This is a genomic window from Halorubrum orientale, assembly GCF_059623105.1.
This window is the reverse complement of the sequence record NZ_JBSPSR010000003.1, coordinates 1-55815: the sequence shown is the minus strand read 5'-3', so window position 1 is coordinate 55815 and position 55815 is coordinate 1. Positions and strand designations below refer to the sequence as shown.

At 65.4% G+C, this 55815-nt stretch carries 54 protein-coding genes and 1 rRNA gene (1 of these 55 only partly in view); 25 read left to right on the top strand and 30 right to left on the bottom strand.

Features of this window, described 5'->3' with window-relative positions:
- Both ACWUI7_RS03105 and ACWUI7_RS03100 read right to left on the bottom strand, forming a co-directional pair.
- A protein-coding gene (locus ACWUI7_RS03105; RefSeq protein ID WP_496640728.1) for a DUF5787 family protein crosses the window boundary here: on the bottom strand, positions 1-227 show its 5' portion. It extends 802 nt beyond the left edge of the window; only the first 227 of its 1029 coding nucleotides appear in the window; the start codon lies at positions 225-227; its stop codon lies off the left edge, out of view.
- Between the two features lie 24 nt (positions 228-251).
- Positions 252-695: a bis(5'-nucleosyl)-tetraphosphatase gene (locus ACWUI7_RS03100; protein WP_496640727.1), complete on the bottom strand. Its 444-nt coding sequence runs from the start codon at positions 693-695 to the stop codon at positions 252-254.
- A gap of 248 nt (positions 696-943) precedes the next feature.
- Between ACWUI7_RS03100 and ACWUI7_RS03095 the strand changes: the two genes are divergently transcribed.
- From ACWUI7_RS03095 to ACWUI7_RS03085, 3 genes are all read left to right on the top strand, one after another.
- Positions 944-1990 carry a DUF7544 domain-containing protein gene (locus tag ACWUI7_RS03095; RefSeq protein ID WP_496640726.1) on the top strand — a complete coding sequence of 349 codons (1047 nt, stop codon included), beginning with the start codon at positions 944-946 and terminating at the stop codon, positions 1988-1990.
- A gap of 72 nt (positions 1991-2062) precedes the next feature.
- Positions 2063-2395 carry a 30S ribosomal protein S10 gene (locus ACWUI7_RS03090; protein WP_496640725.1) on the top strand — a complete coding sequence of 111 codons (333 nt, stop codon included), beginning with the start codon at positions 2063-2065 and terminating at the stop codon, positions 2393-2395.
- 74 nt (positions 2396-2469) lie between these two features.
- Positions 2470-3750: an amidohydrolase gene (locus tag ACWUI7_RS03085; protein ID WP_496640724.1), complete on the top strand. Its 1281-nt coding sequence runs from the start codon at positions 2470-2472 to the stop codon at positions 3748-3750.
- A 60-nt stretch (positions 3751-3810) separates the two neighbouring features.
- On the opposite strand, the gene ACWUI7_RS03080 is transcribed toward ACWUI7_RS03085, so the two are convergent.
- Entirely contained in the window at positions 3811-5181 is a 1371-nt protein-coding gene (locus tag ACWUI7_RS03080; RefSeq protein WP_496640723.1) for a geranylgeranyl reductase family protein, read from the bottom strand.
- Between the two features lie 183 nt (positions 5182-5364).
- Here ACWUI7_RS03080 and fer point away from each other — a divergent pair, with 183 nt between their 5' ends.
- On the top strand, positions 5365-6174 hold the full coding sequence (gene fer, locus ACWUI7_RS03075; protein ID WP_496640722.1) for a ferredoxin Fer: 810 nt from the start codon (positions 5365-5367) through the stop codon (positions 6172-6174).
- Positions 6175-6214: 40 nt separating this feature from the next.
- Here the strand turns inward: fer and ACWUI7_RS03070 are convergent, their stop codons facing one another.
- The 6 genes from ACWUI7_RS03070 to ACWUI7_RS03045 all read right to left on the bottom strand — a co-directional run bounded on the left by ACWUI7_RS03070 (position 6215) and on the right by ACWUI7_RS03045 (position 13193).
- Positions 6215-7261, bottom strand: a complete 1047-nt coding sequence (locus ACWUI7_RS03070; protein WP_496640721.1) for an ABC transporter permease — start codon at positions 7259-7261, stop codon at positions 6215-6217.
- Positions 7254-8582: an ABC transporter permease gene (locus ACWUI7_RS03065; protein WP_496640720.1), complete on the bottom strand. Its 1329-nt coding sequence runs from the start codon at positions 8580-8582 to the stop codon at positions 7254-7256. Before ACWUI7_RS03065 ends, ACWUI7_RS03070 begins: the two co-directional genes overlap by 8 nt.
- Positions 8579-10183: an ABC transporter ATP-binding protein gene (locus tag ACWUI7_RS03060; RefSeq protein ID WP_496640719.1), complete on the bottom strand. Its 1605-nt coding sequence runs from the start codon at positions 10181-10183 to the stop codon at positions 8579-8581. Before ACWUI7_RS03060 ends, ACWUI7_RS03065 begins: the two co-directional genes overlap by 4 nt.
- A 53-nt stretch (positions 10184-10236) precedes the next feature.
- A complete protein-coding gene (locus tag ACWUI7_RS03055) occupies positions 10237-11373 on the bottom strand; it encodes a BMP family lipoprotein (protein WP_496640718.1) in 1137 nt (378 codons plus the stop codon).
- Positions 11374-11479: 106 nt separating this feature from the next.
- Positions 11480-13021, bottom strand: coding sequence for a phosphohexomutase domain-containing protein (locus ACWUI7_RS03050; RefSeq protein ID WP_496640717.1), 1542 nt, complete (start codon positions 13019-13021; stop codon positions 11480-11482).
- A 46-nt stretch (positions 13022-13067) separates the two neighbouring features.
- Positions 13068-13193: a hypothetical protein gene (locus ACWUI7_RS03045; protein WP_496640716.1), complete on the bottom strand. Its 126-nt coding sequence runs from the start codon at positions 13191-13193 to the stop codon at positions 13068-13070.
- 407 nt (positions 13194-13600) lie between these two features.
- Between ACWUI7_RS03045 and ACWUI7_RS03040 the strand changes: the two genes are divergently transcribed.
- Complete coding sequence (locus tag ACWUI7_RS03040) at positions 13601-13879, top strand: acylphosphatase (protein ID WP_496640715.1); 279 nt, start codon at positions 13601-13603, stop codon at positions 13877-13879.
- Between the two features lie 12 nt (positions 13880-13891).
- On the opposite strand, the gene ACWUI7_RS03035 is transcribed toward ACWUI7_RS03040, so the two are convergent.
- Positions 13892-14365 carry a DUF7960 family protein gene (locus tag ACWUI7_RS03035; RefSeq protein ID WP_496640714.1) on the bottom strand — a complete coding sequence of 158 codons (474 nt, stop codon included), beginning with the start codon at positions 14363-14365 and terminating at the stop codon, positions 13892-13894.
- A 64-nt stretch (positions 14366-14429) separates the two neighbouring features.
- Positions 14430-14789, bottom strand: coding sequence for a winged helix-turn-helix transcriptional regulator (locus ACWUI7_RS03030; RefSeq protein ID WP_496641094.1), 360 nt, complete (start codon positions 14787-14789; stop codon positions 14430-14432).
- Positions 14790-14999: 210 nt separating this feature from the next.
- On the opposite strand from ACWUI7_RS03030, the gene ACWUI7_RS03025 reads away from it, so the two are divergent.
- Entirely contained in the window at positions 15000-15449 is a 450-nt protein-coding gene (locus ACWUI7_RS03025) for a DoxX family protein (RefSeq protein WP_496640713.1), read from the top strand.
- Between the two features lie 71 nt (positions 15450-15520).
- Here ACWUI7_RS03025 and ACWUI7_RS03020 read toward each other — a convergent pair whose 3' ends face one another.
- Positions 15521-16300 carry a DUF2797 domain-containing protein gene (locus ACWUI7_RS03020; RefSeq protein ID WP_496640712.1) on the bottom strand — a complete coding sequence of 260 codons (780 nt, stop codon included), beginning with the start codon at positions 16298-16300 and terminating at the stop codon, positions 15521-15523.
- 100 nt (positions 16301-16400) lie between these two features.
- Positions 16401-18299: a 2-succinyl-5-enolpyruvyl-6-hydroxy-3-cyclohexene-1-carboxylic-acid synthase gene (gene menD, locus ACWUI7_RS03015; protein ID WP_496640711.1), complete on the bottom strand. Its 1899-nt coding sequence runs from the start codon at positions 18297-18299 to the stop codon at positions 16401-16403.
- Positions 18300-18439: 140 nt separating this feature from the next.
- Here menD and ACWUI7_RS03010 point away from each other — a divergent pair, with 140 nt between their 5' ends.
- On the top strand, positions 18440-19072 hold the full coding sequence (locus ACWUI7_RS03010) for a nucleotide exchange factor GrpE (protein WP_496640710.1): 633 nt from the start codon (positions 18440-18442) through the stop codon (positions 19070-19072).
- A gap of 6 nt (positions 19073-19078) precedes the next feature.
- Here ACWUI7_RS03010 and surE read toward each other — a convergent pair whose 3' ends face one another.
- Positions 19079-19894, bottom strand: a complete 816-nt coding sequence (surE, locus tag ACWUI7_RS03005; protein WP_496640709.1) for a 5'/3'-nucleotidase SurE — start codon at positions 19892-19894, stop codon at positions 19079-19081.
- A gap of 110 nt (positions 19895-20004) precedes the next feature.
- Between surE and ACWUI7_RS03000 the strand changes: the two genes are divergently transcribed.
- A complete protein-coding gene (locus tag ACWUI7_RS03000; RefSeq protein WP_496640708.1) occupies positions 20005-20337 on the top strand; it encodes a DUF5798 family protein in 333 nt (110 codons plus the stop codon).
- A 5-nt stretch (positions 20338-20342) separates the two neighbouring features.
- Here the strand turns inward: ACWUI7_RS03000 and ACWUI7_RS02995 are convergent, their stop codons facing one another.
- Together ACWUI7_RS02995 and purD are read right to left on the bottom strand one after the other, a co-directional pair.
- A complete protein-coding gene (locus ACWUI7_RS02995) occupies positions 20343-20909 on the bottom strand; it encodes an acyltransferase (protein WP_496641093.1) in 567 nt (188 codons plus the stop codon).
- Between the two features lie 314 nt (positions 20910-21223).
- On the bottom strand, positions 21224-22507 hold the full coding sequence (purD, locus tag ACWUI7_RS02990) for a phosphoribosylamine--glycine ligase (RefSeq protein ID WP_496640707.1): 1284 nt from the start codon (positions 22505-22507) through the stop codon (positions 21224-21226).
- 166 nt (positions 22508-22673) lie between these two features.
- Here purD and ACWUI7_RS02985 point away from each other — a divergent pair, with 166 nt between their 5' ends.
- Positions 22674-24848 carry a thioredoxin domain-containing protein gene (locus ACWUI7_RS02985; protein ID WP_496640706.1) on the top strand — a complete coding sequence of 725 codons (2175 nt, stop codon included), beginning with the start codon at positions 22674-22676 and terminating at the stop codon, positions 24846-24848.
- A 264-nt stretch (positions 24849-25112) separates the two neighbouring features.
- Positions 25113-26192: a geranylgeranyl reductase family protein gene (locus tag ACWUI7_RS02980; protein WP_496640705.1), complete on the top strand. Its 1080-nt coding sequence runs from the start codon at positions 25113-25115 to the stop codon at positions 26190-26192.
- A 53-nt stretch (positions 26193-26245) separates the two neighbouring features.
- Here the strand turns inward: ACWUI7_RS02980 and ACWUI7_RS02975 are convergent, their stop codons facing one another.
- Positions 26246-26854 carry a TRAM domain-containing protein gene (locus tag ACWUI7_RS02975; RefSeq protein WP_496640704.1) on the bottom strand — a complete coding sequence of 203 codons (609 nt, stop codon included), beginning with the start codon at positions 26852-26854 and terminating at the stop codon, positions 26246-26248.
- Between the two features lie 109 nt (positions 26855-26963).
- Between ACWUI7_RS02975 and ACWUI7_RS02970 the strand changes: the two genes are divergently transcribed.
- Both ACWUI7_RS02970 and ACWUI7_RS02965 read left to right on the top strand, forming a co-directional pair.
- Positions 26964-28202: a mandelate racemase/muconate lactonizing enzyme family protein gene (locus tag ACWUI7_RS02970; RefSeq protein ID WP_496640703.1), complete on the top strand. Its 1239-nt coding sequence runs from the start codon at positions 26964-26966 to the stop codon at positions 28200-28202.
- Positions 28203-28329: 127 nt separating this feature from the next.
- Complete coding sequence (locus ACWUI7_RS02965; RefSeq protein ID WP_496640702.1) at positions 28330-29316, top strand: acetamidase/formamidase family protein; 987 nt, start codon at positions 28330-28332, stop codon at positions 29314-29316.
- A 31-nt stretch (positions 29317-29347) separates the two neighbouring features.
- Here ACWUI7_RS02965 and ACWUI7_RS02960 read toward each other — a convergent pair whose 3' ends face one another.
- The 4 genes from ACWUI7_RS02960 to ACWUI7_RS02945 all read right to left on the bottom strand — a co-directional run bounded on the left by ACWUI7_RS02960 (position 29348) and on the right by ACWUI7_RS02945 (position 32761).
- The gene (locus ACWUI7_RS02960) at positions 29348-30520 is read right to left on the bottom strand and encodes an MFS transporter (protein ID WP_496640701.1); all 1173 of its coding nucleotides are present in this window, start codon (positions 30518-30520) and stop codon (positions 29348-29350) included.
- Between the two features lie 164 nt (positions 30521-30684).
- The gene (locus ACWUI7_RS02955; protein WP_496640700.1) at positions 30685-31305 is read right to left on the bottom strand and encodes an MOSC domain-containing protein; all 621 of its coding nucleotides are present in this window, start codon (positions 31303-31305) and stop codon (positions 30685-30687) included.
- A 75-nt stretch (positions 31306-31380) separates the two neighbouring features.
- Positions 31381-31770, bottom strand: coding sequence for a hypothetical protein (locus ACWUI7_RS02950; protein WP_496641092.1), 390 nt, complete (start codon positions 31768-31770; stop codon positions 31381-31383).
- 73 nt (positions 31771-31843) lie between these two features.
- Entirely contained in the window at positions 31844-32761 is a 918-nt protein-coding gene (locus ACWUI7_RS02945) for a PLP-dependent cysteine synthase family protein (protein WP_496640699.1), read from the bottom strand.
- 88 nt (positions 32762-32849) lie between these two features.
- Here ACWUI7_RS02945 and ACWUI7_RS02940 point away from each other — a divergent pair, with 88 nt between their 5' ends.
- Entirely contained in the window at positions 32850-33233 is a 384-nt protein-coding gene (locus ACWUI7_RS02940) for a TlpA family protein disulfide reductase (protein WP_496640698.1), read from the top strand.
- 37 nt (positions 33234-33270) lie between these two features.
- Here ACWUI7_RS02940 and ACWUI7_RS02935 read toward each other — a convergent pair whose 3' ends face one another.
- Both ACWUI7_RS02935 and ACWUI7_RS02930 read right to left on the bottom strand, forming a co-directional pair.
- A complete protein-coding gene (locus tag ACWUI7_RS02935; RefSeq protein WP_496641091.1) occupies positions 33271-33804 on the bottom strand; it encodes a DUF7109 family protein in 534 nt (177 codons plus the stop codon).
- 16 nt (positions 33805-33820) lie between these two features.
- Complete coding sequence (locus ACWUI7_RS02930) at positions 33821-34996, bottom strand: glycosyltransferase family protein (RefSeq protein WP_496640697.1); 1176 nt, start codon at positions 34994-34996, stop codon at positions 33821-33823.
- A gap of 220 nt (positions 34997-35216) precedes the next feature.
- Here ACWUI7_RS02930 and ACWUI7_RS02925 point away from each other — a divergent pair, with 220 nt between their 5' ends.
- The 3 genes from ACWUI7_RS02925 to ACWUI7_RS02915 all read left to right on the top strand — a co-directional run bounded on the left by ACWUI7_RS02925 (position 35217) and on the right by ACWUI7_RS02915 (position 38141).
- The gene (locus ACWUI7_RS02925) at positions 35217-36662 is read left to right on the top strand and encodes an APC family permease (RefSeq protein WP_496640696.1); all 1446 of its coding nucleotides are present in this window, start codon (positions 35217-35219) and stop codon (positions 36660-36662) included.
- A 4-nt stretch (positions 36663-36666) separates the two neighbouring features.
- Positions 36667-37320: a potassium channel family protein gene (locus ACWUI7_RS02920; RefSeq protein WP_496640694.1), complete on the top strand. Its 654-nt coding sequence runs from the start codon at positions 36667-36669 to the stop codon at positions 37318-37320.
- Between the two features lie 80 nt (positions 37321-37400).
- The gene (locus ACWUI7_RS02915; RefSeq protein ID WP_496640693.1) at positions 37401-38141 is read left to right on the top strand and encodes a TVP38/TMEM64 family protein; all 741 of its coding nucleotides are present in this window, start codon (positions 37401-37403) and stop codon (positions 38139-38141) included.
- A gap of 222 nt (positions 38142-38363) precedes the next feature.
- Here ACWUI7_RS02915 and ACWUI7_RS02910 read toward each other — a convergent pair whose 3' ends face one another.
- Positions 38364-39536, bottom strand: coding sequence for an MFS transporter (locus tag ACWUI7_RS02910; protein ID WP_496640692.1), 1173 nt, complete (start codon positions 39534-39536; stop codon positions 38364-38366).
- Between the two features lie 136 nt (positions 39537-39672).
- Between ACWUI7_RS02910 and ACWUI7_RS02905 the strand changes: the two genes are divergently transcribed.
- Both ACWUI7_RS02905 and ACWUI7_RS02900 read left to right on the top strand, forming a co-directional pair.
- On the top strand, positions 39673-41481 hold the full coding sequence (locus ACWUI7_RS02905) for a P-loop NTPase family protein (RefSeq protein ID WP_496640691.1): 1809 nt from the start codon (positions 39673-39675) through the stop codon (positions 41479-41481).
- Positions 41474-41926 (top strand): DUF8009 family protein, encoded by a 453-nt coding sequence (locus tag ACWUI7_RS02900; protein ID WP_496641090.1) that lies wholly within the window; start codon positions 41474-41476, stop codon positions 41924-41926. The genes ACWUI7_RS02905 and ACWUI7_RS02900 overlap by 8 nt, the downstream gene beginning before the upstream one ends.
- 21 nt (positions 41927-41947) lie before the next feature.
- On the opposite strand, the gene ACWUI7_RS02895 is transcribed toward ACWUI7_RS02900, so the two are convergent.
- Positions 41948-46720 (bottom strand): DUF7997 domain-containing protein, encoded by a 4773-nt coding sequence (locus ACWUI7_RS02895; RefSeq protein ID WP_496640690.1) that lies wholly within the window; start codon positions 46718-46720, stop codon positions 41948-41950.
- 212 nt (positions 46721-46932) lie between these two features.
- Between ACWUI7_RS02895 and malQ the strand changes: the two genes are divergently transcribed.
- Positions 46933-48414, top strand: a complete 1482-nt coding sequence (gene malQ, locus ACWUI7_RS02890) for a 4-alpha-glucanotransferase (RefSeq protein WP_496640689.1) — start codon at positions 46933-46935, stop codon at positions 48412-48414.
- Between the two features lie 10 nt (positions 48415-48424).
- Here the strand turns inward: malQ and ACWUI7_RS02885 are convergent, their stop codons facing one another.
- Complete coding sequence (locus tag ACWUI7_RS02885) at positions 48425-48631, bottom strand: PLDc N-terminal domain-containing protein (protein ID WP_496640688.1); 207 nt, start codon at positions 48629-48631, stop codon at positions 48425-48427.
- A gap of 164 nt (positions 48632-48795) precedes the next feature.
- Here ACWUI7_RS02885 and ACWUI7_RS02880 point away from each other — a divergent pair, with 164 nt between their 5' ends.
- From ACWUI7_RS02880 to ACWUI7_RS02865, 4 genes are all read left to right on the top strand, one after another.
- A complete protein-coding gene (locus ACWUI7_RS02880; protein WP_496640687.1) occupies positions 48796-50070 on the top strand; it encodes a M20 family metallo-hydrolase in 1275 nt (424 codons plus the stop codon).
- Between the two features lie 286 nt (positions 50071-50356).
- Positions 50357-51385 carry a transcription initiation factor IIB gene (locus tag ACWUI7_RS02875; protein WP_496640686.1) on the top strand — a complete coding sequence of 343 codons (1029 nt, stop codon included), beginning with the start codon at positions 50357-50359 and terminating at the stop codon, positions 51383-51385.
- Between the two features lie 69 nt (positions 51386-51454).
- On the top strand, positions 51455-51634 hold the full coding sequence (locus ACWUI7_RS02870) for a DUF7836 family putative zinc-binding protein (RefSeq protein WP_496640685.1): 180 nt from the start codon (positions 51455-51457) through the stop codon (positions 51632-51634).
- Between the two features lie 120 nt (positions 51635-51754).
- Positions 51755-51988, top strand: a complete 234-nt coding sequence (locus ACWUI7_RS02865; protein WP_496640684.1) for a UPF0058 family protein — start codon at positions 51755-51757, stop codon at positions 51986-51988.
- A gap of 81 nt (positions 51989-52069) precedes the next feature.
- On the opposite strand, the gene ACWUI7_RS02860 is transcribed toward ACWUI7_RS02865, so the two are convergent.
- Both ACWUI7_RS02860 and ACWUI7_RS02855 read right to left on the bottom strand, forming a co-directional pair.
- The gene (locus tag ACWUI7_RS02860; protein WP_496640683.1) at positions 52070-52420 is read right to left on the bottom strand and encodes a DUF555 domain-containing protein; all 351 of its coding nucleotides are present in this window, start codon (positions 52418-52420) and stop codon (positions 52070-52072) included.
- An 82-nt stretch (positions 52421-52502) separates the two neighbouring features.
- Complete coding sequence (locus tag ACWUI7_RS02855) at positions 52503-53429, bottom strand: DNA-3-methyladenine glycosylase family protein (protein ID WP_496640682.1); 927 nt, start codon at positions 53427-53429, stop codon at positions 52503-52505.
- 174 nt (positions 53430-53603) lie between these two features.
- Here ACWUI7_RS02855 and ACWUI7_RS02850 point away from each other — a divergent pair, with 174 nt between their 5' ends.
- Positions 53604-54104, top strand: coding sequence for an SRPBCC family protein (locus ACWUI7_RS02850; RefSeq protein ID WP_496640681.1), 501 nt, complete (start codon positions 53604-53606; stop codon positions 54102-54104).
- Positions 54105-54110: 6 nt separating this feature from the next.
- Here ACWUI7_RS02850 and ACWUI7_RS02845 read toward each other — a convergent pair whose 3' ends face one another.
- Positions 54111-55004 carry a DMT family transporter gene (locus ACWUI7_RS02845; protein WP_496640680.1) on the bottom strand — a complete coding sequence of 298 codons (894 nt, stop codon included), beginning with the start codon at positions 55002-55004 and terminating at the stop codon, positions 54111-54113.
- 121 nt (positions 55005-55125) lie between these two features.
- Between ACWUI7_RS02845 and ACWUI7_RS02840 the strand changes: the two genes are divergently transcribed.
- Positions 55126-55413 carry a DUF8124 family protein gene (locus ACWUI7_RS02840; RefSeq protein ID WP_496640679.1) on the top strand — a complete coding sequence of 96 codons (288 nt, stop codon included), beginning with the start codon at positions 55126-55128 and terminating at the stop codon, positions 55411-55413.
- A 103-nt stretch (positions 55414-55516) separates the two neighbouring features.
- Here ACWUI7_RS02840 and rrf read toward each other — a convergent pair.
- Positions 55517-55638: ribosomal RNA gene (gene rrf / locus ACWUI7_RS02835) — 5S ribosomal RNA — on the bottom strand.
- Positions 55639-55815: the final 177 nt, after the last annotated feature.

The window sequence follows — 55815 nt, the reverse complement described above, 5'->3', positions numbered from 1 at the left end:
TGTCGAACGACGTGTAGTAGGTCGGCGTCAATTGCATTCTCGCCGAACGCTCGTCTGGCTGTGAATCCTTCGGGGTCGACCTCGAGTACAACCGTGTCCCATCGGCGACGCTTCGTACCGAGCTGTCTGGAGACGAGAACGGGAACCCGTTCATCATCAGGGCGCCAGGCCAGTTCGGCGTACCGACAGACGAGCAGCTCGTAGCCGAACTCGCTGTCTGGAATCACCGCGATATCACCGGTCGGTACCGATTAGACGTAGCTGCCGCGATCGTCGCGGAGCTCATCAAGATAGCCGTGTGCCTCCTCGAGGATGTCGCGAGGGCCGTCTTGGGTGATCGTGTTGATCGCCTGGCCGTAGTCGCGCCACTGAAGATCGCGGTGTTCTCTCGACAGCTCGGCGCTCGCCTCGAACGAGCGGGCGATGAACAGGTGAACTGTCTTGTGGATCGTGTTACCGCCCGCCTCGAACACGTAGTCGTACTCGCGCCGAAACCCGTCGATGAGTCTGAAATCGTCGATGCCGGCCTCCTCTGAGACCTCTCTGATCGCCGTCTGCTGAAGCTCCTCGTCCCCCTCGACCCCGCCTTTCGGGAACTCCCAGTCCCCGGGACGGCTCTTCAGGAGCAGGTACTCCCGTTCGCCGCGGGTATCGCGGAAGAGGATGGCTCCAGAGCTAACCGCTTCGACCGTCATTACCCTCGGGTAAGCGAGCACCCCTAATGAGGGTGTCGGACCTCCTGGTTGTCCGACGACTTATCTGACGACAGCCCGGCTCAAACCCGTCGAACGAGGCGACACCCGTTCTCCCCGCCCCGTTGGGAGGACCGAAGAGCATTTTTACCATCACGCGCTGCTCTGAATACGATGGACGACCGTGGTCCCCGCCCCTCCCCCTACCGATGGTATCGAGCGATGAACGTCCTCCCACGTCAGGTGCACAGATGACGCTATACGCTCTTGATGACCTCGACGACGCCCTTGAGACGACCCGGGCGTTCCTCCTCCCGTTCGACCGCGGACGGTGGGTGCGACTCCTGGTGATCGTCTTTTTTCTCGGCGGTGTCGGCGGCACCAACCCATTCCAGTTCTCCGGGTTCGGCGGCAGTGATAGCGGGGTGGAACCGAGACCGGATGTCGGGCCTGCGGACGGGGTCGGTCCCGGAAGTGGCGGGATCGAAGCAGATAGCGCACGTGAGGCGCTCACCACGCTCGGCGGACCGGAGGTTGCCGTCATCGTCGCAATCGCCGGTCTCATCCTCGCGGTGACACTCGGCTTTGCGCTCATCGGATCGGTGATGGAGTTCGTCTTCGTCGAGTCGCTTCGGCGTGACGCCGTCAGGATCCGACAATACTGGCGCGCCCGCTGGCGACAGGGGCTCCGGCTGTTCGGCTTCCGGCTGGTTCTCGGTGCGCTTACGCTTGGGATCGTCTTCAGCGGGCTGTTCGTCGTGCTCTCGCCACTCGTCTTCGGTTCCGGATCGTTCTCGGTCAGCCGTGTGGTTATCGTGATTTCCCTGATCGTCGTCGCCTCCCTTGTGAGCGGACTCGTCGGTGGGTTCACGACCGCGTTCGTCGTACCGGTGATGGTCGCCGAAGAACGGGGGGTGCTCGCCGGATGGCGGCGCTTCTGGCCGACCGTGACCGGCCAGTGGAAACAGTACCTCGCCTACGTAGTCGCCCGATTCGTCCTCGAGATTGCCGGCAGCATTCTCGTGGGCATCCTCGTCGTCGTTGGCCTGATCGTACTCGCGATTCCGACCGGCATCGTCGGCGTCATCGGCGTGGCGGCAGCCGATGCAGCCGGCCCGATCGGGTGGGTGGTCGTCGGGCTCGCCGTCGTCGTGTTCGTGATCGCCGCGATCCTCTTCGCGCTCGTTGTTTCTGTTCCCGTCCAGACGTACCTCCGATACTACGCGTTGTGTATTCTTGGTGACACCAACGAGGCGTTTGACCTGATCGCAGAGCGTCGCCGGGTGGCGGGCACGTGACTGGGTTCGCCCAGATCCGCCGGTAGATGCGTTTTTATCCGTTCGGCGGTCACCTATCGACGACCCCGAATCATGACTTTCGTAACCAAACTCGCGTTCGCCTCCGGCGACCGGCAGGTACTCGCCGAGACCGTCCAGACGTTGAAGACGACGCTTGAACGCAAGGGTGTCGAGTGTAAGGGCCCGCACGCCTCACCCGCAGAGACTGTCCGCGTGCCCCAGTACAAACGCCTCCGCAGCGGCGAGTCGTTCACCCCCTGGGAGTACTCGGTATACCGGCGCACGATGGAGATCCACGGCGCAGACGACGTCGCTCGTGAAGTGGTCAGTCGATCGTTCCCGGACTCGGTACACGTCGAAGTCGAGGTTGACCAAAAGAAGCCGCTCGGCCACCGCCGAGAGTGATCTCGTGGTCACAGAGAGGAGGCGACGCCGGCCGCCACTCGACACTTTAACATAGTCGACGACGATTCTCGCGTATGAGCCACGCCGTCCCAGACGAGTACCGCGAGTTCCGCAGAGACCTTCACCGCCATCCAGAGCCGGCATGGTGTGAGTTCTATACCACCGCCCGAATCGTCGAGGCACTCCGTGCGCGTCCACTCGATGCGATCCACGTCGGTCCAGACGCGCTCGCCGCCGAGGCGCGCCGGAACGTCCCAGATGAATCGACGCTGGAGACGTGGACCGACAGAGCCCGTGCGGCAGGCGCAGACCCCGACCTGCTCACAACGCTGGCGGGCGGCAACACGGGCTGTGTCGCGGTCGCAGAGCGCGGGCCAGGGCCAGTCGTTGCGCTGCGAGTTGATATCGACGGGTTGCCGATCACGGAGGCCGACGAAGACGACCACGTGCCGGCTGCCGAGGGCTTCCAGTCGGAATACGAGGGGTATATGCACGCCTGTGGACACGACTCGCATGCGACGATGGGGCTCGGCGTCCTCGACCGTGTCCTCGAGAGCGACTTTGACGGCACACTCAAGGTGTTCTTCCAGCCCGGCGAAGAGAAGATCGTCGGCGGGAAGCCGATGGCCGAGTCTGGGCACCTCGATGGCGTCGACTACCTCTATGCGGTCCACATCGGACTCGACCACCCATCCGGGGAGATCGTCTGTGGCATCGACGGCTTCCTGGCAGTGAACCACTTTCACGCGGCGTTCGACGGCGAGCCGGCACACGCGGGTGCGAGACCCGAGCAGGGACGAAACACGGTGCAGGCGATGGCCGCAGCGATCCAGAACCTCTACGCGATTCCGCGTCACGCGGACGGGGCAACGCGTGTTAACGCGGGTCTCGTTGGCGGCGGCACAGCAACAAACATCATTCCAGACGAATCCTACATCGAAGGCGAGGTGCGCGGCGAGACGACGGCACTCGCCGAGTACATGCTCGATCACGCGGACCGGATCCTCGACTCGGCTGCAACGATGCACGACTGTACCGTCGAGGTCACGACGACGGGCGCCGCGCCGAGCGCCGAGAGCGACGCGGCACTCGCAGACATCGTCGGGACGGTCGCATCGAACGTCGACGGCGTCGAAGGCATCGTCGAGCGGGCTGAACTCGGTGGGAGCGAAGACGCGACGTTCCTCATGAACCGCGTGCAAGAAAACGGTGGCCTAGCGTGTTACATCGGTGTCGGCACCGACCACCCGGGCGGCCACCACACGAGCACGTTCGACGTCGTCGAGTCGGATATCGCGCTCGGCATCGACGTGCTCACAGATGCGATTCGGACGGTCGCTGCCGACGCGCCGTGAACAGGGTCGTCGTCGTGTTGCTGGTCCGTCTCACCGTGCTGGCCCGCCTCGCGTCGTGACTCAGTACTTCGCGTCTGCGCCGGTCGTCTCGTAGATTCGATCCATAATCGCGTCGCGATCGCGAGTCCAGCTCGCCATTGCCGCCGGGCTCGTCGGGTAGCCGTCGTAGTGTGCGAGCAGCTCGTCGGCGAGCGACTTGGTCTGATAGAAGTTCCGAATGGTCCCCCAGTAGCCGAAGCTCTTGACCGCACACTTGAGTTTAAGACCGAACGACAGTGAGGTCGACCCCTCATACAGTGCCTCGGCAAGCTTCTCGCCCGGCAGCGCAGCGAGCAGTCCCATCAGGTCATCAACGTCGATTGCCGTCGAGAGAACGTTGTACACATCAAGCGCGGCGTACCGGCTGCCAAAGTGGTCCATCACGCGGGCGTTGTATCGCCAGAGGTTTTCCTCGCTGACGTCGCCGTCGGAGATGGCCTTTACCGCCTGCTCGCCGGCGTACTTACCCGCGTACGCGGCGCCGGCGATCCCACCGCCAGTCGTCGGGTTCACGTGGCCGGCCGCGTCGCCGACAGCAAGGTATCCCGGTGCGACCGCCGAGTCGTAGGGGCGACGCGTCGGGAGCGCGGCACCGAGTTTGTCACGAACTGTCGCCCCCGCAAACTCCGGTCGGTCTCGGAGATCGCGTTTGAGCGCCTCGACGAGTTTCATCGGCTCTTCGTTCATCTGGAAGCCAAGCCCGGCGTTGATCTCAGTGCTCGTCCGTGGGAAGTACCAGAGGTACCCGGCGGCGCGCTCGGTCGGCTTGAACACGAGCGCGTCATCCCACTCGACGGGCTCTGGCACGTCGACGATCTCACGGTAGGCCGAGCAGAACTGTGAGTACCGCACGTTCGTATCGAAGGTGGTCCCATCGAAGTCGACTTTGTCTTGTAACAGCGAGAGTGAACCGGCCCCGTCAACGACGAGATCGGTCTCGTACGTCACCGGCGCCTCCTCGTGGACCGCCTCCAGTCCAGTAACCCGGCCGTCTGCAGCCTGTCGCACGTCGTTCACAACGGTGTCGTAATGGAAGTCGACACCGGCGTCTTCGGCCGCACCGATGAGTTGGCGCCCGTACTCCCACCGGTCTATGACCGCCAGTTCACCCGGTACGGGTATCTCTAAAACGGTGTTTTCACTCGGGATCTCGAAGCGACCATGATCAACCTCTGTGTTGGTGAACGCCGGCTCAAGCCGGGACTTCGAGATCGCCGCCGGAAACTCGTCTGCGCCCTTCAGTGCGTCACCACAGGCGATGTGGCCGGCCTCTTCAGCGTCCTTTCGCTCGACGATCACGACGTCGAGCCCCTCGTTCGCGATCGTCGTGGCGGCATAACAGCCGGCAGTCCCCGCGCCCACCACGACGACGTCATACTCGTCGATGCTCATTACCGAGAGATGTAGTGCGGCACGCAAAACTCTTTACTCCCGATTCAGTCCCCACTGAGACGACACGAGTCGGCTCGGGTGACCCACTCTCGACGAACCGGGGTCAACCGGGACTGGCCGCCAGCAGTGGAGCCTACCATGTTTGGCCTGACGTTCAGGACGTGTGAGCATCGTGTACGATCTATGGGTGAACTCGACCACGTCAAAGCGGATAGACTCCGGGAGTGGCTCAACGCGGCACAAGAGGGTGAGACGGCCACAGCACTCCTGCTCGCTATCGCCCACGACGACGGCGTCGACCCGCACACACTCGCGTCGTGGTCCGGTCGCTCGAGTGAGTGGGTCAAAAAGACGCTCGATGTACTCGACGCCCCGGCGTACGTCGCGACGATAGCCCGACTTGAGGGGGTAGATATCGAGGCGGTTGCCGCCGAGTCGAATCTCACGGTCGTGTCGGTCGAAGACTGGTTTGCCGGTCTGGCCGACCGGCCGGTGTCAGAAGCAGCAACCGTGATCCGTGGGTACGCGGCCGGTGGCGTCGAACCGCTCATCACCAGCGAGGCGTCGACGGTGTACCACCTCGACTACGAGACGATGACCGAACGAGGCTGGTCGCTTGACGACCCGGACCTCTTCGAGAAGGCTGCGACCGCGGACCTAGAGCTGCCCGAGTACGGTCGATTTCTCGTCGAGCCCGGCGAGTCAATCCTCGATGCCGCAGAGCGTGGCGGCCGATCGTGGCCGTACGCTTGTCGCGGCGGCGCGTGTTCGAACTGTGCCGTCGTCGTCGTCGACGGCGACGTGGCGATGCCTGGACAGACAGTCCTCTCTGAGACACAGGTTCGTGAGGCGAACGCCCGGCTCTCGTGTGTCGGGGTCCCCGTGACCGATGAAGTCAACATCGTCACCGGCGTCGGAGACCTCGAGGCGTTCGCCGATCTGCGACTGCCAGCCCCAACTGGCAACACCGGGGCAATCTCCACAGAGGAGTAAATCCTCAAGACGGGCCATTGCTGACCGCCAGCCGCGGGCGTCACTCTTCGGTCTCGTAGTGCTCGCCTGCGGCCGCCGGAATACGCGTCCGACCAACGAGTGCAAGCACGAGCACGACCACTACGTACGGAATCGTCTGGACGAGGGTGTCCGGAATTGCGTAGCCGAGCTGTTGTAGGCGTATCTGGGTGGCGTCCAGCCCGGCGAACAAGATCCCGGCACCGAGTGTGCCGAGCGGATTGTAGTTGCCAAAGAGGTACGCAACGATTGCGATGAATCCCTTGCCCTGGACCATCGTCTGTCCAGAGCCGACGAACTGGCCGATCGAGAGCGCGAGTGCTGACCCCCCGACACCGGAGAGCACTCCTGAGAGAAGCACACTCGCATATCGGACCCGCGAGACCGAGACCCCGACCGTATCGAGCGCACGGGGATTCTCGCCGGCAGCTCGGAGGTGCGTGCCAAAGGCGGTTCGATATAGCGTCCACCAGGACGCGAGCGTCGCGACCGCGACCATGACAGCTGAATACTCCCAGCTCACCCGTGCGCCAAGGTTCGGTGTGTTGACCCCGCCAAAGAACACCGTCGAGGCGAACGGGGCGAGCCCAAGCGCGATAAGCCACACCGCCAGCCCGGCGATGATCTGGTCGGCTTCAAACTCAATGCAGACGACGCCAAAAACGCCCGCGAGTAGCGTCGACGCGACAACACCACCGAGGAGTCCGACCCAGATCGCCGGCACGCCGAGGACCACAGTGCCAACTCCGACGATGGAAGCGACGTAGACGGAGGTGAACGCTGAGATGATCAACAACCCTTCGAGGCCGATGTTGATCACTCCGCTTTTTTCGGCGAAGATCCCGCCGAGACCGGCGAGCACGATCGGTGCCGCCAACCGAGCGGTCGACGCAGCGGTGCTTCGTGAGAAGACGATGTCAGCCAGGTCGCCGGCGACCGACGCTGGAAACAGGAGCGCCAACAACGCGAGCACCCCCAGCGTGGCAATCGTGCCACTGAGCAGCGACCGGATGTAGTCGTCTTCAACGAGATAACTGACGACCGGGAGGGCCGCGATCGGGTTACCCATCGGTGTCACCTCCGTCGGTCACGTCGTCGGTTGACGTGCCGCTGCCAGCCGTCCCGTCATCACCGGTCTTACGAGATGGCCCGCCGTCGAGTCCCGTGCGCCGTCCTATCATCCGGAAGAACTCCGGCATGGCCACAAAGAGGATGATCAATCCGCGTAAGACACCGACCAGCTCCGTCGGAACGTCGGTTCGGAATCCGATTTCGAGACCGCCGCCTTTCAACAGTCCAAAGAGGAAGGCGGCCGGGAGCACACCGATCGGGTTGTTGCCGGCAAGTATGGAGACGGTGATCCCGTCGAACCCGAGGTTCGGGACCGACTCCAGCCACCGACCCTCCGACATCAACACCCACACGGAGCCGCCGACACCACCGAGCGCACCAGAGAGCGTCATCGCGCGCACCGTCGTCGCTTTCGCGTTCACCCCACCGTACTCGGCGGCAGTCGCCTGGATCCCACTCGTTCGGAGATCGTAGCCGAACGCAGTATGTTCAAGCAGGTAGTAGAGCCCGGCGATAGCCGCACCCGAAGCGACAAGCACCGTCAGCGCGAAGTCACTGGACTCGGGGAACAACCGCGGCGTGACCCGCGCATACTCGGGAACGTACTCGGTCGCGACGACTGAGGAGCCTTCCGCACGAAACACCTCGAGGACGAGCACGTACGCAACGTTTGCGGCGACGAAGTTGAGCATGATCGTCGTGATCACCTCGTTGGCGTCGGCATACGCCTTCAGCGCGCCGGGGACGGCACCCCAGACTCCGCCGCCGACCGCTCCGGCAAGTGTGCCGACGATGATGAGCACGGCCCCACCGAGCGCGCTCGCAGGGAGCAGTGGCGCAAGCGCGAGCACGGTCAGTGCGGTGGCCAGCGCTCCGACGACGAGTTGTCCCTGCGTCCCGATGTTGAATAGTCCGGCGCGGAACGCGACCGCGACGGAGAGTCCGGTGAACACGAGCAGCGTTGTCTCCGAGAGTGTCAGTCCAAACGAGAGGTTGAACGGGGTCCACGACGGGTCGAACAGTCCGGGGTCACCGACCGCAAACGGGTACCCGAGGGCTCCGTTGAAGAGGACAACGTACACCTCGACGGGGTCATAACAGAATCCGATCCCAGAGAGCGGCATCGTCCAGGCGGCGGTCTGACACGTCGCTACCCGTCCCGAGACGAGGACAATGACGAAGCCGACGGCAACCGACAGGAGGATCGCCGCGAGGCTGATCACGACCCGCTCTGCGACTGTCCGGTCGACAAACGGTGTCACTACCCGCCGCGCCGCGACGCGAAGCCGCGAGTCGCCGTCATCGCTCGCACCGCTCACGGGTCCACCTCGGCATCAGACTCACCATGCCCCCGTGACGGAGCCGAGGCGTCGTCGTGGACCGTGGCGTCCGTCACGGCACCCGATGTAATCGTCTCACCCGCCATCAACAACCCAATCTCTTCTTCAGTCACCGTTGCGGGATCGACGATCCCCGAGAACGTTCCTTCGTGGATGACCGCCAGTCGGTCCGCGAGCCCCTGAACTTCGTCAAGCTTCGAGGAGACGAGCAGGACGGCTGCGCCGGCCGCCCGAAGCTCAAGCAGCCGCTCGTGGATGAACTCCGTCGATCCGATGTCGACCCCACGAGTGGGATGGGTCGCCACGACGAGGTCTGGATCACGCTCGAACTCCCGCCCGACGATGAACTTTTGTTGATTTCCTCCGGAGAGCGCCTCGGCGCTGGCGTCTGGAAGCCCTGGACGGACGTCGTAGTCGTCGACGATAGCCGCGGCGTGTGCGTGCGCCTCGTGCCAGTCGAGGCGGCCGCCGGGTGCGAACCGTTCGTCGTGTTGGCTCCCGAGGACGGCGTTCTGAACGAGGTCGTACGAGAGCACCACCCCACGCTCCTGTCGGTCTGCCGGAACGAACGCGATCCCGCGGTCGATGTGCTCGCGCCGGCTCACTCCCGCCATCGATTCGCCGTGGTACTGGACGGTTCCAGCGGTGGGCTCACGCATCCCAGTTACTGCTTCTACGAGCTGTGACTGGCCGTTGCCGTCGACCCCCGCAACACCGAGCACCTCACCCGCGCGAACGGTACACGAGAGCCCGGCAACTGCCTCGGCACCCCGGTCGTCGTCGACGTGGAGGTCGGTCACCGAGAGGACCGGATCGCCCGGCTGTTGTGGCGTTGTCGCCGGCTCCATCAACACCTCACGGCCGACCATCAGCTCTGCGAGTGCCTCGCGGGTCACGTCGTCGGCCGCGACCGTGTCGACGGCGACGCCGTCTCGGAGCACGGTCACCCGATCGGCCGCCGAGAGCGCCTCACCGAGCTTGTGCGTGATAAAGAGGATCGTCTTTCCCTGCGCGGTGAGCTCCTCGAAGACGCCGTACAGCTCGTCAACTTCTTGCGGGGTGAGCACCGCCGTCGGTTCGTCCATAATGAGAACGTCTGCCCCGCGGTACAGCGCCTTCAGAATCTCGACGCGCTGTTGGACGCCGACAGCGGTGTCTTCGATGCGTGCGTCAGGGTCCACGTCGAAGCTGTACCGGTCGCTCAACTCACGGACTGCGGTACGGGCGGCCGTCCGGTCGACACGGAGGCCACCCCAGGTTCGCGGCTCATTGCCGAGGACGACGTTCTCCCACACCCGCATCGGTGGGACGAGCATGAAGTGCTGGTGTATCATCCCAATACCGGCGTCGATCGCATCCGCTGGAGAGTCAAACGACCGCGGCTCGCCGTCGACGACGATCCGACCGGCGGTGGGCTTGTAGAGCCCATAGAGCACGTTCATGAGCGTGGTCTTTCCGGCGCCGTTCTCTCCGAGCAAGGCGTGGACACTCCCCGCCTCGATCGTCAGATCGACGTCGTCGTTGGCGACCACCCCCGGAAACCGCTTCGTGATGCCGTCGAGCTGCACCGCCGATTTCATTCACCCGTACCTCTGTGCGGGAGGGTAAAATACCGCCGGGTCGACGCCGAGCCCTAGTTTCCGCCGGTCTCGGTCGGCACGTCGATATCGCCAGCGATGATCGCCTCACGGGCGTCGGCAACTGCGGTCGTGATCGGCTCCGGTACGGCGTCGCCAATCTCCTGGCCGTACACGCACTCGACGCCGTTCGATTCGAGCCCCAGCGCGGTCGAGGAACCGCCTTGGTGGTCGCCGTCGATCACGTTTCCGACCGACTCGTACACTGCGGTGTCGACGCGTTTCACCATCGAGGCGACGATCACGTCCGCGAACTCCGACTCGGTGACCGACTGGTCGAGGTCGACGCCGAAGGCGAATCGCCCCTCCTGTTGGGCGGCCTGGAAAACGCCGACGCCAGTCGCCCCGGACGCGTGGTAGACGAGGTCGGCTCCGTTCTGGTACATCGAAAGCGCCGCCTCCTGCCCGCCGGTCGGGTCGGCGTAGCTCCCGACGTAGGACACGACGACGTCCACGTCGGCGTCGACGTGTGCAACACCGGCCTCGTAGCCGGCTTGGAACCGACGGATCACCGGGCTGTCGACGCCGCCGACGAACCCAACGGTCGTCGATTCAGGATTAGTCTCGCCGGCTCCGGCAGCAAACGACGTCGTCGACAGCTGAGCAGCGAGTACGCCCATCAGGAACGAGCCCTCGTGCTCGCGGAAGACGTAGCTCGCCACGTTCGGCTCATCGACTACCGAGTCGACGATCATGAACTCCTGCTCGGGGAACTGCGGGGCGTTCTCCGCCAGCGCGTCGGTTTGGTTAAACCCGATACACGAGACCAAGTCGTAGTCGGGATCAGTCGAGCCTGCGTACCGTTGCTGGAAGTCGTTGAACTCGCCGGTCCCCTCTGGCTGTGACTCGTCGTAGACGATGCCGTACTCCGCTTCGGCCTGGAAGAGCCCCTGCTGGGCGGCGTCGTTGAACGAGTTGTCGCCGAGTCCGCCATCGGAGTACACGATACCGATCGTCGCGGGCGGCTCACTCGCACTGTCGTCGCCTCCCGACGACTCGTCCTCACCGCTCTCGTCGTCACCGTCCGCACCGTCGCCCCCCTCGCTCGGACCACCGCTACAGCCGGCGAGTCCGACGAGTCCTGTCGCCCCCGCCGCCGTGAGGAACCGCCGTCGATCGATGTCTGCGCGCATATCACGTGTACGACCGGGCGAACGTGGGATAAACGCGTCGCTCTGTGGGCGCACGCGGCCGACGCTGCGGGACACGAGCGGTCACTGCGGACCACCCCGCGGCCGGTCAGGCGACCGCGTCGACGGTCGCCTCGATGACCTCTCGAACGTCTTCGGTGAGCTCGTCAACCGCGTCGCTTTCGGCGTACACGCGGACGTACGGTTCGGTCCCCGAGGGGCGCACGAGCACCCACGAGGCGTCCGAGAACTCCAGTCGAATGCCGTGGTCGGTGTCGACGGCCGCCGATGGGAACGCCGACGGCAGTCGAGCAGTCAGTCGGTCCACGACCGCCGTCTTTGCCTCATCTGGACAGTCGACGCTCGTTTTCCGATACGGGCGCTCAGTCACCGGCTCGCGCAACCCTCCGAGGCCGACGGTCGAGACGAGGCGGGCGAGCACCGCCGCCGAGCACACGCCGTCGATCCACCCGCCGAAGGCCGGGTGGACGTGCTTCCACGGCTCCGCCGCGAAGACGACCGCAGTTCGGTCGGTAGCGGTGTGTCTGTCGTCCGTGGCGAGGTCATTGTCGGCACGGGGTTCGGAGACGCGACCTGCGTCAGCCGCGTTCTCGCGAACAGCGGCGACCCCTTCGTGAAGCGCGCCGAGTCGCACGCGTTCGACGCGACCACCTGCCGCCTCAACTCGCTCGTCGATCCGAGCGGAGGCGTTCGGTGTCGTCACGACAACTGGATCGGCGACGCCGCTCGAATCGACGTAGTGTTCGGCGAGTATCGCAAGTATCGTATCCTCGTGGACGACCGCACCGTCCGCGTCAACAATCACGATTCGGTCGGCGTCGCCGTCGTGTCCGATACCGAACGCGAAGCCTGTGCCGTCACGACCGGGGTCATCGACACCGGCGTTGGCGTCGTCGACGAAGGCGCGGAGGTCGGCGAGCGTCTCCGGTGTCGGCTTGCTCCCGCGACCAGGAAAGTGCCCATCGACGTTGCCGTTGAGCGTGACGACTGTCGCACCGAGCTCTCGGAGAACCGCGGGCGTCGCGGGCGCGGCTATCCCGTTGCCACAGTCGACGGCGATCCGAAGCCCATCGAGGTCGACGGCGGCGGAATCAGTCGGTGCCCCGGCCGGAAGTTCCCGGGCGTAGGCCTCGACGGCCGCGAGATACGAGTCTAGTGGGTCCCCGGTGACCGGCGTCGTCCATCGGTCCCACGAGACCGGTGGGTCGTCGGCGTCGACACGGTCTTCGACCGCTCGCTCGTGTTGTCGGTCGAACTCGACCCCATTGACGAAGAGCTTGATCCCGTTGTCACTTGGGGGGTTGTGTGAGGCGGTGAGCATGACCCCGTACCGCCCACGTGAGGCGAATGCGAGCGCCGGCGTCGGAAGCTGGCCCACGCGAGTGACCTGCGCGCCACCGGCAGCCAGTCCGGCTTCGACCGCGGCCGCGAGCGCGGGCCCAGTCACTCGGCCGTCGCGCGCGACGACGACCTCGGGCCGGTCGCGACTGCCATCCGTCGCCGTGCCGACCGCATCATACTCGTGGTTGCGTGCGACCGCGGCGACGGCTCGACCGACCTGCAGCGCGAGCGCCGGAGTCACCCGCGTCTCGGCGCTTCCGCGGACCCCCGCCGTTCCGAACAATCCCATATTTCATCGTGTGCCGGCTCGGGTATAACTCGTCGGTCACGCAGATTCACCCACCGGGGTAGCGCTTCGACACCTCGTCGTTGCCGAGCAATTCCTCAAATGTACCCTCGAGGCGAACCGTCCCCTGATCGAGGAGGTAGCCGCGGTCGGCGACCTCGATTCGCTTCGTCATGTTCTGTTCTCTTGTTTCTCATACAAGGTATCGTACCCAGCCACCGGGGGTGGTGCACGCCTCGTGAGCGCGCCGAAAGCGGGCTCGCGAGCGCGTGCAAGGGATGAGTGAGGGAACGAAGCCACCGAGTGAATCGGCTGGGGAGGGCGTGGCCAACTAGTGCCCGGGTGTTACAGAATCGTGGGTGTCACAGAGCCACGGATACGTACAGAATCGGTTGGGGAGGGGCGGTCAGGTGGTGCCCGGGTGTTGTGCAGGTTGTTGGTGTCTTGGTATCACTTGTTCGTCCTGTGCACACGGCTACAGGTATATGAGACGTCCAGATGCCACAAGGGCCCGCTGCGAATAGCGACGCCGACGCGGGATCGAACCGGCGCTTTATTTCGCAGGCAGCTAACACATGCTGTATGGCCGAACGAACCCGCGCACACGTGTTCGTCAGCGGACACGTCCAAGGCGTCTTCTATCGGGCGACAACGAGAGACACCGCACGCGAACACGGTGTCGACGGCTGGGTGAAAAACCTCGACGACGGGCGCGTTGAAGCGGTCTTCGAGGGCCCAGTATCGGCGGTCGAATCGATGGTCGAATGGTGTCACACCGGCAGCCCAGCGGCCGACGTCGACGACGTCTCGGTGACGCGAGAGTCTCCTGAAGGTATTGACGGCTTCAGTATCGAGCGCTGAGCAGGTCGCTTCTCAGGGCCGTACTGCACCGCCTGTGGCGTCGTCTGGCGGATCGCGGACACCAAGTTCTTCGAGGGCCTGTAACACGACGATCGCTTCGACGACATCACGCGGTTCGGTGTAGTCGTCGTCGACGGCCGCGAGTGTCGCTTCGGCCTCCGCCGCGAGGCGCGCTTCGAGTTCGGTCTGGTCGGTGGCAGACTTGGTGGCCGAGAGCAGCGCCTCGTGGTCTTCTCGGAGGTCGAGTGAGACATGCGCGGCGTTACACCGCGAAAGCGGGTGTGTGTCCATCTCGATCGCGAGGTCGCGCACGAGCGACCAGTCGTCCGCACAAAACCGCAGCGTCACGGTGCCGACGACGTCGCGCCAGGCGATCGGGTCGCCGTTCGCCATCAGTCGCAGCGCTCGCGGAGGGACCGCGATGCGCGTGTGGGTGTCGGAACCGCCACACAGACAACAGGGCGTGTTCTTCAGTCCGGCGTACACACGATAATATTCGTGCCGGACGGGCCTGTGGCTTTCGGCTCGACGGTGACGAAACGAGTCTCGATCACTCGCGCTGACACGCGGTGAGCCACTCGCGGGCCCACCGGTCAATCTCGGCGAATACCGGCGCGAGCGACTCGCCTTTGGCCGTGAGGCTGTAGTACGTCGCGACCGGGGCATCGGCTTCCATCCGCCGGTCAACGAAGCCAGTCTCTTGGAGATCGTCGAGCACGCGCGAGAGGGTGCGTGCGTTCGCGTCCGTCGCTCGCTTCAGCTCGTTAAATCGTCGTTCGCCGTGCTGGAGCTCGTAGAGGACGACGAGCCGCCACCGCGACCCGATCTGCGCGATCGAGTCGACGATGGGACACGCCGTCTCGACCGGCTCCGTCGCGTCGGTACTCCCGGTCGTCTCGCTCGCGTCCACCGTGCTTTCCGTCTCACTCGCGTCCACCGTGCTTTCCGTCTCACTCGCGTCCACCGTGCTTTCCGTCTCACTCGCGTCCACCGTGCTTTCCGTCTCGCTCGCGTCATCTGCGTCGACCGCGTCGAGATCCGGTGATGACATGGGTGTTACCTGCTAACGAGTACGTCCGGGAAGTCATATAGTGGTTGCGTCCGTACACCGAGTTGCACGATGATAGCTGAATTCACGACGCTACCACTACAGTTCGACACGCCGCTCGCCGGCGAACTCTTTCTCCTCGGCCGCCTTCTCTTCGGCGGCGTACTCGCGTTCACGGGGCTGAATCACTTCACCGATATCGACGGAATGGCCGGCTACGCCGAGTTCAAAGGACTCCCACTACCCAGATTCTCGGTCGTCGCCTCCGGTGTGCTCCTCACGCTCGGTGGCTTGGGGATCGTCGTCGGGGCGTTCCCGGTACTCGCTGCGGGCGCGCTCGCCGTCTTCCTCGTCGTCTCGGCGGTCACGATGCACGACTTCTGGGCGGCTGACGACCCTGAAGAACAGCAGAGTGAGATGACGAGCTTTCTCAAAAATCTCTACGGCGCGGGCGCCGCCCTCGCCCTCCTCGCACTCGGCGGCAGCGCGTGGCCCTACGCCGTCGGCATCGGCGTGTTTTGAGCCGCCAGCACCGGTTTGAGCCGCGCTCAGCGTTTCGAAGCCGTAGCGCCCACGGTCGCTCACAGGCGACGTCACTCACCGAACGCACCGAGACTCGACTGAAGTCGTCGAGCCGTCGGCGCCTCGGTCAGTTCGTAGCCCACTAGATCGCGGGCGTCGACCGCGTACGTCGATCCGCCGCGATCGAGCACCATCACCCGCCCCTGCCAGCCGCGCACCGTTCCGGCTGCTATGGTCTCCGCGACTGGCCGGTCGGCGAGATCGAATCCGTAGTCGAAGGAGAACCGCTCTATCGGATCGAACCGGGCACACAACGATTCCCACGCCTCCTCGTCCACGTGGCGGCCGAGTCCGTCGAGCTTCGTCGGGACCCGGACGCGGTCGACGAGGTCCTCGCCTGCAGCGAGCTCGGCTTCGATCTCACGGGCGACCCGACCGTCCGGGAGCGTTCGAATGTGCGCTGCGCGGTCTGCGCCCTGCTCGCGGAGTCGGGTCTCGAGCCGCCAGAGTCGCGTGACGCCGACTTTGAACACGGCGGGAGCGAACGCTACGAGGTAGATCGCGTGCTGTTCGTGGCAGTCCATCTCGTCTTTGAGACACGTCCCTGTACAGCGTGCACACACCCAGACGGATGTGTGTGCGTCACAGTACGGGGCATCGGACGCGTCACACACCACGTGGCCTTTTTCGTGGACCGACCCGGCACAGCGTCGCTCGCCGAGGCCGAACGCGAGCTCGGTCCCGGCGCTCGCGTCAAGGAACGAGACGTCGCCGCCAGACGCGACGTAGAATCCCACACCGTCGCTCGCGGCGCCCTCAGGCGACGACGACTCATATCCCACGACTTGCACACACAACTGTTGGCTTCGATCGACCAATAACGTTCGGACCGAGGTCCCGTGTGCATCGACCTTGACGCGCCCGTGCACACCGAACCCACCGCGCGTCAGCTTACGACGACTTGTTGCCCCCGTGAACGGCTCGCTCAACTGCGGTGAGGAATCGCTCACGGGTTCGTTGGCTCGCTTCGGCGTCGGTTCGTACCTCGATCAGGTGTGAGCCGTCAGTCTCGTGGGCGCGAGTGTACGCTGCCGTGAGGGCGGCCGCTGGGTCGTCTTCGCCGGTGTCGGCCGCGTCGGTATCACCGGTGGTGTCAGACGTCGCTTCTCGCGCATCGATTCGCACGTACTCAAGGCCGTAGAGCGCCGAGAGCGGTTCAAACGCGAGCCCGTGTGGGGTCTTGAACGAGCCGGTGAACGGTGGCTCGAACGATTCGACCGGGAGCTTGTGGAAGATTCCGCCACCGTTGTTGTTAATGAGAACAATTGTGACATCAACGGCACAGCGGTCGACGGCGAGGAGTCCGTTCGCGTCGTGATACAGCGCGAGGTCACCGACGACCAGCGTGAGATCGTCGGTCGTCGCCGAGCCGGAACCGAGCGCGCTCGAGACAATGCCGTCGATGCCAGACACGCCACGGTTGCCGAGGGCGGTGAGGTTCGTCGTCGAGGGGGGCACGAACCGGTCGAGGTCGCGCACGGGCATCGAGTTCGAGACGAACACCGTCGCCGGGTCCGGGGCCGCGTCCGCGACGGTTCGCAGGATCGTCCCCTCGTGAACGTCGGCTGGAACGTCCGCAGCCGCATCCGCCACGGCGGCGTCGGCTGTCACCGACGAGGGGTCCCCACGGTGGAGTGCCGTCGCGATCCGTTCCGCCCGCATCCACTGCTCGCGCCAGGCCGGGTCGCCACCGCTACCGCCGATCAGCCGTGAGAGTCGCGCACAGAGCCGACTCGGCTCGGCGACGACGAGGTTGGTCGCGGTGAACGCTGCCTCGCGCCACCGCCCAGTCGGATCGACCACGTACTGGTCGGCGTCGGTCGCCGCGAGGTACGTTCGAAGCCGTTTCGAGGTGGGCGACGCCCCGAGCCGGAACACGACTGCCGGGTCGTCCCAGCCGCGTTGTGTCTCGTCTGGCCCGGCGACCGCCCCCGAGAGGTACGCATCGTACGCCCCGAGAACGGGAGCGACGCGGGTGTGGCCCCCGAAGCGAAGCCCGGAGAGTGGGTCGGCGAGTATCGGGTACCCGGTCGCGTGCGAGAGTGCAGTGACTGCCTCGGGGTCTAACCCAGGCGGGTCTGCCGGGCCAGCGACGATCACGCCGCGCTCCGCCTCGAGCGCCGCCGCCAGCTCGCGCAGCCCCGCGTCGTCCGGTTCGGGCGTCCCAGGTGTCACATCGACGAAGGGCCCAGATCGCCCAGTTGTGGCGATTGGGTCGAGATCGTCGGGGACGTCCCCGGACACCGGTGTCGGTTCGAGTGGCTTCGCGAAGGGGACGTTGAGGTGGACGGGACCGGGGTCGGCCCCCTCGGCGACCGCAACCGCGCGGTCGACCGTGGTCCGGAGCGACCGCAGAGCGCGGTCGGCCGCCGCCGGCTCGGGGAGATCAGCGTACATCCGAACCGAATCCCCGTAGAGCTTCTCTTGATCCGCCGTTTGATTCGCCCCGGAGTTGCGAAGCTCGGGTGGGCGGTCCGCCGTGAGCGCGAGCAGTGGGACCCGCGCTCGGTCGGCCTCCATCACCGCTGGGTGGTAGTTGGCCGCGGCGGTCCCCGACGTACAAATAACCGGTGTCACCCGACCGGTACGGCGCGCCCGACCGAGCGCGAAGTACGCCGCAGACCGCTCGTCGAGCTGGGAGAAACAGTGGAGCTCCTGGTGTCGCTCGGCGGCCATCGTGAGCGGTGTCGATCGACTTCCCGGCGAGACAACGACGGCGTCGACGCCTGAGGCGACGAGCTCGTCGACCATCGCTCGGGCCCACAGCGTATTCCGGTTCGGTGCAGTCATCAGCGGTCGTACGCGAGCGCCCAATAAGTAACCCAGCAGGTCGAACCGTCTGCGGTCGACCGCAGCACAGAGTTGTATGGTGTCACTCCACACGGATGTGTTCTGCAACGCTTATACACGCCGGTGAACTTGACTCGGGTATGAGCGAGGAGGAAGCCGTCGAGGGCGAGCCGTCCGAGACGCCCTCGGAGGCCACAGACGGGGCCGCCGAGGAGACGAGCGCGTCGTCGACCGACGCTGAAGCCAGTGATGAGTCAGAATTGACGCTCGTCGACCGGGTCGGCGAACACGACGAGGCGCTAGCCAGAGAGGTCGCCGAACTCGAGGCAGCACTCGAGTCGAGCCGCGAGGAGACATCAGAGTTGACGAGCAAGCTGGCGCGAGTACGTGCCGACTTCAGCAATTATAAAGAGCGCGCCAAGCGCAAGCGCGAGGAGATCCGCGAGCGCGCCTCAGAGGCGCTCGTCGAGAAGGTGGTCCCCGTGCGAAACGATCTTCTCCGTGCCCTCGATCAGGAGGAAGGTAGTAACATCCGCCCCGGTGTCGAGTCCACGCTGGAGAAGTTTGACGAGGTGCTCACCGAGGAGGGCGTCGACCCGATACGGCCGGAGCCGGGCGACGAGGTCGATCCAAACAGACACCAAGTGATGCTTCGCGTCGAGAGCGAGCAGCCTGACGGCACGATTCACGAGGTGTACGAGCCCGGCTACGAGATGGGTGACCGCGTCCTCACAGAAGCACAAGTCACCGTTAGTGCCGACGACGGCGCCTGAAGCCGCTTACTCGGCGTCGACCGCGCTTTTATCGCCGCGAGCCTCACGATACGCGTCCGCCAGATCGTCGAGCGACGATGCTGCAGCCGTACCGTGTGGCACCGTCAGCGGTGACACCGACACCTCTCCCTCGACGACGGCTCTGCGGTCGGTGCCGACCGGGTCCGGGACGTCTTCGGGCGTCATCCGACCCCAGATCGGGTCCGAGAAGTGGACCTCTCCGTCTCCGTTCGCATCGGCACGGAGACCGTACCAGTCCGATGGTGCAGTGACCCGCATCGGCGCGGTCTGTGACTCGGCGACCGGCGCGTTCACGTTGAGGTAGTCGGCCGCAGAAAAGACGCCGGCGTCGAACGCGTTGTCCACGAGGAACCGCGTCGCGCGAACAGCGTGGGCGAAGGCGTCGGGTTCGAGCTCGGTCTTCCACCAATCGTCGCCGCCCGGCACGTACATCGAGGTCGCCACGGCAGGGATGTCGAAGAACGCCGCTTCGACCGCCGCAGAGACGGTTCCGGACCGTCCGAGGACGTACGACCCGAGGTTGGCACCCTCGTTGCAGCCGGCAACGACGAGGTCTACGTCGGGCACCAGTTCATCGAGACCAGCGACCACGCAGTCGACGGGTGTCCCGTCGACCGCGTACCCAAGGTCGTGATCGTGGACGCACACTCCATCAGAAAGGACGCGACCGATCGACGACTGGTCACCGCTCGGTGCAACGGTCACGACGTCGTATCGGTCAGAGAGCGCGTCGTAGAGGGCTCTGAGACCGACCGCGTCGATGCCGTCGTCGTTCGTCAAGAGGATCCGGTCGGTGCTCACACGCGCGGTACGGGTGGTCGAGACAAAAGTCCACCGTCGACACGAGTTCCCTGTCGACATACCCGCCGGTGAACGGAAACACACAGGTGCCGTGAGGCCGATCACCAAGTATGGGATTCGGGGACACAGCAAAGCGCATCCAGACGCTCGCGGACAAAGCAGAGCAGACGTACAAGCGACTGAACGACCTGCGCGATGAGGTCGAACGCACGCAGACGACAGTGAACGACACCGGAGCACGAGTCCGCGCGCTCGAGAACGAGGTGGCCGAACAACGAGCGGTGCTCGACGCCGTAGCCAGAGAGGTCGGCGTCGACCTCGACAGCGTGAGTGCAGAAGCACACATCACTGAGGCAGAGACGGCGACCGATGCCGGAGCCGACACCGACGCCGCGCCCGAAGATAGTGACGATAGAGCCGGATCGTCCGCGACAAAGAGATAACGTGTCTACTGGTCGCCAGCGTCAGCCCGACCGACGGCGTCGGTGTCAGTGTCTTCACCATCGGTCGCTTGAGAGACGACCGTGGCAGGAACGCCGGCGACCGTCGTCCGCGGAGGAACGTCCGTCGTCACCAGCGAGTTAGCAGCGACTCGGGCGCCTGCACCGATTGTGACGCCAGGGAGCACGGTCGCTCCGGCGCCGATCATCGCCCGTTCACCGACGACGACGTCACCGAGTCGATACTCATCTTGGAGAAACTCGTGACACAGGAGCGTGACGTCGTAGCCGAGTATCGCGTGGTCGCCGACGGTTATCCGCTCGGGCCAGAAGACGTCCGGTGTCGACTCGAGCCCCCACGCCACGCCGGTGCCGACAGCCACCCCGATAGCCGAGAGGAGCCAGTTCTTCAGCCGGAGACTCGGTGCGATCCGCGCGAGCACTATCACGATGTAGTTCCGCACCACGGCGAGCGGTGACTTCGCTGTCGGCCACGACCATAGCGAGTTACGCCGCCCGGTCGTCGGATGTCGTTCGAGCCGATTCCGCCGCCGCACAGCCCCCTTCTCGGGCACCGCTTCGTGGTCGTCACTGCCCCTCTTCTTGTCGTCTTCTGCCCCTTGCTCGTCGCTCACGCCGGAGGATTCGAGCGGGGCGTACAAAAACCTCGGCGGGGCCGGTCAAACTGTCGACGCCTGAGAGTTTATGTGTGATGGCGCGGCCACGACCGTGTACGACACCTCGATCGCTCACGGTCGGCCGAGGCGGATGCGCGGTCAGCCGTCGTGAGGAGCAGCCGACCGCCTGTTCGCCAGCAACACCATGGATACCGTGACCGTGAGCCCCGCGGTGGTGCGTCTACGGCTATGTCGGCCGTCCCGCTGACCGGCTACTCGCGCAGCTCGCGCATATGTGTGACACGCCGGTCGAGCAGCGCCTGCGTGCCGATGTCCTTGCGAATTCGGACGCGGTCACCGGCCGCAGCGAGTGCCTCGCGCGCCTCCGCTTCCGCAGCCTCGATCGAATCGCCGCGCCCCACGACCGCAAACGAGCGGGACGTCGTCGTGTACAGCCCGTCGTCGCGCTCGTCGACGCTCGCGTAGTAGAGGAGCGCGTCGCCGGCGCTCTCCTCGTCAACGGCGATTCGCGCACCGCTGTCGGGGTCGGTCGGATAGCCCTGCGGAACAGCGTACTTACACACCGTCGCCGCACCCGACACGTCGATAGCGGGCAGCGGATCGTCGTCGCGTGCGGCGGTCACGACGTCGATAAACGGCACCTCTAGCACGGGGAGCGTGTTCATCGCCTCGGGATCGCCAAAGCGCGCATTGAACTCGATTACCTTCGGGCCCGTCGCCGTCAACATGAACTGCCCGTAGAGGACACCTTTGTACGCCGGGAGCGCCTCAACGACGGCCTGGATGACGTCGAGGGCGGCGTCGTAGTCGCCATCACGCATGAACGGCAGCGACGGCGACGTCTCTGAGTACGATCCCATGCCGCCGGTGTTCGGGCCCTCGTCGCCCTCGTAGGCACGTTTGTGGTCCTGTACTGCGGGCGTCGCTCGGAACTCACCATTCGCGACGAACGCCTGAACGGTGAACTCCTCACCGACGAGTCGCTCCTCGAGCACCACACGGTCGTAGTCAGACGACCGGAGATACGCCTTCGCCTCGTCGGCCGTGACCTGGTCGCCGATCACCTTCACCCCCTTCCCACCGGTCAGTCCGGCGGGCTTCACCGCGAGGTCGCCGTCGTACGCGTCGATGTAGTCACAGGCGGCGTCGGTATCATCGAAGACGGCAAAGTCAGGACATCCAGGAATGTCAGCATCGCGCATGAACTGCCGCTGGTAGGCTTTGTCTGTCTCAATCCGCGCCTCCTCCGCACGTGGCCCGAATGCGTACACCCCGGCATCGTCAAGAGCGTCAGCGACGCCGGCTTCAAGCGCCGACTCGGGGCCGATGACCGCGAGGTCCGCATCAATTTCGGTTGCAAAGGTAACTATCGCCTCGGTGTCCGTCTCCGAGATCGTCTCGAACCCGTCCGCGAGCCGTCGAATGCCCGGATTGCGGACGCTTGCGCAGGCGTACAACGCACAGTCGTCGGCGAGTGAACGGGCAATCGCGTGCTCTCGTCCCCCGCCACCGATCAAGAGAACGGTCTCCGTCATGACCGACGGATATCCACAAAGAGGCCTAAACCTTCCCCTCTCAGCCCGGAAATCGATCCATACAGATGGATCGAGTTCTGGCGGGGGCGCCGAGTAGCAACTCTCGAGTGTCTGAGACGTCACCGCGTGTGACGGGGTTTTTGACGCTACCGCTACAATCCCGGCCATGTCCCAGCCAACCGAGCGGAACCGGCTCGCCGACGAGCCGAGCCCCTATCTCCAACAGCACGCCGACAACCCGGTACACTGGCAGCCGTGGGGAGAGGCAGCGTTTGAGCGTGCCCGAGCGCACGACGTCCCGGTGTTCGTCTCAATCGGCTACTCGGCGTGTCACTGGTGTCACGTCATGGAAGAAGAGAGCTTCGCCGACGAGGAGGTGGCGGCGCTGCTCAACGACTCGTTCGTCCCGATCAAAGTCGACCGGGAGGAGCGTCCAGACGTCGACAGCACCTTCATGACCGTCTGTCGGCTGGTCACCGGTGGCGGTGGATGGCCGCTGTCGGCGTGGTGTACGCCTGACGGAAAGCCGTTCTACGTCGGGACGTACTTCCCGCCGGAACCTCGCGGAAACGCGCCGTCGTTCACCGGCCTCTGTGAACGGATCGCGTCGTCGTGGAGCGACACCGAACAGCGTGCACAGATGGTCGAGCGTGCAGAGCAGTGGAGTGCGAGCGCCCGCGATGAGCTCGAGTCCGTTCCAGCCGGTGCAGACGGCCCCCCAGAGGCTACGCTGCTCGACGAGACAGCCGCAGCCGCGATGCGAGGAGTCGACCACGAACACGGCGGATTCGGCAGCGGTGGGCCGAAATTTCCCATGCCCGGGCGCGTCGACCTCCTGTTGCGCTCGGGGGCACAGACGGGCCGGCGAGAACTCCTCACGGCGGCCACGAAGACGCTCGACGGGATGGCGTCAGGTGGGATGTACGACCAGGTCGGTGGCGGCTTCCACCGATATGCCGTCGACCGTTCATGGACTATCCCCCACTTTGAGAAGATGCTGTACGACAATGCCGAACTGCCGATGGTGTACCTCGACGCCTACCAGCTGACCGGGGATGCTGCGTACGCGCGAGTCGCCACGGAGTCGCTTCGGTTCCTCGAACGCGAGCTTCGCCACCCGGACGGCGGCTTCTTCAGCACGCTGGACGCGCGGAGCCAGCAGCCCCTAAGCCGGGGGAGTGACCCAGACGATCGGGTCGAGGGGGCGTTCTACGCGTGGACGCCAGCAGAGGTCGATGACACACTTGACGGCGATGCAGCCTCGATGGTACAGCAGCGCTACGGGATCGAGTCGGGCGGAAACTTCGAGCGAGGGACGACAGTCCCGACGCTCTCAGCGTCGATCGAGCGGGTCGCCGCCGACCACGACCGGGCCGTAGACGAGGCCACTGAGACGCTAACTGCAGCCCGCGCGGCATTGTTCGAAGCCCGCGAATCTCGGCCCCGCCCCGCTCGTGACGAAAAGGTACTCGCATCGTGGAACGGCCGCGCCATCTCCGCGTTCGCACGGGCCGGCCAGACGCTCGGGGCGCCGTACGACAACATCGCCACAGAGGCGCTTGGCTTCTGTCGAGACCGGCTGTATGACGCCGAAACCGGACGGCTCGATAGACGATGGCTTGACGGAGACGTCGCCGGGCCTGGCTACCTCGACGATTACGCGTTCCTGGCGCGAGCGGGCCTCGACGTGCACGCTACGACTGGCGACCTTGAGCCACTCACATTCGCCCTTGAGGTGACAGAAGCGTTGGTGGCGGCGTTCTACGAGCCGGACGACGGCACCATCTACTTCACGCGCGACGCGGACGACGCCACGGGGGCGGACAGCACTAGCGATGCCAGGACGCTCTTTGCGCGCCCGCAGGAGTTCACCGACCGGTCGACGCCGTCGAGTCTCGGGGTTGCCGCCGAGACGCTCCTGATACTCGACGCGTTCCGCCCTGGCGACCGGTTCCGATCGATCGCCGAAGATGTGCTCGCGACGCACGCGGACCGTATTCGATCGAGTCCACTTGAGCACGTCTCGTTAGTCCGTGCTGCGGCGCGGCTCGCAACCGGTACGGTCGAGGTGACGGTCGCCGCCGAGGCGGTCCCGTCGGCGTGGCGAGACGCACTCGGCGAGCGGTACCTCCCAGGGCACGTCCTCACGCGTCGACCGCCAACTGCCGACGGGCTTGAAGCGTGGCTCGACCGGCTCGGACTCGACGCTGCGCCGCCAATTTGGGAGGGGCGGGACGCGAATGCCGGCGAGCCGACGGTGTACGTCTGTGAGGGGTTCACCTGCTCACCGCCACAGACGGAGATCGACGCTGCACTGGACTGGCTCGACGGAAGACGATAGGCTGCACTGGACTGGCTCGACGGAAGACGATAGACGACACGAGACGCAGACACACCGTCCGCCACGCGTACCGCGGTGGCGCGCGCCTCGCGAGGTCGCCGCAGGCGGGCTCGCGAGAGCGTGCGAGGGATGAGCGAGGGAGCGAAGCGACCGAGCGAATCGGCTGGGGAGGGCGTGGCCCAACGTGTGTCCGGCTGTCGCGCGGTCTCGTGTTCATCACGGAAAGTATCGACATTTATACTATGCAGCATCGAACACGCTCGCATGCACGACTTCGTCGTCGTCGGTGCTGGGCCCGCAGGATCGCGATTCGCCCGGCGCGCGGCCGAAGCGGGCCACGACGTCGTCGTCTTCGAGAAAGGCGACGTTGGCACGCCGCTAGCGTGCTCGGGACACGTATCGACCGACATCTGGGAGTACGTACCCGAGACGGCACGCTCCCGGTTGTTTCAGACTGAGGTCCACGGGGCCCGGTTTCACGTTGGCGGCCCCGACTCGTCGGCGTACCGGTTTTACAAACACGAGGCGGTCTCGAACGTTATCGATCGCGTCGAACTCGACCGGACGCTCGCCGCGTGCGCCGAAGACGCGGGTGCGGCAGTTTACGAGGGGCACACGGTTACCGACGTAGAAGAACACGACGACCGGGTCGCCCTCACAGTCAGCGCCGATGGTGAGACACGGACGATCGAGACGCGAATGGTCGCCGGGTGTGACGGACCGACCTCTCGCGTGCGTCGGTCACTCGGTCTCGAAGAGCCGGGCGAACTACTCCACGGGGTGCTCGCGTTCGATGACGAGCCGGACCACGCTGACGACGTCGACGTCCACCTAACCGCGCCGCGGTTTTTCGCGTGGCGCATTCCGCGGGGTGACGCTGGCGTGGAATACGGACTCGCAGCCCCACCCGGTGACGACGTTTCGGCATTGTTCGACCGCCTCACCGACGCATACGACGTGGAAACCGAACACTTCTGCTCGGGCGCGATCCCGATCGGCCCGCCGTCGTCGGTGACGACTCGGCGTGCGTTCCTGATCGGTGATGCAGCCGCCCAGACGAAGCCCTTCACCGGTGGTGGCATTCTCTACGGCATGACGGCTGCCGACGTCGCTGCGGCAACGATCGACCCGACCGACCCATCGACACTCGGGGCATACGAGACGGAGTGGCGCGACGAGCTGGCGCGAGAGATACGACTCGGCCGGTTCGTCCGGGCCTGTTACTCGCTTCCGGAACCGGTTCAGCGGGTTGGGCTGCGGGCACTCTCGGGCGAGATTGGCGTCCATATGGACCGGCCGTCGTCGTTCTTCTCGCGCGAGCACCTCCGCCGGCTGTTCGGGTGAGGACGGCCACAAACAGGGAGTGACACCACGTTGAAACCTGGGAGCCGGATCGGCTACTCGGAAACTATCGACGCGAACGACACGTTTTCGCGCACGTTCGTGATCTCGACGGTCACCGAGTCACCGGGTTCGGCGTCAGAGACGATGACAACGTAGCCGCGTTCAACCTTCGCGATGCCGTCGCCCTCATCACCGAGTGTCTCGATGGTTACCGTCCGGCGCTCGCCTTCGGTGACCGGTGGGCCATTGGGGTCGGCCCGTGTCGTCGTCCCCGCCTCGGTCGGAAGCCTCTCAGTTCGTGTCGTCTCGCTCCTCAACGATGTCGTGGTCTCGGTGGTCGATACGGGTGCAGAGCCCGCGCCACTCGGCGTCCGTCGCTCCGCGGTCGTCGCAGAGTGGCTGTCAGTCGATGTGGCGTCGGCCGATGTGGCGTCGGCCGGTGGAACGTCGTTCGGTGAGGAGTCACTCGGGGCGTCCGCAGAGTGGCTCGATTCCGAACGACGTGCGTCATCGCCGTCGATCAGGGCAACACGGAGCACGTCACCATCCATAATCTGTCCGCGTTCGACCACGCGTTTCGGAATCGACACGCGATAGTGTCCGCTCTCGTCGGTTACGCGGGCGGTAAACAGTGAGGCGAGTTCGTCATTTCGGTCTGTCATGGGTACACCTCTCGTGGCGAGCGCAAAACCCCACCGCAATCGCGCTCGCACAGTGGGGGGCCGAACACCCGTCACAAACGTTTACACCGGTTCGAGATAACGCTCGACCATGGCTAACGACTACGCGTCGCTACACGATCCGAACGCGGAGTACACGATGCGGGAGCTCTCTCGCGAAACGATGGAAGTGACCGGTGACCGCGGCGGCGGCCGAGACGTCGCGATCACGGACGTCCAGACGACGATGGTTGGCGGGAACTTCCCGTGGACGCTCGTGCGGGTGTACACCGATGCCGGCGTGACCGGGACGGGGGAGGCGTACTGGGGTGCTGGCGTCCCCGAGCTGATATCGCGGATGAAGCCGTTCATCGTGGGTGAGAACCCATTGGACATCGATCGACTCTACGAGCACCTCGTCCAGAAGATGTCCGGAGAGGGGTCCATCGAGGGCGTGACCGTCACCGCGATCTCCGGGATCGAGGTCGCGCTGCACGACCTCGCGGGGAAGCTGCTCGGGGTGCCTGCATACCAACTGCTCGGCGGGAAGTACCGCGATCAGATGCGCGTCTACTGTGACTGTCACACCGAGGCGGAAGCCGACCCCGAGGCGTGCGCAGACGAGGCTGAGCGGGTCGTCGAAGAGCTCGGCTACGACGCGCTCAAGTTCGACCTCGATGTCCCCAGCGGGCTCGAGAAGGACCGCGCGAACCGACACCTCCGTCCAGGCGAGATCCGGCACAAAGCAGAGATCGTCGAGGCAGTGACGGAGCGGGTTCGAGACGTTGCCGACGTTGCTTTCGACTGTCATTGGACATTTTCTGGCGGCTCGGCAAAGCGACTCGCAGCCGCCATTGAGGAGTATGACGTCTGGTGGCTCGAAGACCCAGTGCCACCAGAGAACCTCGCGGTTCAGCAGTCGGTGACGGAGTCGACGGTGACACCGATCGCGGTCGGCGAGAACCGCTACCGCGTGACCGAGCTTCGGCGGCTCATTGAGGATCAGGCGGTCGACATCGTCGCGCCGGACCTTCCGAAGGTCGGTGGGATGCGCGAGACGCGAAAGATCGCCGACGTAGCGAATCAGTACTACGTGCCCGTCGCGATGCACAATGTCGCCTCGCCGGTGGCGACGATGGCGGCCGCACACGTCGGCGCGGCGATTCCGAACTCACTCGCCGTCGAGTACCACTCGTACGAGCTTGGCTGGTGGGACGACCTCGTTGAGGAGTCAGTTATCGAAGACGGCTACATCGAGGTACCAGAGCGTCCCGGGCTCGGCGTGACGCTCGACATGGATGCAGTCGAAGCCCACATGGTTGATGGCGAGGAGGTGTTCGACGAAGCGTGAGCTTCGTCGTGCTCGAAAATCTCTGATTTTCAGGTGTTCGATCCGGCGTGAGCCGGATCAGCGTCACCATCGCAGACTCGAAATTTCCAGTCGGAATTAAGTCGGTCCCTGGTAACGAGACACATGTATGGCCGACCCCGCCGCCGACACCGTCGACGAGTCGTACAGCATCGACCACCACCTCTCAGACGCCGAGCGCAACATACACCGCGCGTGGGACAACTCACTTGAGCCGGTCTTGACCGTCGACGACGGTGACGTCGTGCGATTCGAGTGTCGGGATGCGGTCGACCGACAGCTCGACGCGGAGTCGACCGCGACCGACTTCGCGAACGTGAGCTTCGACCCGGTACACCCGCTGACGGGCCCGGTCGCCGTGGAAGGCGCCGAGCCGGGCGACGTCCTGCAGGTCGACCTACTCGACTTCCAGCACAAAGGCTGGGGGTACACCGGGTTCATGCCGGGTGAGATGGGTCTCGGATTGCTTCCCAAAGAGTTCCCCGAGGCGGACGTCCACGTGTGGGATCTTCAGGGTGACGTCGGGAGGTTCGTGAACGGCATCGAGGTGCCGCTCGATCCGTTCCCGGGCGTCATCGGCGTCGCACCGGGTACCGAAGGCGAACACGACACACTCCCGCCGTACGACACCGGCGGTAACATGGATGTGAAACACCTGACGACCGGATCGACGCTGTACCTCCCAGTCGAGGTCGCCGGTGGGCTGTTCTCCACTGGCGACTGTCACGCGGCACAGGGTGACGGCGAAGTGTGTGTAACGGGCATTGAGGCCCCAATGTTCGTCACCGCGCGACTCTCGGTGCGGTCAGACCTCGATATCGAGCAACCACAGTTCGAGACGACGGGCCCATTCACCGCGATGGGCGCCGACGAGCCGATGTATGGGACGACGGGCATCAGCGACGACCTGATGGACGCGACAAAGCGAGCGACGCGGTACATGATCGAGTACCTCACTGCACACCGCGGGCTCACCCGCGGTGAGGCGTACATCCTTTGTTCGGCCGCGATGGACCTGAAGGTGAGTGAGGTCGTCGACGCCCCGAACTGGACCGTCTCCGCGTACATTCCGGAGTCCATCTTCCCCGACAACTGAGCCGACAGAAGCGTACCCGCGGGGAGCCGCGTTAGTATCCGGGGCCGAACAGCTGGTTGCCCGCGAGGATGACAAACGCGAGGCCAAAGAGTGCGGCGACGATCCCGAACGAGACGCCCCATCCGAACAGGTCGGCCGCGAGCCCGACGCCGACCGATCCCGCCGAGCCGACGACGGTGTACGCCGTTCGGACAAGACCGAATCCCGCCCCGCGTTCGGTCTCGCTCATCGCGTCCATGAACCGCGGATCGATGGCCGAAAAGAAGCTTGAGCCGAAGCCGGCGAAGACGACGGCGATTCCGAGTCCAAGTGAGCCCGGAAGCCAGACGAAGCCAGCCGCGCCGATGCCCCCGGCGAGCATCGCGGCCCCGATCGCTGTGTCACGGCCCACACGATCAGAGAGGCGGCCGATCCCGACCTGGGCGCCCGCGCGGACGACGAAGAACGCAGAGAAGACGGCACCCGCAAACGCGGGTGATCGAGCGCGAAAATCGACGAGAAACGTCGGGAGAAACGAGATAATTCCCTGGGCGACGTAGGTCCCGAGCATGGCAACCACGAGCGGGAGGAGTACACTCGGCCGCGAGAGGAGCTCTACGAGCGGGTCGATCCGCAGCCGTGCGCGCATCGGTTGGTCAGGGCGGCGGGGCGGGGTCGGTCGAACGCGCCACACGAAGGCGACGAGGACCGGGACCCCGACCGCGGCAGCGAGTGCGACGCCGGGACGCCAGCCGTACCGGACGCCCACCCAGGCGGCTGCGACGGGCGCGGTGAGTCCTGCGAGCGGCCCGCCAAGCGAGTGAAGGCCCACAGCGGTGCCGAGGTCGTCGAAGGTGCGTGAGAGCAGCGTCGTCGCAACCGCGTAGTGGAGCCCCGCGACGAGTCCGAGCAGGATCGCTGCGACGACGAACGCCGGAAACGCCGGGGCGACCGCGAGCAGCAGGCTCGTCGCGATCGTCCCCGCAACGGCAACGAGGATGACGGGTCGTTCTCCAAAGCGGTCGGCGAGGATCCCGCTTGGGAACTGCGCGACACCGTAAGCGAACCACATCCCCGACAGCGCGAGCCCAACGGCGGTGTTCGAGACGCCGAAGTCGTCGATGATGAACGGGACGACTGGGCTAATCGCCACCCGCGCGAAGTACGTGACAAAGAACGCGAGCATACACAGCGTCAACACCGTGTGACGGTACCGCCAGCTCATGCGACGTACTCCGTGAAACAGTGTTGGCGGCCAGAACGGAACGGTCGGTGAGAGCACAGAGAGCAACGGGAGCTGGATCGACGGGGAGAGCGAAACAGACGGAGAAGCGAGACGCGCATCACGGGTCAGATTGACCGTGGCGACGCGACGCGTTAAACCGTTGGCTACCGGCCGATGTCGTCGTGAACGTCGCCACCCTCGCTCATCGATGAGGCTCTCGCCCGGAGCCTATCGGCGATCGCCGCACCCGCCTCGCGCGGGGCAGCTCGCTCGATCACGGCCGTGTCGTCGACCGCGATGCACCCAGATCCGAGGACGTCACAACAGAGCCCGCCGCGGTCTTGAAGGGCGGTCGCGAGCCCGTCTTCACCGGCGAGTGCTTCGACGTGTGCACAAGGCGGTCGCCGGCGGGTCGGCCTGAGTAGCGCCTCGCCGACGCGGAGATCTGTCCCGAGAAGGGAGTCCATGCCGGTCCCAAAGCCCTCGACAACGACGTTCCGGCGGTGACGCCCATCGGAAACGTCGATACCGGTCTCCGCGTGAACGGCCGCGATTGCCTCAGCAGCGACGAGCGTCACCGCACACGCATCAAGCTGAAAGTGGCCTGCTCCACGACAGTAGCGGTCGCCGGCGATCCCACCCTCAACGACGTTGACGGCGGAGCGTGACTGCGGTGGGACGCCGCTCTCCGGCGCCAGAAACAGGTCGGTTACGGTACCAGTCTGCGGGTCGGTGTCGGTTCGCGAGTCGGTGACGGAGTGTGGGTCTAGACCCTTGTCGTTCATACAGGCCGTTCGAGCTGACATCGCATAGTCGTGTGGCCGGCACGCGGGCACCTCCGAGGGCAACGGTGATGGACACTACTCGCCGGGCCCAGCGAGCAGCGACGCGTCGTCGGGGCGCATCCACTCACGATGGGCGTAATACACCACGGCGACCGGCGGAGCGAGCAGCGCTGTGAGCGCGTAGATCCACTTGATCCAACCGAGCGCTACGACGCCCCGCTCGCCAAGCGAGAGCGCGTCGAGGAGAATAGCTGCCGTCGCGAGCGGAGCGACGAGGTAGCTGTGGGTGAACCCGACCGCGGCAGCGAGAGGCGTGCCAGCCGCGAGGAGGACCCAATCGAGCGCGAAGAGCACAATCCACCCGGCCGTCGCCAGCGTGAGTACGCGCAGCCACGGGCCGTCGAACCGGCGGTCGGTGGCGTCGGGCGTATCCGGACGGCTACCGGCTGTCGTTCGTGCGTTCACACCGATCGTCAGTGGGGTGCCGTCTTGAACGTCTGGGTCGGTCGTGGTTCTCACTGCGGCGCCAGCACCGCGCTCACTCGTCGAACGTCCCCGACGAGAGGTACCGCTCGCCGCTGTCCCAGAAGACGGTAATCACGAGCGGCTCCGACCCCACGTACTCACCCGTGTCACGGAGCTCGGCCGCGACGCGCTTCGCGGCCAAGTTTGAGGCGCCGGACGACTGCCCGACGAGGAGTCCCTCTTCGCGCGCCAGTCGGCGACATTCGGCTTCGGAAGCTGGAAGCTCAACGGTTCGCACGTCGTCGAGGAGCGACTCGTCGAGGTTCGCTGAGACGAATCCCGGCCCCATCCCCTGAAACTCGTCGCCGGTCGTGTCGCCGCCCGAGAGGACGGCATTCGTCGCCGGCTCAACCGCCACGATCTGGACATCGGGGAATGCTTCCCGCAATCGCCGACCTGTGCCGGTTATCGTCCCACCGGTGCCGACACCCGCGACGAGCGCGTCGACCGTGCGATCGCCGACCTGTTCGAGCACTTCGACGCCCGTCGTCTCATAGTGGGATTGGGGGTTCGCTGGGTTCTCGAACTGGCGGAGCTGGACCATGCCGGCCTCGCGTTCGAGCTCATCAGCACGGGCTTTTGCGGCGGCGATATCGCCGTCAACGACCTCCACGGTCGCGCCGTACGCTCGCATCAGTCGTCGACGCTCGACGGACTTGCCGGCGGGGATGACGAGGGTCACGTCGTATCCCTTTACTGCGCCGACCATCGCTAGCCCGATGCCCGTGTTCCCCGAGGTTGGCTCGACGATGCCGTCGCCCGGCTCAAGATCGCCCCCCGCCTCCGCGGCGTCGATCATCCAAAGCGCGGGCCGATCCTTGGCCGACCCGCCAGGGTTTCGTGACTCGACTTTCGCCGCCACCGTTGTCTCCGGCGGCGAGGACACCCGCACCAACGGCGAGCCGAGTCCTGCAAGAACGTTGTCGTCCATCACGCATACCGACGCGCCCAGCGCTCAAATGCCCGGCGGACGTCGCCGCCGCCGCGGCGTTCATTAGCCGGCGCGCGAAACGACGGGTATGTCGCTCGAAACACTCGAACCCGACCCGTCGTTCGACCCCGACTCACTCGACGCAGCCGTACTCAACACCCTCGATGGCGACTACCAGTATGTGGTGTGGGGCGGCGACTGGTGTGGCGACTGTCAGATACAGCTCCCCGCGTTCGGTGCTGCCCTGTCGGCCGCTGGTGTCGACGACGATCAGATCCAGTCGTATCCCGTCTCGAAGGGATCAGACGGCAAGGAGGGGCCGGGCGTCGAGGCCTACGACATCGAGCGAATCCCGACGGTCGTCGTGGAAGACGCCAACGGCGCGGAGATCGCTCGGTTCGTCGAGCAGGCAGACGTCTCGATAGCCGAGGCGCTCGCACGCGACCTCGCGGACCTCGGCGCGACGCAATAGGTCGCCGTCGACCTCGCTCACGGGCCACCGAGCCAACTCACGAGTCGTCGAGTTCGGCCACGATCCGGTCGCGAACCCGACCGACGTCGACGGCTGCCCACGCCCCAAGGTCGTACGTGACGTCTGCGAGCGTCTCGAGCCGCGTGGGGTCGTCCGCGGTGATCGCCGCCACCGCCTCGTCTGAGAGCCGCTCAAGCACCGCGTCAGCGAGGGCCTCCCGGGTGACGGTTCGGGGGTCGACATCGAGGATGTGCGGAAGGTCGGCGGCGCCGTCCGGGAGGGTCGGAAATGCGACTGGACCGACCGCCAAGAGTGGATTCTCACTGTCGAGGGGCACGGTGTCCACGTCGATCGACGCTGGTGGTGCGGACACGAGCACGTAGGCGTCGATGGCGGTATCGACGACGGCCGCAACCGTGCTCGGTTCAACCGTCTCTCGGCGCTTGAACGCGAGTTCGTCGACCGCCCGGGTCAGCTCTGTCGGTGTGAGCCACCCGAACAGGTCGACGATGCCTGCGAGCGCATCGGGCACGAGCCAGTCGGGCGCGTCGTCGGTCGACGCGTGGTCCATCACCGCCCCCCGTCGTTCATCGGTCACCACCACCCGTCGGGGCCCCATCTCGTCTGGCGACGGGATCGCTCGTCGACGTCGATGTCGACTCGATTGTCGTGTCGATGACGGATTCGAGGTCCGTCCGGGCCGCATTCGCAACCTCCTCCGGCGAGAGTGGTGTGGTCTCCCAGGCGGGGAGTCGGGTGTCGGGGCCAGGCTCGGCTATCGCCTCGGCGTACGTCGCCACCTGATCGCGTTCGTCAGCCGGATCGTACGAGAGGTCGTTGAACGCCGCGTCCGCGCCGTACTGTCGGACAAGCGCATGTGCCGCGGTTCGATACCGCTCGGCAAGCCGGTCGTAGTCGACATCGACGCCCGCGTCCTCGACCGCCCGGAGCGTCGCCGCCCCAACGGTCTGGCTCATATCCGCGAGTCCGGTGGGGCCGCTTACGGCTCGGTGGTCGTGTTCGTATCGCCCGAGATCGACCTGAGCGCTCTCCTCGAAGCCGGCATACCGGAACGCCTCACCCAGCGTGCCGACCTCGAGTCCCCAGCCGCGCTGGACGCGGAGTGAGGCCGCAAGGTCCGTGGTTGCGGCGAACTCGCCTGCGAGCGCGTACCGGAACGACTCGAGGTACTCAAGCACCGGCGCGGCGTGGGCGTCGGCGAGCGCCCGAACCAACGGCCGGAAAAAGAGTCGGAAGAGCCGGCCGTAGAGCGCTCCATCCTCCACTCTGGCGTAGTAGCCCTTCGAGAACGCGTGGCCGTTCGCAACGGGGTACAACAGCCGGCGAACGAACGCCGGCGAGTACGTCTCGGTGTCCGCGTCGTGGACGACGACGTACTCTTCGTTCAGGGCCTGTCCGAGCGCGAGCCACACGTCGCGACCTTTCCCTCGGGTGCCGTCGAGCCCGCGTTCGGCGAGGAGGTCGGCCAGGCGAGGGCCGTCACACCACAGGGTCTCGACGTCGACGTCGAAGGTGTCGAGCCAGGCGGCGAACGGCCCGGCGCGCCCCGGGGTCGCACGCAGCGGTACGACCACCCGCGCCGGGCCGACCGCCTCTAAGGCCGTGAGCACCCGCTCGGCGGCGAGGGTGCCGTACTCGCGCTCGGTCATCGGCACCACGACGGCCGCCCGCCCGGTGGGCGCGTCGGGCTGCGGCTCGGACAGCGCGTGCAGCGTCGTCACGCGCTCTTGGACGTACTCCATTACTATACTACAGGGCGACGAGGCCCTAAATATGCACGATGCACACGGTGCGCCTCAGCCGCCGCCGACCGGAGTCTCATGGCAGCAACGGGGTGGTCAACGTGGCGTGTGATCGGCGACCGTCATCAAGCCAACCCAACATATAGGCCGCCGGAGGCGCTTCGTCGGGACGCATACACGCGATGGGTCACGCACTGACACACGCTGGCGGTGACCAACGGTGAGTAGTGAAACCCGATCTCCGGAAGCAGAGCTGAGCCTGCTGGACGCGACGATGATCGGGATGGGCGCGATGATCGGCGCGGGGATCTTCGTATTGACAGGGCTCGCCGCGGAGATCGCCGGTCCGGCGGCAATCGTCGTCTTCGCGTTGAACGGCGTCGTCACAGCGTTCACCGGGCTCTCGTACGCCGAACTTGCGGCGTCGATCCCGAAGAGCGGCGGCGGATACGCGTTTGTCCGCGAGATATTCGACGACGCCGCCTCGTTCATCATGGGGTGGATGCTCTGGTTCGCGTACATGATCGCCGGCGCGCTGTACGCGCTCGGATTCGCGCCGAACTTCCTCGAACTCCTCCACGTGTACGAGATCGTGCCGCCGCCGGAGGAGGTGGCCGGCCTCGCGCTCCCGGTGGTGGAGGCGACGCTCCCCCCGTCGGTGGCACTCGCATTCGTCGCCGTGCTCGGGCTGGTGACGCTCAACGCCCTCTCGACCGCTGCGAGTGGGAGCGTGGAGACGCTGTTTACGATCGTCAAGGTGAGCATCCTCGTGGTGTTCGTCGGCTTCGGCGTCGCCTCGCCGATGTTCTCGAGCGCCGAGTTCCAACCGTTGTTCACGAATGGACCGGCGGCCGTGTTGCCGGCAATGGGACTGACGTTCATCGCCTTCGAGGGCTACGATCTGATCACGACCGTCACCGAGGAGGTCGAGAACCCACGCGAGAACATCCCGAAGGCGATCTTCGTGAGCCTCGCGGCCACGGTCGTCGTCTACCTCGCTGTGGTGGCCGTCGCGATCGGCACGCTCGGCGCGGGCGGGCTCGCGGAGGCCGGTGAGGCCGGCATCGCCGCGGCGGCGACCTCGTTTATGCCGACCGGATTACCTATCATTCGCAACGGTGGGGCGCTCATCGTTTTCGGTGCGGTGTTCTCAACGCTCACGGCACTGAACGCGGTCGTGATCGCCTCGTCGCGGGTAGCGTTCTCGATGGGGCGTGAAGAGCAACTACCCCCCACGTTCGGTCAGCTCCACTACCGGTACGGGACACCGTTCGTGGCGATTGTCGCGAGCGCGGTGGTGATGCTCGGGTCGGTAGTGTTGCCCACCCAGAGCGCGGGCAACATGTCGAGTTTGTTCTTCCTGCTCTCGTTCGTCGTCGTCAACGTCGCCGTGATCCGGCTCCGGCGAGAGCGGCCGGAGATGGCGCGGCCCTACGAGATGCCGTTCTACCCGGCGCCGCCGGTGATCGGGATCGTATTGAACCTGGTGTTGACTGGGGTGCTCGTGGTGTTTCTCGTTCGAACTGACCCGCTGGCACTCGGGCTCAGCGCCGGCTGGCTGCTGCTCGGTGGGGTCGCGTACCTCGGGCTGCGCCGATACACGGGACCCGCAGGGCCCGACCTGTCAGAGACCGGTACAGAAATGACGGAGGAGCCCGAAGCGTGATACGATGAGCACAGACCTCGATGTCGTCGTCGCGGGCGGCGGACGAGTTGGCTTTCAAGCGGCGTCGATCCTCACGGATCGGGGTCACAGGGTCACGATCATCGAGCGCGACGAGGTCACGGCTTCGGCTATCGCGGACGAGTGGCTAGCGACGGTGATCGAAGGTGACGCCACCGATCCGTCGATACTCGGCCAAGCCGACGTCGAGGGCGCCGACGTCGTCGCTGCGCTCACCGGTGAGTCCGGACTCAACCTCGCGGTGTGTCTGGCTGCTGCTGAGCTCTCACCGGGGATCCGAACCGTCGCGCGGGTCGACCGCGCCGGTGCCACGTCGTACACCGAGTTCGTCGACGCGGTGGTGTACCCGGAGCGGGCCGGCGCCCAGCTCGCCGCAAACGAGATCGTCGGCGACGACGTCCAGACGCTCGCAGACGTGACGGGCTCGCTCGACGTGATGCTCGTCCGCGTTGAGGAGGGGGCGCCTGCGGCCGGGAAGACGCTCTCGGAGGTGCGCTTCCCAACCGGGGCGCTCGTCGTCTCTGATGACGACGGGCGCCGGGTCGCGAGGCCGGACACGACGCTGACACCGGGCCGGCGGTACGTCGTCGCCGTCGAGCCCGAGGTCGCCGACGAGGTTATGAACCTCATGCGCGGGTAGCCTGAGGCCACCGATAGCCCGTCCGAACCGTCTTCGTCGCCGGCTCGTCGAGAGACACTGCCGGTACAAACCCGACACAGATGGACTCACCACGCGATTGGCTCCGGCGTCGAACCGGCGAGACAGCCGTGTTTGCTTCGCCGGCGCGACGGCGACACTTTCTCCGTCAGCTGCTCGTGCTCGCGGTCGCAAGCGGGATCGCAGCCGTGCTCGTTCGAGACCACGTTCGAGTGCTCACGGATCCGCGCGCCCTCCGTGCACTCATCGGCGGGTACGGTCCGCTGGCACCGGTGGTACTCATCATCGTCCAGGCGATACAGGTCGTCGCGGCTCCGGTACCCGGGCAGGCGTTGGGAGTCGTCGCCGGCTATCTTTTTGGGGCGTGGTGGGGAACGCTGTACAATCTGATTGGGATCACGCTGGGGAGCACGGCGGCGTTCTGGCTGTCACGGCGCTACGGGCGCGAGTACGTCGAACGGACGTTCCACCGTGACGCACTGGCGCAGTTCGACGCGTTCGGCGAGGAGTACGGCGAGGTCGCGCTGTTCACCTGTTTTTTGATTCCAGGACTGCCAGACGACGTGCTCTGTTTTGCGGGCGGGCTCACCGAGATACCGCTTCGCCGGCTCGTCTTGCTCGCTATCGTCGGGCGGGCGCCCGCCTTCTTCGTCGTTAATGTCGTGGGTGACCTCCTCGGAACCGGTCGTCTCCCTCTGGCCGGCGTGCTTGCGGGTCTCTTTGCCATCGTCTCGGTGGCGGCGTATCGGTACCGGGACGCGGTCATGAAACGGCTCCAGTCGCGGTCGGTCGTCGAGGAGTGACAGCGGCGCCGGTCTCGGGGCGGATATCTTGGGGGTATCCGCGGGATGGCTAACAGCTTCGTGTGAGCGTTCAGGTCGTGTCGGTGAATGCATCGGCTCGTCGGCAGTCGTCCGCCCGGCGGTCGCTGTTGAACCGGCGCTGTCAGAGGCACCGATACGAGAGACGATCGACGTCGGCGGCGAGCAGATCACTGGCGACGACTCGGTCGCTCGCGGCGGGCGTCACGACCCGGCAGCACCGCCGGGGACGCGTCCCGCCGCGTTCGCCACGGCGTACACGAGCACGAGTACGGCGAGTCCTGCTGCCGCGGTCACGAAGACGCCGTCGTAGCTCACTCCGGCTTCGATTGCCTCGCCGACGACCCACGAGCCGGCCGCCTGCGTCGTCATCATCCCCGCGGAGAACACCGCGTACGCCGACGCCCGAGCCTCGTCGGGGAGCGACCCGAGCAAGTAGGTATCTCCCGCCGGAAACAGCATGTGGATCGAGAAGCCGACGAGGACGCTCGCGACCGCGACAGCGAGGAGACCAGACGCGAGAACGACAGCCACGACGCTCGCGAGAAACGCCGCGACGATCGCGAGGATGAACGGGACGCTCGGCAGTCGGTCGGCGATCTCACCAGAGACGAGAAACGCCGGGACGCCGGCGGCGAAGATGAGCGTGAGCAGGTTTCGGGCGGTCGTCGGCGCGAGCCCCTTCTCGAGCATGTAGAGCTCGTAGAAATTGAATAGCCCCTGCCAGACGAAGCTCGTGAGCCCGATAAGCACGACGGCGGCGACGACGAGTCGCCACTCCGACCGGGCGCCAGCGACGAAGTCGGTGTCGCGACGGCCCGCCTCTGGGAGTGTCGTTCGTCGCCCGAGGAGACCGATGAGTGCGGTCGTAAGCGCGGCAGCGACTGCGAGCGCGACAAATGCGTATCGCCAGTCGACCCACAGCGCGACGGTGACGACAGGGGCGGCGACGACCGCGGCCAGCTGGCTGGCTGTCCCGTGAATCCCCATGACCCGGCCGACTCGGTCGGGGAACAGCTCCGAGACGAGGGGATTCGCGGCGACGAAGTAGACACCAGAGGCGATCCCAACGAGGAACGACGTGAGGAGAAGCGTCGCTACGCTTCCGGCGAGCGCCACGCCGAGCGCGCCGAGCGTGAGCATCGCGCCGGCAGCAAGGACGACCGACAGCCGGGGCACCCGAGTGAGTACCCACCCGGTCGGAACCCGCGGTGAGGCCGAGCCGAGCCACACCAGCGTGACGACGAGCCCGGCGGTTCCCTCGCGGATGCTGAACTCATCGATGAACTCGCCGACGAGCGGGGCAAACACCACCCGAGCGAAGTTGACGAGAAACACCATCGCACACAGCGAGCCGAACAGCCGGTGACGAGACACGCCGGTCGTTTCGCCGGCGGTGGCACAAAGATTGTGGAAGCGGTCGTCTGATAGGGGTGTACACAGCGACCGCGGGAGCTAAGCCGGGCCAACGCACGGACGAAAGCGCCAAGACGCCGGGCCGAGACTCCACGCTATGCGACTGGAGGACTACTGGGGAATCGGTCCGAAGACGAGTGCGCTCCTCACGGCAGAGCTTGGGGAGTCACAAGCGGTCAAGGCCATCGAGGCGGCCGACGTCCGAGCCCTCGTCGATGCCGGAGTCCCTCGCGGGCGGGCAACGCGCATCCTTCGGCGAGCGAACGGTGAAGCCGGAATGGGTGTACTTGCGACGGCTGACACTCGCGCTGTGTACGACGACCTGCTCTCGCTTGCGGCCGGTTACGCGCTGACCGAACACGCCGCAGACCGGATCCGGGTGCTCACCCCGTGTCTCGACCGAGACGAGATCGAGACGCGGCTTGACGACGTCGTCGCGGCCCGAGAGGCCTGGGAGCGGCTCGGTGAGGCCGAGCGTGACCGCGTCACCGAGGCGTTTGTCGCCTACGACGAGGCGAACAGCACCGATCGTGCGGCCGTTGAGACCGCACTCACGCTGCGAGACGTCGGACTCACCGGCGAGACGTTCGCCGCACTAGAGAGACTCGATGACGAGGGGCTCGAGGCGGCCGCTGACGCCCTCCGTGACGTTCGTGGCTCGATCGACGACGGACCCGTGACGGTCGCAGCAGGCGCCGACGCAGAACTCGACGCGCGCCGCGAGCGACTCGCCGCCGCAGAGGCACTCGCCGACTCGGCGTTCGATGTCTTAGAGCAGGTTCGGGACGGGTCAGTCCGTGACTTTGAGGCGCTCGCAGCCGCAACCGTCGACCACGTTGCGGATGAGACCGGCGCCGACCCGGGAACGATCCGTGCGGCCGCACCCGACGACGCGCTTGATGCAGCCGACTTCGTCTCAGCAACCCTCCGTGGACTCGTCGAAACCCTTGCGGATGCCGTCGAGGACCGCGAGGCAACCGTCGCGACCGCGTTACGCGAGCGCATCGACGAGGGGGGCGGCGACGTAGAGCGGGCTGCCGCAGTCGTCGGTGACCTCGCGCTTCAGCTCTCACTTGGCCGGTTTGCGGCCGAATACCGACTCACGCGCCCACAGCTGGTCGACGATGGCCTCGCGGTTCGGGACGCACATAGCCCCTTTATCGACGGGTCGGTCCAGCCGGTCTCGTACGGGGTTGGAACCCACCCACTCGTGGGCGATGACGACGGCGACGGCAAAGCGTCAACCGCCGACGCCGCGAAGGGCGTCGATCCGCCAACGGGTGACCGAGTGAGCGTCCTCACGGGAGCGAACTCTGGCGGAAAGACCACGCTCCTCGAGACGCTGTGTGCAGTCGCGCTGCTCACCTCGATGGGCTTGCCGGTGCCCGCGTCTGCGGCCGCCGTCGGCGGGTTCGATCGGATAGTGTTTCACCGTCGACACGCGTCGTTTAACGCCGGGGTGCTTGAGTCTACGCTCCGGTCTGTCGTCCCGCCACTCGTCGAGTCTGGACGGACGCTCATGCTCGTCGACGAGTTCGAGGCAATCACGGAGCCTGGCCGAGCGGCCGACCTGCTCAACGGTCTCGTGGATCTGACCGTCGAGCGCGAGGCGCTCGGCGTCTACGTCACCCACCTCGCAGAGGACCTGAGCCCGCTTCCAGGCACCGCCAGAATCGACGGGATCTTCGCTGAGGGGCTCACGAATGATTTAGCGCTGCGTGTCGACTACCAGCCGCGCTTCGGCACAATCGGTCGGTCGACGCCCGAGTTCATCGTCTCTCGGCTCGTCGCAAACGCGGCTGACCGCGACGTCCGCCGGGGGTTCGAACACCTCGCAGCGGCCGTCGGCGAGGCAGCCGTACAACGAACACTATCCGATGCCCGATGGAGCCCCGACGATGCGTGAGCAGCCGTCAGATCGTGAGCCCGCTGACCCGCGGCGAATCCGCTCGCTCGCTGTCCACCGAGAAGACGTCGCGAACGCACTTGAGGCCACACTCCGCAGCGACAGCCGCGTAGTGCTGCGAGTGACGCCACCGTTCTCGGGGCGGATGCGCGCGCGAATCCATCGCGTGAGCGACGGTGCCGGTGAACCGGCCGAGCCGATCCACGTCGACGCAGCCGATCTCGTGGATCCGCTCCCAGCGTATCCCGAGGTCGACGACACTGTCGCCGACCATCCGGACGCAGACGTGGAGACCCGTCGTGAGCGACATGCCGAGGCGGTGGCCGAATGGCGAACAGCCGTGCGCGAGGCCGTCGGTGGCAGCGTCGAGCTGGCAGTAGACGCCGAAGCCGGTGGCGAGGGGCGGGCGACGACTCACACGGTCGACGTGACTCCGCTTGGGTGACCTGCGCCGGCACACACGGGCTTAGAGTCGAATACGTTCGACGGCTGTCCCGGCAGCGTGAAGGTCCTTGTCGGTAGCTGCGGCGACCACAACCGTTCGAGGGTCGACGTCTTGGAGTCGAAGCTCGAACTCGCCGTCGACTGGCTCACCAACAGTCGAACCCTCAGCCGTGAACGCCGTCACCATCGCGCCTGACGTCTCGCCGGTGACGACGACTGTCTCACCGTCGAAGGTGGCGGCCGCTGTCAGGTCCGGTCCCGTCGGGCGGTCACGCTCGACGTATCGCTCGCGGACGATCGCCGGCGTCTCGACCGGTTCACCGGCGTCGACGCCGTGTGCGAGACGAACGAATCCCGCCATCGACCAGGCGAGCGGGGTCGCCCCGCCGGTGCCCTCGCCGAACTCCCAGCCGTAATCGGTGCGGTACTCGCGGTCCCACACCTGTTCTGGAAGCATCAGCCCGTCGTTGCCGAAGCTGGCCATCGTCTCGAGGAGGGCATCGGGCTCGAGTGCCGGGTCGTCGGTACCGCCGAATCCGTCGACGTCGTCAGCTCGTGCGCGCAGCTCGTACTCCCCACGCTCACCCGTGAATATCGGCCAGAGTCGGCCGACACCGTTACCCGCGCCCGCCCACGGACCACCGGGGTCGCCGTACCCCAACTCGCCGTAGGCGTCGCCGACGTAGCGGTACCAGGCGGGACCGTGTGGGGTGTCGACTCGGATCGAGTCATCGACGACCGCGACCGAGTTCTGCACGATGGGGTCGTCAGCCGGCTTCACGCCGAGTCGCACCAGCTCCAAGAAGCCGCCGTCGACGATCTCGCGCTCGTCGTACGTGGGCCCGTCGTTGGCGATTGTCCGTGCTCTGCCGGCATCTGGGTCGCCATCGGACGTGATCCGGAGGTAGTAGGGCGTCTCACGGTGGCGCTCGGTGCCGGTAGTCGTTGCACACCACGTCTCGACGTTTGCGGTCCACTCGTCGGCGAGCGCGAGCCAGGCGAGCGCGTCCGCACGGAGCGTCGACGGCGTCGGCGTCGGCGACTCCTCTCGGGTCTCGTCGTCTCCGGCCGATAGTCGATCGGCCTCGGCAAGCGCGAGCGCCGAGGCACAGGTGAGCCCGGCGATCTCCGCGGCAATGCTCGACGGCGAGTAGCCGGCTTCCTCCTCCCAGCGCTCTTGGGCGGTTTGTGGTCCGTTGCGGGCCACGTAGCCCACGGACCGGCGGACCTGTTCGTAGTCGTATGCTGCCGTCTCGAGCGCCACACCGCGTTCGTACAGCTGCCAGGCCATCACGGCGGGGTACGCAATGTTGTCCATCTGTTCGCCGCCCCAGCGGGTCCGACCATCGATGTAGGTGTTCTGTGGGAGGAATCCAGACTCGTCCTGTTGGGTATTGTAGAGGTATGCGAGCGCGTCGGCGCCTCGGTCGACTTCACCGACCTCAATGAGCGCCGTGAACACTTGGTAGAGGTCACGTGACCAGACGAAGTTGTATCCGTATCCGCGTCCTTCGGCCGCGTACTCGGTTTCACCCCACGGGACGGACGGACTCGCGATGCCCGCACCAGGGTGGCGTTTGTCCTCGACTGCCGCGAGCGTCATGAGCGCGAATCGATACTGCGTCTCTAGTTCGTCCGCACCGGCAACCGCGTCCGGGTACGATCGACCGGCAAGCCACTCGCGCCAGGTGTCGACGTACGCCGCGGTGACCGCTTCGAACCCGCGCGTGAGGGCTCCTTCTGCCTCGCCGAGAGCGGCCGCGGTGTCCGCGTGCTCGGCGAATCCAACCGCGACCGTGTCTGTCACCGTGGTCCCACGGCCCAGCAGACCGGCGAGCACGACGTTCCCTGCTGCCTCTGTGTTGGCCGACCGGCGATCGCCATCGCGGAACAGCGCCCGGAGGTCGTCCTCTCCGGCCGAGAACGCACTCGCCCATTCGAACCCCTCGACGTTCGTCATCGCGGCAGCGACCTCAAACGGCTCGCCTTCCGTGTCGACGAGTTTGCTCGGCGGTCGCTCTTCGTGTTCGGAGTGCGCAACCAGGCGGTAGCGGTCCTCCCCGACGCGCTCGGCGTGGTCGTCCGTCCCGACGTTGCCGAGCGTCGTATCCGCAATTGCGTACACGTCGTACGGCCGAGCACCGTTGAACTCGACGTCGGCCAGCAGGGCGTCTCCCTCAGTGTCGATGGCGTACTCGACGGTGAGCTCCCAGCGGTGACCATGGCCACCGCCCGCCTCGCGGATCGTCTGTCGGTACGCAAGCGCGTCGTCGGCGACCGGCTCCGTGGTTCGTGTAATCGTCTCTTCAGTGCCCGCGAATCCCGTCTCTTGGAACGTGCGGACCGTGTGTCCCGTCGATGGGTCGACAATGAGAAAGTCGAGCGTCCGGAGGTTCATCACGTCGATCCGGGGGAATCGCGCCTCAGTTAGTGCCCCCTCCGTCAGCGTGAACCAGACAGGAACCGGCGTCGACGCCTCGTGGTCGGCGGGGGTAACCACACCAAACTTGCGCCCGGTGGTCCACCGCGGGGCCTCGGGGCCGCTTGGTCGCTCGTGTGGCACCGGCAGTGCTTCGTGGCGAGCGAGGCGTGCCGTCGCGCTGACCCGAAGCGCGTGCGCCCACGCGATCGGGGTCGCACTGTCGAGGTCGCCGTCGTCGAACGCCTGCTCACAGAGCAGGTCGGCCTCGTTCGAGAAGGGTCCGTCCGGCTCACACAACGCGTAGAGCCGTTTCGCCTCGGCCAAGTGCGCGTCTGGGTCGCCACCGCGTCGCTCGCGGACGTCAGCGACGATGGCCGAGGCAGTCGACCCCCACAGCGTCGCGATCGACCACACCTTGGCGCCCGTCTGCTCTGCGGTCCGCCAGTCGTCGCCGACGAACCGGATCAGCCCCTCGACGTCCTCGGTCTTCCGGTGGAGGGCGTCTATCGTCGTCGTGACGTGCGTCGCGATCTGTGAGACGAACCGCGACGGCGACACCGCGTCGGCGACCGGCGGCAGCGACACCTCGCTCTCGTCGGTGGTGACAGCGTCGGCGGCGTCGCCACCGCCAGCGGTCTCGGCCGCGTCGGTCCCGGCAGTCCGTCGGGAGCCGCCGGGCGACGGGCGAATCGCGAGCAGTGCGTCGTACTCGGCGAGCGCGTCGGCGAGCCCGAAGGTGTTCGCGTCCGCCCGTTCGTCGCTCTCGTGGGCGCTCGCCCGCTGGGGGAACCGTTCGAGCTCGGGGATCCAGCGCTCTTGGAGTCCCGCGACGACCTCGTCGGCCGCCCGCGCGGCCCGTGCCCGCAGGTCGGGGTCGGCCGGTGCGCGGGCGACGGCCGAGTACGCACGGAGATATGCCGACGCGGTGTGCGTGAATCGGCCGACCGCGTTCTCCCAACAGTTCTGACAGCGTCGCGGCAGCCCATCGTCACGAGTGGTCTCACGGAGGAAGGTGAACGCGTCGGCGATGGTCTCGTCGATGCGCGCTGACAAGGCCTCCGGGACGTCCTGGCGGCGACGGAGCGTTGCGAGGAAGGCGACTACGGTCGCAGGCTGGTCCAACTGGTCGTTCGGGTCGTCACCATCGGCGGACTCGATGCGGGCGTTCGCCCACCCGGGCGCGACACGACCCGAGTCTGCCCAGACGCGGTGTGGCCAGCTGCCGTCGGCGTCTTGGGTCCGACAAAGGAACGCGGCCGAGTCGAGTAGCCTGTCCGTCACGTCAAGATCGAGTTCGTCGGCCGCCGTGAGCAGCGCGCTCGACGCCTCGGCCTCGTCGCGGAACCACGTGTAACCGTAGCCGCCAGAGGTGGCGTAGAAGTGATCGAACTCGGGCCCGGCGATCCGGGCGCCGGATTCGGCCGTGAGCAGCTCCAGTGTGCGCAGGTCACTCGCCACTGCGTCGGCCCGTGGCGTGCCCGTGGGAACAGATGGTGCGCGGTCAGCGGCCGCCGCCCGAATGCTGTCGGTATCCCCGTGGGCCGCGGCGATCTGCGCGACGGTCTCGAGCCGGCTGGCTCGCACTGTGTCTTCGTCAATTCGGGCGGCGTCTCGAGTGGCGTCCGTCTCAGAATGAGGGGCTGTTGGCTCGTCTGTGACGACGTGGCTGGCCAGCGTGACGCGCTCGGTGTGTCCCTCGCGCTCGAACGGCGCCCTGACCACGACGTTCGGCGTGAGGCTCGTGTCCTCGCGCTCATCTATCTCGCCGCGATGAAGGGCATAGCCGTCGTCTTCTCCGAGCAGCTGGGCGATCGTGGCCTGCCGCTTGCCGTGTGCCGCAGAGAGGCCCGTGGAGGCGGTGAGATAATCATGTTCCTGTCGGTGAAACACCTCGACGACGTCACCGCCGTCCGGTCCGGCACCCTCGTGGACGAGGTTGCCGACGCGTCCTTCCGCGAGGTCCGGCGCGAACGCACAACTCGCGACGAGGTCGGCGTCAGCCGGCGGGGCTCCGCGCAACACAACGTGCGTGAGGTGGGTGTCGTCGACGACGAGGTCATACTGGTGGACCGTGTACCGGCCGGCGTCGTACTCGGTTTCGACGAGTGGAGTGTCACCGGCGTAGTGCTGTCGCGTCGTCTCGAGGTCCGCGAGCCAGCGCACGCCGGCGCCGCCGGCGATGCCGATCCGGATTCGATCGGTGCCGCCGACGCCGGAGAGCGCATACGAGCAGTCGTGCGCGTCGCCGTCGGGTCCGACGTGGACCAGTCGGCCGTCGTCGCCGGTGAATGCCCCGACCGTCGTCGGTCGCTCTGCGGGGTAACGAGCGCCGCGGCGACGGGCGTGTTCGGTGATCGCGGTTCGCAGTCGCATGACAGGTGTGCCGGCCGCGGGGGCAAAAGCCTTGACGGACCTGACAGGCGCTTGCCCCGATCGGCGATCGGCCGTGCCCCAGCCACTCAAGACCGACTCACCTCACCGCCACACACGCATCTACCTCACCGTCGTACGCCCGTCCGCACGACACGGCGCCGCCGACAGCGGCCCCCGCAATGCTTGAGGTGGTGGGTCGCACAGGCGTATGTATGCGATTCGATCGTTCAGACGGCGTGTTCTGTCACGTCACGTCGTTGCCAGGCCCCCACGGCATCGGCGACCTCGGCCAAGGTGCCGAGACGTTTCTATCGTTTCTCGAGACCGCCGACGTCGACTACTGGCAGGTGTGTCCGCTCGGCCCAACTATCGGCGCGGCGGGTGACTCACCGTACCAGTCACCATCCGCGTTCGCTGGCAATCCGTTGTTCATTGACCTCCACGGACTCGTCGAAGAGGGGTGGCTTGAGGAGACAGCCCTGGAGCCGGTTCCGTCGTTTCCAAGCGATCGCGTCGACTACGAGGCGGTTCGAGAGTACACGTATCCCCGCTTGCGACGTGCCTTCGAGCAGTTCGACGCGACCGAGGACGTGGCCGCGATACTCGACAACTTCCGTGAGCGGGAACCGTGGGTCAACGACTACGCCCTATTTCGCGCCCTCTCGTCGGCCCGATCAGAAGACACCTGGGTTGAGTGGCCGGCGCCGCTTCGGACTCGCGAGCCGGACGCACTCGATGCAGCTCGGGAGACACACGCAACAGAGATCCGGTATCGGACCTTCCTTCAGTGGGTGTTCGACCGACAGTGGACCGCACTACGCGAGCGGGCCGCGGCGGCGGGCGTCGAGATCGTCGGTGACGCGCCAATATACGTCGCGCTCGACTCCGCCGACGTGTGGGCGTCGCCATCAGCGTTCCAGCTGGACGCCGAGAACCGGCCGACTGCGGTGGCGGGAGTGCCACCGAATCGCGGCGACGACGGCCAACGGTGGGGGAATCCCGTGTACGACTGGGACCACCTCGCGGACACAGGGTTTGATTGGTGGCTCGACCGGTTCCGACGCCTCTTCGAGCTTGCAGACGTGGCGCGACTCGACCACGTCCTCGGTTTCGTGCGCTACTGGGCGATCCCAGCGACGGCCGACGACCCGGCGGCCGGCAAGTGGTGTGATGGCCCCGGTCGAGCCCTGTTCGACGCGGTCGAACGCGAGTTCGAGGACGTCCCGTTCATTGCCGAGGACTTGGGGTTCGAGGACCGACGGATGGAGGACCTGCTCACAGCATTCGAGATACCGGGCATGCGGGTACCACAGTACGCGAACTGGGCGGAGGCAGGCAACCCGTACCAGCCGATGCACTACCCCGAACGGGTCGTCGGCTACACCTCGACACACGACACCGACACCTGGGTTGGTTACTACGAGGACCTTCCGGAGACACAGCGCGACGCACTCCACTATAACCTCGGTGTCGGCGACCGCCCGATCGAGTGGGCGATCATCGACGAGGTGTGGGGCTCAGAGGCGATCCTCGCGATGACGACCGTTCAGGACCTACTCGGACTCGGCAGCGAGGCGCGGCTCAACGAGCCCGGGACCGTTGCGGGCAACTGGGAGTGGCGCGTCAGCGACGAGGCGCTAAGCAACGAGCTCGCAGAGCGCCTGCGCGAGGTCGGTGCGTTCCACGTTCGGTGAGCAACCGCACTCACCGGTTTCGGCCGAAAACGAGGTACAGTATGACACCCAAAAGCGGGGCAAAGAACACAACAAGCGCCCAGAGAAACGCCGGGTGCGAGCTCCGCCGTGCCGCGTCGCGGTAGGTCCACGCGATCATCGCGACGTGCGCAAGGAGGGTGAGCAGCCCGACGATGAGTGAGATCCCCGCTGCGATCCCCATCTGGATCGGAAGCATACGCGATGAGACGGCGCGGTCACGCAAGTGCCTTGTGTCAGTCTACCAATCGACCGCGAGTAGCCGTGCCCCAGCCCGCATTGCGTGCGCACGGAGGGGGTTTATCGAGGGCGCTCACACCGGCTCGACGAATCGTTTTTATCATCGGAGTGAGCCGGAGCCGTATGGAGCTTCCAGTCAACGCTGACCGACTCAAGACAGATATCGAGGCGAATGCGGCGTTCGGAGCGATCGAGTTTGACGACCCGGCGAAACGTGGTCGGACGAACCGAACCGGCAGCGAGGCGAACCGGCGCGCCCGCGACCGACTAGTAGCGCGACTCGAAGACGCTGGGCTCTCGGTGCGTGTCGATGCCGTCGGGAATATCATCGGCAAGTGGGTGCCAGCGGGGGTGGACCCCGACGCCGCGCCGGTCGTCTGCGGAAGCCACCTCGACAGCGTGCCGGTCGGAGGGATCTTCGATGGCCCACTCGGGGTGTACGCCGCGCTCGAGTCGGTTCGGGCCATGCAAGACGCGGGGGTCAAGCCAGCACGGCCGGTCGCCGTGGTCAGCTTCACCGAAGAAGAGGGGGCGATGTACGGGACTGGACTCCTCGGGTCTAGCGTCGCGATCGGCGAGACGAGTGTCGAGGAAGCACTCGCGTTCGAGAACGACGACGGCGAGACGCTCGGAACAGCCCTTGAGCAAATTGGGTATCGTGGTGACAGCACGCTCAATCCGGGCGACTGGAACAGTTTTTACGAGCTCCACATCGAGCAGGACACTACGCTTGAGGACGCCGGCGTTGACGTGGGAGTCGTCACCACCATCACCGGGATTACTCACGGGGAGGCGACTATCGTTGGCGAGGCGAACCACGCGGGTGCCACCGCGATGGACGAACGAGCGGACGCGCTCGCCGCCGCAAGTCAATTTGTGCTTGATGTTGAGGCTGCGGCGACGACGGTCGTCGAGTCCGACTCGGCGACGGCCGTCGGGACGGTCGGGTCACTCGAGGTCTCGCCCGACGCGTCGAACGTCGTTCCTGGTCGCGTTGAGGCGAGCCTTGACGTGCGTGACGTGGTAGCTGAGTCGATGGAGACGATAGTCGACGCGGCGCGCGACTCACTCGACCGGCTAGAGCGCGAGCGCGGGGTCGATACCACGTTCGCCCAACCGGCAAGCGTCGAGCCGGTTCCGATGAGTGAGCGGCTTCGAACGACGGCACACGAGGCCGCAACAGACACCGAAGTGACAGCGACCGATCTTCACTCTGGGGCGGCACACGACGCGATGCGCATCGCACGCGTCACCGACGCGTCGTTGCTCTTTGCCCCGTCCAAAGACGGCATCTCACACAATCCACGCGAGTGGACCGACTGGGAGGACTGTGCCGACGCGACGCGTGTGTTAGCAGGGGGACTCACACGAGCGGCCGGTGTCACCGTTGAGGAGTGAGCCTCAAGCAGTGAGCTCCAAGTAGTGAGTTCTAATCAGTGAACTCCCCGACAGGGAGTATCACCAGCACAACCTTCAAATACTCGTACGTAATCCAGCAGTCTCGGTGGAATCTCCACCCGCCGCGGCACTGTCTTTTATCGTGGCAACATGCAGCTTTGAACAGGTTTTGCCCGCTGTGAAATTGAATTGGCCGATGAGTTTATATACTTATGGTAATTACTTGTAGTTAGCAAGTCAGACTCGCGGCTCCATTTTTTGCCGGGAGTCAGACCGGTGACACACCATGACAGAGACACGCACTCGAGACGAGTATCGAACGGCGGGCACTGAGCGAGACGGTGACCGGGTTGGCAGTGCGGGGACACGCGTGCAGTCGGACGAATCGGCGCGAGAGCGAACCACCCGAACGACCAGCTGTCCGGAGTGTGGCGGCCGCCTGCTCACCGATACCGAACACGGTGAGACCGTCTGTACGGAGTGTGGGCTCGTCGTCGAGACTGACTCCGTTGACCGCGGCCCCGAGTGGCGCGCGTTTGACGCCGCCGACCGGGACTCCAAGTCACGGGTCGGTGCTCCGACAACGAAGCTGATGCACGACAAGGGGCTCTCGACGAATATCGGCTGGCAGGACCGCGACGGGTACGGCAAGTCGCTTTCAAGCGGCCAGCGCGAGCGGATGCGCCGCCTGCGGACGTGGAACGAGCGGTTCCGGACGCGCAACTCGAAAGAACGCAACCTCAAGCAAGCACTCGGTGAAATCGACCGCATGGCGAGCGCGCTCGGTCTCCCTGAGACGGTCCGTGAGACAGCCTCCGTGATATACCGACGCGCGCTGCGTGAAGATCTCCTGCCTGGCCGCTCCATCGAAGGGGTCGCGACCGCGTCACTGTACGCCGCGGCCCGGCAGGCTGGGAACCCCCGTAGCCTCGACGAGTTCACACCCGTTTCGCGGGTCGACCGCATGGAGCTCACGCGGACGTACCGCTACCTGATCCGTGAACTCAAACTGGAGGTTGAGCCCGCCGATCCGGCGAGTTACATTCCGCGGTTCGTCTCTCGGCTCGGTCGAGGTGAAGCAGTTGAGCGGACGGCACGAGAGCTCATCGAGAGCGCAAAACGCGCCGAGATCACGAGCGGTAAGTCACCGGTGGGGCTCGCAGCCGCGGCTGTCTATGCCGCCGCCCTCCTCTCGAACCGGAAGGTGACGCAGGGCGACGTCAGTGAGGTTGCCGACGTCTCTGAGGTCACCATCCGGAACCGATACACCGAGCTACTCGAAGCGAGCGACCAACAGCTTCCCCGAGGACGGTAAACGTCACTGTCGTTGCTTGACCAGAGAGTCGCACGTACGTTTTTATGTTGGGGGTGGTGACAGTACGGTATGGTTGACGCGTTCGTCAGACTCGTCTGTCCCGAGTGTGGAAAAGAATGGCAGGATAGCCCGGCCGATCTCCCCGAACTGCGCACGAACTTCAGCTGTCCGAGCTGTCACGCCACACATCGACTCACAGAGTTCATGCGAACCGAGCGCGACTTAGAGGCCGTCCAGCAGTTCCAGTGAGTCTGTATAGCGTGATATCACCGCATTCACGCGACTCTCCTGAGCGCTATATAGAAACGCGGTGTGGTAACCAGACTCAGGATAGTAATATAACCCTCCGGTAGCAAAAGGGTGGTACTCATGAAGAAGCAGGAGCTCATCCACCTTCACGGCCTTCTTGCCGAGGTACGAAAACAGTGCGAGTTTTGGGACAACGAGATGGACCTCACGATGTACGAAGAACTCGGCGTCAAACCGACATCGATTCACAAGTCGAAAACAGACCACAAAGCAGCCGTTTTTAAACTGACCGCAGGAATCACCGACTCAATGGAAGAGACTGCCGCCGAGCCGCTCGCACCTACTGCAGACTAATCTACACCGGACGAGTGTCGGCCCGACCTACGTGTCTTGCACCCATGAGCGGCGCATCAGTGATACTACGCCGGTAGCCGCTCAGTCACCGTCTTCGGTGGCAATCGGCTCGACTGAGAGCACCATGAGTGCAACGTCTGTAAGACGCTCACCAATCTCCGTTTTGGCAATTCGACCGGCGTGCGCTTTGCGGTCGACGTTGAAGACGTCCATCTGGAGTTCAAGAGCGACGAGCGCCTCGTCTGCGGCGACGAACGCTGCGGGGAGTTCCTCACCGCTCGAGGACGTCCGGGTGCCTGCCTCGATCTCCACGTAGTTGAGATCGGGATTTAGCGACGCACCGGTCTTCGAGACCGCGATCCGCACTGCCTCCGCCGGGGTCTCGACGTCGTACACCGGTACGGCGGCCTCAACGACGACTCGACAGTCCATTACGCATCGTACTACTGTGCGAGCGCGTATCAACGTTCGGCTGTATGACACCACCGGGGTAGCAGCAACACCTCTTCCTCGGTCACTCGCCGCCAGCCCGAAGAAAGTAGAAGACGTACGTCTGTGCGTACCCAGCATATTCCCCCCCGAACCGCTCTCGAATCGCCCGTGACGTTTCGGCGTACGACTCGCACTCACATTCGGGGTAGTACTCTTCGATTGTCGTGCGGATCCACGTGTCAAGCGGGACTGCCTCTAGATACCCGAGTGAGAACAACGCCACACAGTCAGCCACCTTGTCGCCGACGCCGACGAACCGAGTGAGTGACTCACGCGCGTCCTCATACGGGAGCCCAGCGGCCTCATGCGGGTGTGCCTCGCCGTCGTCAACCATTGTAGCCGTCTGTTGTACGTACGGTGCACGGTATCCTAACGAGAGCTCGCGGAGTTCGGGTTCGGTCCGCGCTGCGAGTTGTTCCGGCGTCGGAAACGCGTGGTACGACTCACCGTCAAGTGACACGACGTCACCGTACGTCTCTCGAAGCCGGCGCTGCATACCGTGGATACGAGCGACGCGCATCTGTGCCGAACAAATAAATGAGATCAGACACGGAAACGCCGGGTCGCGGGTCAGCCGCATCCCTTTGTACCGGTCGAACGCGCGCTCAAGAAGCGGCAAATCCGGCACCGAAGCCGTGATCGCCTCGAGATCGTCGTCAAGCCGAAGCAGGTGCGTGAGAAGTGGTACCGCGTCCGTTGAAGCTTCCCATTCGACGGTGCCGTCATGTACGCCGCCAACCTGTCTCGCCCGCACCGAAACACGCTCGTCGGTGACCCCCGGTATCGGGTCAACTACAGTCGCATACCATTCGTCGCCGCCGTGGGCGTGGAGCGTCTCGTACGTCTGGCCATCAGCACGGTTCCACAGGTAGCTCTGGCCGCTCTCGACGGTTGCTTGCAGGTCAAACGGCCCGGCGAGGTCGGCGATATCGATCGCGCCACGTTCCATCGATACGATCCACGTCACACGACCGTATCGGGGTTTCGGTACCACGTCGGTAGCCCGATACGGCTACCGGTGCGGGCGACTGCCGATTCACTTATGCACAACTGGGTCGTGATAAACCGCTTGACGCGAATCGCGTGCGGGCAGTCTTTTACTCGGTCAGCGCGTACGATATGTATGCCAACGTACCGCCGGACGACCCGCATCGCGGCACCCATCGACGAGGTCTGGGCGTTTCACTCTACTATCGACGGCCTGATCGCGTTGACCCCCGACTGGATGCACCTCGAGATAGCGCGCGTCGAGGGACCGGACGGCGAGCCAGACCCAGCGGTGTTGACCGTCGGATCACAAATACAGATGTCGATGCAGCCGCTTGGCGTCGTCCCACGCCAGCAGTGGACGTCACGAATCATCGAGCGAGAGCCGGCCGGCACCGCACCGGTTGAGGGGAGCGCCTACTTTGTCGACGATATGTCCGACGGCCCGTTTCGGGAGTGGGAGCACACACACACGTTTCATGCCGACGGCGACGAGACGATCCTCGTCGACTCGGTGACGTACCGGTTGCCCCTTGGAGCGCTTGGTGATATCGCCGGACCGGTTGCAAAGATTGGATTCGAGGGCATGTTTCGCGACCGACACCGCCGTACTGCTCACCAGCTCAACGACGGCTAACCACGCTCACCGGCTTCGGTGTGCACTCGTTGTGAGCAGAATTCCAGCGAGGACGACTATCCCTCCGATGACGGTATACCGCGTCGGGAGTTCACCAAGTAGCGCGGCCGCGAGGATGGTCGCCCCGACGGGCTCACCAAGGAGTGACACCGAGACCACACTCGACTCAAGATGGTCGGGCGCCCAGTTGAGCACGGTGTGCCCAAGCAGTCCAGGCCCGACAGCGAGGCCAACGAACACCGCCCGTTCTCGCAGTGGGTATCCGGTCAGCGACGCTCCTGTTGTGAGGACGATACCCAACAACGTAGCCGCACAGACACCGTACACCACGACGACGTATGGAATCAGCGCGAGTCGCTGCCGAAGCGACCGTCCGGCCAGAACGTACCCGGCGGCTGTAGCCGCTCCAACCAGTGCGAGTCCATTACCGTACACCGGCCGCGTACCCACAAGCACGCCATTGAGGTGGTCACCGAGCGCCATCACAAGCATACCGGTGGCTGCAACTGCAATGCCGATACTGACCCGACGCGTCACTCGCTCGTGAAGAAGCCCCCACGCTCCGAGCACAACAAACACCGGCTGCGACTGGACGAGCGTGACGCTCGCCGCTACGCTCGTCCATGAAAGGCTCTCGAACCACCTCGCGAAGTGAACTGCGAGTGCGATACCCGAAAGCGTAGCAAACGCGGCATCGCGTGCCTGCATCCGCCCGAACGCCTCACGATAACGCCACGCGGCCACCGACAGCAGCGGCACGACAGTGAACACCACCCGATAGAACGCGGCCACTGAGCTCGGTGCTTCACTCCACCGAATGAGTATTGCTCCTGTGCTCACCGCAAGCACCGCGCCTATTAGCCCAGCAATCAGTGGAACACGCGGCGGCGACCCCGACATTACGCGCGGCGTAGATCGTGTGCGTCCTGATATCCGTTTCGGGACGACGTAGATCGCCGACAGCAGTCTTCGAGTGGCGACGCGCCGATGAGAATTTCACGTACGAAGCCCAACTGGCAGTATGGCTGCGGATACCTTCGGTGTCGGCGTGCGCGTCACCGACGATGAACTCCAATTTCTCGTCCACGTCCCAACAGACATCGATCCGGGGTGGACCGACCCAGCGGCGTTTCAGTCGCTCGTCGCCGACGTCGTGTGGGACCGACTCGACCAGCGGACCGTCCTCAAGCAGATTGCGACGAGACGTGAGGCCGGTGAGACTGTTAACCTCGGGACAGTGACGCTGCAGCCAGACGGAACCGTCGTTGACCACGATCTTACCGTACCGCGCCCGGTTGGCACAGAGTAGTTGAGTTCCGATTATATATTGGCTTCAATGGCTGAACAGCGGTCGGCAAGGATAGCAGCCGCTCGCACGTCTATTTCTGTGGGGGAATTCCCCCATATGAGTGGGTAGGCGGCGACCCGCGGTTCCCAGAGGATCTCTCACTCCAGTACTTCCCGGCACGCTGGTGGGCTTAACTTCCGTGTTCGGAATGGGTACGGGTGTTTCCCCACCGCTCTGGCCGCCTTTATGCCGACTCTCGGGTTCGAACCGAGACTCCTCGCGGAGACGCCTGTGTCGGTCTGGCTCGATTCGGCTGGAAGGTTCCAGCGAAACCGTGTATGCGTGCGATCCAGCTACCGCCTGAACCCATCCGGAGTGTGGAACTCCAGTGGACGTATGACTGTGGCTTTGGTCTGTTAGTGC

What these genes read in the sequence shown, in the direction of transcription:
- ACWUI7_RS02880 (WP_496640687.1), top strand. Translation starts at nt 48,796, where the DNA reads ATGGAGCTTCCAGTCAACGCTGACCGACTCAAGACAGATATCGAGGCG.
- ACWUI7_RS03010 (WP_496640710.1), top strand. Translation starts at nt 18,440, where the DNA reads ATGAGCGAGGAGGAAGCCGTCGAGGGCGAGCCGTCCGAGACGCCCTCG.
- ACWUI7_RS02870 (WP_496640685.1), top strand. Translation starts at nt 51,455, where the DNA reads ATGGTTGACGCGTTCGTCAGACTCGTCTGTCCCGAGTGTGGAAAAGAA.
- ACWUI7_RS02930 (WP_496640697.1), bottom strand. Translation starts at nt 34,996, where the DNA reads ATGGAGTACGTCCAAGAGCGCGTGACGACGCTGCACGCGCTGTCCGAG.
- ACWUI7_RS02915 (WP_496640693.1), top strand. Translation starts at nt 37,401, where the DNA reads ATGGACTCACCACGCGATTGGCTCCGGCGTCGAACCGGCGAGACAGCC.
- ACWUI7_RS03085 (WP_496640724.1), top strand. Translation starts at nt 2,470, where the DNA reads ATGAGCCACGCCGTCCCAGACGAGTACCGCGAGTTCCGCAGAGACCTT.
- ACWUI7_RS03025 (WP_496640713.1), top strand. Translation starts at nt 15,000, where the DNA reads ATGATAGCTGAATTCACGACGCTACCACTACAGTTCGACACGCCGCTC.
- ACWUI7_RS03040 (WP_496640715.1), top strand. Translation starts at nt 13,601, where the DNA reads ATGGCCGAACGAACCCGCGCACACGTGTTCGTCAGCGGACACGTCCAA.
- ACWUI7_RS02980 (WP_496640705.1), top strand. Translation starts at nt 25,113, where the DNA reads ATGCACGACTTCGTCGTCGTCGGTGCTGGGCCCGCAGGATCGCGATTC.
- ACWUI7_RS02955 (WP_496640700.1), bottom strand. Translation starts at nt 31,305, where the DNA reads ATGAACGACAAGGGTCTAGACCCACACTCCGTCACCGACTCGCGAACC.
- ACWUI7_RS03000 (WP_496640708.1), top strand. Translation starts at nt 20,005, where the DNA reads ATGGGATTCGGGGACACAGCAAAGCGCATCCAGACGCTCGCGGACAAA.
- ACWUI7_RS03070 (WP_496640721.1), bottom strand. Translation starts at nt 7,261, where the DNA reads ATGGGTAACCCGATCGCGGCCCTCCCGGTCGTCAGTTATCTCGTTGAA.
- ACWUI7_RS02845 (WP_496640680.1), bottom strand. Translation starts at nt 55,004, where the DNA reads ATGTCGGGGTCGCCGCCGCGTGTTCCACTGATTGCTGGGCTAATAGGC.
- ACWUI7_RS03095 (WP_496640726.1), top strand. Translation starts at nt 944, where the DNA reads ATGACGCTATACGCTCTTGATGACCTCGACGACGCCCTTGAGACGACC.
- ACWUI7_RS02985 (WP_496640706.1), top strand. Translation starts at nt 22,674, where the DNA reads ATGTCCCAGCCAACCGAGCGGAACCGGCTCGCCGACGAGCCGAGCCCC.
- ACWUI7_RS02920 (WP_496640694.1), top strand. Translation starts at nt 36,667, where the DNA reads ATGAGCACAGACCTCGATGTCGTCGTCGCGGGCGGCGGACGAGTTGGC.
- ACWUI7_RS02975 (WP_496640704.1), bottom strand. Translation starts at nt 26,854, where the DNA reads ATGACAGACCGAAATGACGAACTCGCCTCACTGTTTACCGCCCGCGTA.
- ACWUI7_RS02860 (WP_496640683.1), bottom strand. Translation starts at nt 52,420, where the DNA reads ATGGACTGTCGAGTCGTCGTTGAGGCCGCCGTACCGGTGTACGACGTC.
- ACWUI7_RS03100 (WP_496640727.1), bottom strand. Translation starts at nt 695, where the DNA reads ATGACGGTCGAAGCGGTTAGCTCTGGAGCCATCCTCTTCCGCGATACC.
- ACWUI7_RS02840 (WP_496640679.1), top strand. Translation starts at nt 55,126, where the DNA reads ATGGCTGCGGATACCTTCGGTGTCGGCGTGCGCGTCACCGACGATGAA.
- ACWUI7_RS03090 (WP_496640725.1), top strand. Translation starts at nt 2,063, where the DNA reads ATGACTTTCGTAACCAAACTCGCGTTCGCCTCCGGCGACCGGCAGGTA.
- fer (WP_496640722.1), top strand. Translation starts at nt 5,365, where the DNA reads ATGGGTGAACTCGACCACGTCAAAGCGGATAGACTCCGGGAGTGGCTC.
- ACWUI7_RS03055 (WP_496640718.1), bottom strand. Translation starts at nt 11,373, where the DNA reads ATGCGCGCAGACATCGATCGACGGCGGTTCCTCACGGCGGCGGGGGCG.
- ACWUI7_RS02885 (WP_496640688.1), bottom strand. Translation starts at nt 48,631, where the DNA reads ATGCTTCCGATCCAGATGGGGATCGCAGCGGGGATCTCACTCATCGTC.
- ACWUI7_RS02970 (WP_496640703.1), top strand. Translation starts at nt 26,964, where the DNA reads ATGGCTAACGACTACGCGTCGCTACACGATCCGAACGCGGAGTACACG.
- ACWUI7_RS02965 (WP_496640702.1), top strand. Translation starts at nt 28,330, where the DNA reads ATGGCCGACCCCGCCGCCGACACCGTCGACGAGTCGTACAGCATCGAC.
- ACWUI7_RS02895 (WP_496640690.1), bottom strand. Translation starts at nt 46,720, where the DNA reads ATGCGACTGCGAACCGCGATCACCGAACACGCCCGTCGCCGCGGCGCT.
- ACWUI7_RS02855 (WP_496640682.1), bottom strand. Translation starts at nt 53,429, where the DNA reads ATGGAACGTGGCGCGATCGATATCGCCGACCTCGCCGGGCCGTTTGAC.
- ACWUI7_RS02945 (WP_496640699.1), bottom strand. Translation starts at nt 32,761, where the DNA reads ATGGACGACAACGTTCTTGCAGGACTCGGCTCGCCGTTGGTGCGGGTG.
- ACWUI7_RS02865 (WP_496640684.1), top strand. Translation starts at nt 51,755, where the DNA reads ATGAAGAAGCAGGAGCTCATCCACCTTCACGGCCTTCTTGCCGAGGTA.
- ACWUI7_RS02935 (WP_496641091.1), bottom strand. Translation starts at nt 33,804, where the DNA reads ATGGACCACGCGTCGACCGACGACGCGCCCGACTGGCTCGTGCCCGAT.
- ACWUI7_RS02900 (WP_496641090.1), top strand. Translation starts at nt 41,474, where the DNA reads ATGCGTGAGCAGCCGTCAGATCGTGAGCCCGCTGACCCGCGGCGAATC.
- purD (WP_496640707.1), bottom strand. Translation starts at nt 22,507, where the DNA reads ATGACGGAGACCGTTCTCTTGATCGGTGGCGGGGGACGAGAGCACGCG.
- ACWUI7_RS03060 (WP_496640719.1), bottom strand. Translation starts at nt 10,183, where the DNA reads ATGAAATCGGCGGTGCAGCTCGACGGCATCACGAAGCGGTTTCCGGGG.
- ACWUI7_RS02960 (WP_496640701.1), bottom strand. Translation starts at nt 30,520, where the DNA reads ATGAGCTGGCGGTACCGTCACACGGTGTTGACGCTGTGTATGCTCGCG.
- malQ (WP_496640689.1), top strand. Translation starts at nt 46,933, where the DNA reads ATGCGATTCGATCGTTCAGACGGCGTGTTCTGTCACGTCACGTCGTTG.
- menD (WP_496640711.1), bottom strand. Translation starts at nt 18,299, where the DNA reads ATGACTGCACCGAACCGGAATACGCTGTGGGCCCGAGCGATGGTCGAC.
- ACWUI7_RS03080 (WP_496640723.1), bottom strand. Translation starts at nt 5,181, where the DNA reads ATGAGCATCGACGAGTATGACGTCGTCGTGGTGGGCGCGGGGACTGCC.
- ACWUI7_RS02905 (WP_496640691.1), top strand. Translation starts at nt 39,673, where the DNA reads ATGCGACTGGAGGACTACTGGGGAATCGGTCCGAAGACGAGTGCGCTC.
- ACWUI7_RS02850 (WP_496640681.1), top strand. Translation starts at nt 53,604, where the DNA reads ATGCCAACGTACCGCCGGACGACCCGCATCGCGGCACCCATCGACGAG.
- ACWUI7_RS02940 (WP_496640698.1), top strand. Translation starts at nt 32,850, where the DNA reads ATGTCGCTCGAAACACTCGAACCCGACCCGTCGTTCGACCCCGACTCA.
- ACWUI7_RS03050 (WP_496640717.1), bottom strand. Translation starts at nt 13,021, where the DNA reads ATGGGATTGTTCGGAACGGCGGGGGTCCGCGGAAGCGCCGAGACGCGG.
- ACWUI7_RS02875 (WP_496640686.1), top strand. Translation starts at nt 50,357, where the DNA reads ATGACAGAGACACGCACTCGAGACGAGTATCGAACGGCGGGCACTGAG.
- ACWUI7_RS03045 (WP_496640716.1), bottom strand. Translation starts at nt 13,193, where the DNA reads ATGACGAAGCGAATCGAGGTCGCCGACCGCGGCTACCTCCTCGATCAG.